This window comes from Streptomyces sp. NBC_01717 (genome assembly GCF_036248255.1).
Taxonomy (GTDB): domain Bacteria; phylum Actinomycetota; class Actinomycetes; order Streptomycetales; family Streptomycetaceae; genus Streptomyces.
In genome coordinates, this window is the sequence record NZ_CP109178.1 from 6,660,001 (window position 1) to 6,717,671 (window position 57,671).

Genomic DNA, 57,671 nt, shown 5'->3' on the forward strand with positions numbered 1-57,671 from the left:
CCGCGTTTCCCGGGTCAGCAGCAACAGCAGCAGGGCGGCCGGCAGCAACAGCAGGGCGGCCTTCCGTGCTTCTTCGGGCAGCAACAGCAGCAGGGCGGCCGGCAGCAACAGCAGCAGGGCGGCCTGCCGTGCTTCTTTGTGCAGCAACAGCAGCAGGGCGGCCTGCCGGGCTTCTTTGGGCAGCAACAGCAGCAGGGCGGTGGGCAGCAACAGCAGCAGGGCTAGTTGGAGCGCGCAAGGCGCAGGATTGCCCCTGCTAAGGGCTGTCCCGTAATCCCTGGCGGGCGCGCGACGACAGCTGCGGCACCTCGCTGCGTTGTCGGAACGCCCGAATACGCCCGGTATGAGGACGCTCCTCCGCCTTGCGATGCACCGCATATGACGCCGCGCGCTGATCCACCAGGGATTACGGGACAGCCCTTAGGCTGCACTGGTCGAGAGAAGGCCTCGGACCTCTCGAACCATGCAGGCTCGGATCTCGTGAGCTTCGCGCCTGCGAGGTTGAGGTCGATATCACCGTTCGAGTGAGACGCTCGTACATCTTCGGCGGTGGCCGATGGCACAATTATCTTTAGCTCGATTCTTTCACTTCCTCCCTTGAAGGGGATTTCAGTTTCGAGCGCCATCTCGGAACCATCAATTGGCCTCTGATGGGCGCAATTCTGCACTCTTTGAAAGTTCGCGATTCCCGAGATTCCTCGGGTGTCAGCGATAGCTGATTACACACGTCAGACCTGACGGAGTTTTTTTCACGACGCTCAAGACGAAGCGCAAGAATCCTTGACGGGGTAGAGATGCTTTTCGCTCGCCCCTGTTCGGGCGTGATGCCCGCGATGGCCTACCCGGACTGCGCATACCACCAGCAGCGCCGGAGTGCACAGCAGCGCGCTACCGCAAGGGACTTCCGCCGGCGCCCTGCGCACGTACACGCACCTGATGCCGAACAGTCAGGGGCGCGCGGAAGGCCATTGGCTCCGCCCTCGGTTCGGCGGGAGCTGATGAGGATGGCGACGACGGAGCGGTGCCTGTGGCGGCCTGATCGGCGCCCCGCAGAAAAGGCCGTCGGCCGTGCCTTCCGAGAGCGGAAGAGCACGGCCGACGGCCCAGAGACGGCACAGGTGAGCGAAACCCGCTCTGACCTGCGGCGTTCTTAGATGTCGAAGTAGAGCTCGAACTCGTGCGGGTGCGGGCGCAGCTGGATCGGGGCGATCTCGTGAGTCCGCTTGTAGTCGATCCACGTCTCGATCAGGTCGGACGTGAAGACACCGCCGGCGAGCAGGTACTCGTGGTCCGCCTCGAGCGCGTCCAGGACGGCCGGGAGCGAGGTCGGGACCTGCTGGACGTTCGCGTGCTCCTCGGGAGCCAGCTCGTAGAGGTCCTTGTCGATCGGCTCGGCCGGCTCGATCTTGTTCTTCACGCCGTCGAGGCCGGCCATCAGCAGCGCCGAGAAGGCCAGGTACGGGTTGGACGACGGGTCCGGGGCGCGGAACTCGACACGCTTGGCCTTCGGGTTCGAGCCCGTGATCGGGATACGCATCGCGGCCGAGCGGTTGCGCTGCGAGTAGACCATGTTGACCGGGGCCTCGAAGCCGGGGACCAGGCGGTGGTAGGAGTTCACCGTCGGGTTCGTGAAGGCCAGGAGCGAGGGGGCGTGCTTGAGGATGCCGCCGATGTAGTAGCGGGCGATGTCCGAGAGGCCCGCGTAGCCCTGCTCGTCGTAGAACAGCGGGTCGCCGCCGGCCCACAGGGACTGGTGCACGTGCATACCCGAGCCGTTGTCGCCGAAGATCGGCTTCGGCATGAAGGTCGCGGTCTTGTTGTTGCGCCAGGCGACGTTCTTCACGATGTACTTGAAGAGCATCAGGTCGTCGGCCGCGGCGAGCAGCGTGTTGAACTTGTAGTTGATCTCCGCCTGGCCGGCGGTGCCGACCTCGTGGTGCTGGCGCTCGACCTGGAGGCCGTTCTTGTCCAGCTCCAGGGAGATCTCGGCGCGCAGGTCGGCGAAGTGGTCGACCGGCGGGGTCGGGAAGTAGCCGCCCTTGTAACGGACCTTGTAACCACGGTTGTTCTCTTCCGAACCGGTGTTCCAGGCGCCGGCCTCGGAGTCGATGTGGTAGAAGCTCTCGTTCGCCGACGTCTGGAAGCGGACGTTGTCGAAGACGTAGAACTCCGCCTCGGGACCGAAGTACGCGGTGTCGGCGATGCCGGTGGAGGCGAGGTACGCCTCGGCCTTCTTGGCCACGTTGCGCGGGTCACGGCTGTACTGCTCGCCGGTGATCGGGTCGTGGATGAAGAAGTTGATATTGACGGTCTTGTCGCGGCGGAAGGGGTCGACACGGGCGGTCGACAGGTCCGCGCGGAGCGCCATGTCGGACTCGTGGATGGCCTGGAAGCCGCGGATCGACGAGCCGTCGAAGGCCAGTTCCTCGGTCGGGTCGAAGGCCGCTGCCGGGATGGTGAAGTGCTGCATCACACCGGGCAGGTCACAGAACCGGACATCGATGAACTTGACGTCTTCGTCGGCGATGTACTTCTTCACGTCGTCGGCGTTCTGGAACATCCAACTCCTCCTACTCCCGACCCGGAGGGGCGGGGTTGTAGCTCGTTGTGCGGCCAGTGCGGTGGCACACGCTGGACCCGACCATAGGCAGACCGGATTTCTCAAGCATGACCCATTTGTTTCGCCGAAGTTAACCGGGCCGGGTGCGGGTGGCATCGCGGAGTCGTACCCGGGTCCGGTAGCGGTCCGGCCGGGGCGACGGCGACGCCCGGGCCCGGGGCGGCCACGAGCCCCGGGCGGCAGGGCGCGGAGGCGGGCACAGTACCGTGGTCGGGTGGACAATAGGCAAGCAATCGGATCGTGGCTCTCCGGGCCGCGCGCGGCAGCCGAGGATATGGGCGTCGACTTCGGGTACCGGGGCAAGCGGCTCGGTCTGCCCGAGGAAGGCCCGGGGTCCGTGGCCCCGCTCGGCCGGCGCTTCGGCGCCATCCTCATCGACTGGGCCCTCTGCATGCTGATCGCATACGGGCTGTTCGCTCGCGGTGACCAGCAGGCGGCCGGAAACTGGGCGCTCGGTATCTTCCTCGTACTGAGTGTGCTCACCGTCGGAACCATCGGCTGTACGCCGGGCAAGCGCATCCTGGGCATCCGGGTCGTCGCCGAGGGCGGTGGCCGGCTCGGTCTCGGGCGGGTGATCGTGCGGAGCGTGCTGCTGTGCCTGGCGGTCCCGGCTCTGGTCTGGGACCGCGACGGCCGGGGGCTGCACGACCGGCTCGCCCGCGCCGTCCAGGTGCGGATCTGAGCGTGATGTGACCGAGCGGACGTGACAGAGCAGAAGACCGAGCGGACGTGACAGAGCAGAAGAGGGCGGGTCCCTGAACCGGAGTGGTTCGGGACCCGCCCTCTTGTCGTGTCCTTTGCGGTGACTGTGTCAGCGCATCTTGCCGCCGCGCGGCATCCGCATACCCTTCGGCATCGGGCCCTTCGGCAGCGGCATGTTGCTCATCAGGTCGCCCATGGCCCGGAGCCGGTCGTTGGCCGCCGTCACCTGCGGGCCGGTCAGGACCCGCGGCAGCTTCAGCATCTTGGTGCGGACCTTCTTCAGCGGCACCTGGCCCTCGCCGTTGCCGACGATGATGTCGTGCACCGGTACGTCCACGACGATGCGGGCCATCTTCTTCTTCTCGGCCGCCAGCAGGACCTTGACCCGGTTCGGGTTGCCCTCGCCGACCAGCACGATGCCCGCCTTGCCGACGGCCCGGTGGATGACGTCCTGGCTGCGGTTCATCGCGACCGCGGGCGTCGTGGTCCAGCCACGGCCCACGCGGTCCAGCACCGCAGCCGCAGCGCCCGGCTGTCCCTCCATCTGCCCGAAGGCCGCCCGCTCCGCACGCCGTCCGAAGACGATCGCCATCGCGAGGAGAGCCAGCACGAAGCCCAGGATGCCCAGATAGACCGGGTGGTTGATCAAGAAGCCGACGGCGAGGAGGACACCGAAGGTGACGATTCCCACACCCGCGACGACAAGACCGATCTTGGAGTCGGTCCGCCGGGTCATCTTGTAGGTCAGGGCGATCTGCTTGAGTCGCCCCGCGTTCTCGGCGCTGTCCGCGCCGTCAGTGTTTGCCTTCCTCGCCATGTATTGAAGTTTACGTGGCCTAGGAGCGATGGTCGGCCACGGCCTCCAGTACGTATGCGGTCTCGACCCGGTCCTTGGCCCGGCGGCGGTCTTCGAGGACCGCCGTCCAGGCGTTTCGCCGGGCTGTGCGCTGGCCGCTGCTCAGCAGCAGCGACTCGACGACACGGAGAGCGTCGGTGACGGACGGGATGGCGGTTGCGCGTACCGGCACGGCCTGCATCGTGGAAGTCCCCTCGGAACGGATGCGCGAAGTGAGTCTGTTACGGAAGCGGATTGCGCGGCTGGACACGGGGAGCAGCGACGGCGGCAGCTGTGAAAGCCACTGCGCTGCGTGAATCCAGGGTCACTGCTCGGTGTTACCAGCGCATGACCTGTCGGTCAAACACCAATGAAACCTTGATATGGGCGTCGCGCACGTCGAGGCGGCCCATACGCGTCCCCGACCTGCAGGGAGCGTATGGGCCGCGTCGTATCAGCCACTACCGCCCGGTAGCTTCTTGTGCTCGGTTTCACACAGTCCGGGTCACGCCGCGGGCGTCGGGGCGACGGCGCCACGACGCTCGATCGCCTGCTGGAAAAGCCGGCCCGCGCGGTACGAGGAACGGACCAGCGGCCCGGACATCACACCGGAGTAGCCGATCTCGTCGGCCTCCTCCTTGAGCTCCACGAACTCGTGCGGCTTCACCCAGCGCTCGACCGGGTGGTGGCGCACGGAGGGCCGCAGGTACTGCGTGATCGTGATGAGCTCGCACCCGGCGTCGTACAGATCCTGGAGTGCCTCGCTCACTTCCTCGCGGGTCTCGCCCATGCCGAGGATGAGGTTGGACTTGGTCACCAGACCCGCCTCGCGGGCCCGCGTGATGACCTCGAGCGAGCGCTCGTAGCGGAAACCGGGGCGGATCCGCTTGAAGATCCGCGGCACCGTCTCGACGTTGTGGGCGAGCACCTCGGGGCGCGAGGAGAAGACCTCGGCGAGCTGCTCGGGCTCCGCGTTGAAGTCGGGGATCAACAGCTCGACCTTGGTCGCGCCGGCTTCGCGCTCCGCCGTCAGCGCGTGGATCTGGCGCACGGTCTCCGCGTACAGCCAGGCGCCGCCGTCCTCCAGGTCGTCGCGAGCGACGCCGGTGATGGTGGCGTAGTTCAGGTCCATCGTGACGACCGACTCACCGACGCGGCGGGGTTCGTCCCGGTCCAGCGCCTGCGGCTTGCCCGTGTCGATCTGACAGAAGTCACAGCGGCGGGTGCACTGGTCGCCACCGATGAGGAATGTGGCCTCCCGGTCCTCCCAGCACTCGAAGATGTTGGGGCAGCCGGCCTCCTGGCACACCGTGTGCAGACCCTCGCTCTTCACGAGCTTCTGCAGCTGGTTGTACTCGGGGCCCATCTTCGCCCGGGTTTTGATCCACTCGGGCTTGCGCTCGATGGGGGTCTGGCTGTTCCGGACCTCCAGGCGCAACATCTTGCGCCCGTCGGGTGCGACAGCGGACACGTCCGGCTCCCTACGACTTCGATTCTTCGGCGAACACCAGGGTACGCCCGCTATTTGTACGGTCGGGGTGTGGCCCTCACCCCTGGGCAACCAGGGGGCGGGCCGGGCCATTCCCGGAGCGGCCGGGTCCGTGGGCGTCGGGCAGGGGGCTCTGACCCCGGGCCCCGCTCCTCGAACGCCGCAGGAGCCGGGTTCCGCGGATCAGGCCGAGGCGCGGTCGATCTCGCGTGGAGCGAGTTCCGCGTTCTCCAGGACGTCCTTCAGGTGCTTCTCGGCGACCGGGAGCACCTCGGCGATCGTGATGTCGCGCCCCAGCTCGTACGCGAGCGAGGTGACGCCCGCGTCGCGGATGCCGCACGGCACGATCCGGTCGAACCAGGTGTTGTCCGGGTTCACATTCAGTGCAAAGCCGTGCATGGTCACACCCTTGGCGACCCGGATGCCGATCGCCGCCAGCTTGCGGTCCTCGCGGCGCTGGCCGGCGTTGGACGGGGCGTACTCGGGGCCGTTCAGCCGCGGGTCGAACTCCTCGTCGTGCAGTCGCGGATCGAAGTCGAGAGACAGGCCGCCGAGCGCCGGACGCTCCGCGACCGGGTCGCCCAGCACCCAGACCCCGCTGCGACCCTCGACCCGGGTGGTCTCCAGGCCGAACTCGGCGGCCGTACGGATCAGCGCGTCCTCCAGCCGGCGGACATGCGCCACGACATCCACGGGCCGCGGCAGTTTCTGGATCGGATAGCCGACGAGCTGCCCGGGGCCGTGCCAGGTGATCTTGCCGCCGCGGTCCACATCGACGACCGGAGTGCCGTCCAGTGGGCGCTCACTGTCGGTGGTACGCCGTCCGGCCGTGTAGACGGGCGGGTGCTCCAGCAGCAGACAGGTGTCGGGAACCGTGTCCTCGAACCGGGCCGCGTGCACCTCGCGCTGCTTCTGCCATGCCTCCTGGTAGTCGACGGCCGACTCGCCGAATCCCAGCCGGACGAACCGAAGCTCACTCACGACAGATGCCTTCCTACTTGCGGTACCGGGAGCCGGAGGGTGTCCCCGGCGCCACGTCACCATGCAGTGATTCGCGCCCCGGGCCACTGTACGACCGCCCCGGGAGCGGCGGCCCGGCAGGTCTTTCCCGTCAGCGCCACCCCCAATCCTCACACGATCGGATGAATGTGAAGCGAAGGAGGCTTCGGCCGCCGCGGGCCCCGCTAAATTCGCGCCGTTCCATAAGGGCTGCCCGCCCGGCCCGGAAGGCAGGAGACCGTACAGCTGATGTCGGAACGACCTCCGCAGCGCACCCCCAACCGCCAGCTCGCCTCGCTCATCACAGAAGCCGGATTCTCGAACGCCGGTCTCGCCCGCCGGGTGGACCAGCTCGGCCTCGAGCACGGTCTCGATCTGCGGTACGACAAGACGTCCGTGACTCGCTGGCTGCGGGGCCAGCAGCCGCGTGGGACCACCCCTGCCCTGATCGCCGAGGTCTTCACCCGGCGGCTCGGACGCCGGCTCTCGACGCAGGACCTGGGCCTCGACGCGTGCGCACCCGTCTATGCCGGTCTGGAGTTCGCCGCCACGCCCAGCGAGGCGGTGGACATCGTCAGCGGGCTCTGGCGGAAGGACTCGGGCAGTCCTGCGGAGCTGCGGAAGATCGCCTTCACCCCGGCCGGGCTCGTGGTGCCCAGCCGGGACTGGCTGATCGGACGGGCCGACGAGTGGGTCGCCCGTGGGAACGGTGAGGCCGCTGCGTCCAGCGGCGGGGCCGGTGGGGTGCGCGGGACACCGGGGGCGTCCGTGGTCGGCGGGGCCCGTGGGGCGGCAGGGCTCAACGGGACCCGTGGTGCCCACGGGGCGCATGGCGGGCATGGATTACATGGAGCGAACGGGCAGAACGGCTCCGTGGGGCTCGGCGGCAGGTCCGGCGCCCGGGGGCCCGCACCGGTCAGGCCCTCCTCCGGACCGCCCTCCGCGCCCGCACCGTCTTCCGCACCTCCGGCGCACCTCGCGTCCCCGGCACCAGGCGCACCCGGCGTCCCCCGGCAGCGCCAGATCGACCGCGGCCCCGGCCAGAAGGTCGGCAGCGGCGATGTCGCCGCCCTGCGTTCCGTCGGGGAGCTCTTCCGCACCCTCGACCACACCTATGGCGGCGGCCACGCCCGCCAGGCCCTCGTCCGCTATCTGGAGCACGAGGCCGAGCCGATGCTCCGCGGGACGTACGGGGAGGCGATCGGGCGGCGGCTCTTCTCGGCGGCCGCCGATCTGACCCGGCTGGCGGGCTGGACCTCGTACGACATCGCGGCGCACGGCCTCGCCCAGCGTTATTTCGTCCAGGCGCTGCGGCTGGCCCAGGCGGCGGGGGACCGGGTGTACGGCAGCTATGTCCTGATCACCATGAGCCGGCAGGCGGTGTACCTCGGGCACGGCAGGGAAGCCGTCCAGCTTGCGCGCGTGGCCCAGCAGGGCGTCGGCTCCTCGGCGCCGCCCGTCATCATGGCCCTGCTGCACGCGGTCGAGGCGCGTGGGCACGGGGTGCTCGGTGAGGCCAGGACATGTGCGGCCTCGCTGGCGCGGGCGGAACACGCACTGGAGGCCGCCCGGCCCGGCGACGACGTGCCGCACTGGGGGCGCTACTTCGACGAGGCGCAGCTCGCCGACGAGTTCGGGCACTGCCACCGCGACCTGCAGCAGTACCGGGCCGCCGCACAGCATGCGGAGCGCTCGCTCCAGCTGCGCGCCCCGGTGTACGCCCGGAGCAGGTTGTTCTGCCGGGTGGTGCTGGCGTCCGCCCGGCTCGGGCTCGGCGAGCTCGACCAGGCGTGCCTGCTCGGCGCGGAGGCGGCCCAACAGGCGGCGGAGATGCGGTCGGTGCGTGCGACGGAGTACGTGACGGAGTTCGAGCGCCGCCTTGAGCCGTACCGGGACGCGGCGGCGGTACGCGGCTACCGCGAGCGGGTCGCGGCCCTCGGCTGACTCCTTCCGCGTAACGGAAGCCGGGCGGACGCAATCAGGCCGCTTCGCGCAACCCGGCCTCCACATCGCTCCCGGACCGGATGCCCAGGTCGCCAAGGATGGCGTGTGCGGCGCGGCGGCCGGAGTACAGGGCGCCCTGGACCGTGCTGGTGTCCCGGTGGTCGCCGCAGACGTACAGCCCGGCGAGCAGTCGCACCGGGCGGCGCAGATCGTGCGGGGGCGGCATCGCCGGGACGGCCTCCGGATCGTGGCGGGCGGCCAGGAGCTCCCAGTCGTCCGTGGAAGTGCCGTACAGCGCGGCGAGATGGGCACGGGCCGAGCGGTCGAGATCCGGAGGTGGGGTGCCGAGCACCGTCGACGTGATCAGGGTCCGGCCGTTCGGGGCGCGCGACGGGTCGACCTCGCTCATCACACAGGTGTGCGCGACCGGGCCCGAGCGGTCGGCGTCCAGCAGCAGCGCTGCGCCGGTCGGCGGGGGAGCGGGAGCCGTGTGGTGCAGGACCGTCACCGGGTGGAAGGACGGCACCCGCAGACCGGGCAGCAGTTCGGCGGCAGCGCCCGCGCCGGTGGCCAACAGCAGGGACCGGCAGCCCAGTTCGCCGTGCTCCTTGGTGCGGACCGAAGTGATGTCGGCGGCGGTGACATGCACACCGGTCCGTACGGTGCCGGGCGGCAGCGCCGCCGCCATCAGGTCGGGCAGCGTGGCCGAACCGCCGGACGGTACGCACAGCCGGCCGCGTGCGTAGCCGCGCAGGACGAGATCGGCGCAGCGGCTCGATGTGGTGAGCCCGGGGTCGCTGAGCAGCGCGGTGAGCAGAGGGCGCAGAAAGCCGTGGACCGTACGGGACGGCAGGCCGCGGCTGGACAGGGCGGCGAGCGCGGTCTGTTCCGGCCGGGCCAGGATGCGGGACGCCGGGGTGACGGCGAGCCTGGCCAGGGCGGCACCGAGCCGGGCCTGGTCGATCGGCCCGCCCATCGGTGGCCGGGGGGCGCTCACCAGGGCGCGCGCTGCCTTGAGTGCGCCCCTTGCGCTCCGTGTGTGCCGCACGTCGCCGGTCCGGTACTGCCGGCCCTCGCTGTGGACGAGCACGCCCGGCGCGAAGTTCCGCAGCGCGAGCCCTTCGAGGCCGGGCGTCGTACGCAGTTCCGGATACGAGGTGCTGAGAAGCGGGCCGAGGTGGTCGAGCCGGAATCCGTCCACTTCCTCCGTGGTCATCCGGCCGCCGGCCCGTGGACCGGCCTCCAGGACGCTGACGCTTACCCCCGCACTGGTCAGTTGATGGGCTGCTGACAGGCCGGCGATCCCGGCCCCGATGATGACGACGTCCGCGTGGTGTGCCGTGCTGAGCACGTGCCCCTCCCCGAGTCGGCGCGACTGCTGGGAGGGTCTTGCCCCCAACAGGCCCCCGGAATGCCCGAGTTCGCGATGACGCTAGGAGGGGACCGGTGCGGGCACAGTCGCGCGCGGCCCGGGGCACCGTTGCACGGGGTCGCACATCCGTGTGATTCTCCTGGTCGTGGTCAGCGCAGCGCCGCGCGGATCGAGGCGTCGATGCCGGGGAAGGCGAACGAGAATCCCGACTCCAGCAGCCGTCTCGGCAGCACCCGCTGACTGCCCAGCACATCCTCCGCGAAGTCCCCCAGGGTGATCCGAAGGGCGGGCGCCGGGACGGCGAACAGCGTCGGGCGGCGCAGCACCCGCCCCATCGCGGCCGTCACCTCACCATTGGTCACGGGGTCCGGCCCCGTGAGATTCACCGGTCCCGACAGCGACGGCGTATCGAGGATGTGCCGCAGGGCGGCGATGTGGTCGTGCAGCGCGATGAAGCTCCAGTACTGGTGCCCGTTGCCGAGCCGCCCGCCGAGTCCCGCCCGGAACAACGGGAACAGCCGGCCCCAGGCCCCGCCTTCCCGGCCGACGACCAGACCGGTGCGCGCGAACACCGTCCGTACGCCCGCCTCCTCCGCCGGGGCCGCGGCCGCCTCCCACTCCACGCAGACGGACGGCAGGAACCCCTCGCCGTGCGGCGCGCTCTCGTCGACCGCGCGGTCCCCGGTGTCGCCGTAGTAGCCGATCGCCGACCCGGACAGCAGGACCTTCGGTGGTACGTCGAGGGAGGCCACCGCCTGTGCGATCGCTTCCGTGCCCAGCACGCGGCTGTCCCGGATCTCCTGCTTGTACGCCTCCGTCCAGCGGTGGTCGCCGACCCCGGCACCGGCGAGATGGACGACGGCGTCGCAGCCGACCAGGCCCGCCCCGTCGACGTAACCCCGCTTCGGGTCCCACTCGACCTCGTCACCGGCCCGCGCCGGGCGCCGGACAAGGCGTACGACCTCGTGTCCGTCAACCCGCAACGAGCGCACCAGCGCCGTTCCGATGAGTCCGGTGGATCCGGTGACAGCAATACGGGAGTTCACCATGGATCCATCCTGCCGCAGGGGAGCACGCGGCGCCTCGCCCGTGCCGCCGGGCGCGCCCGGGCCGTCGGCCGGGGGCCCGGCGGATATGCGATGACGCGATCGGGCGCGCCGTGGCACAGTGGCGCGCATGCCTGAACTCCGCACGCGCCCCGTCCGCCCCGCGGATCTCAGCGACGACACCGCACTCGGGGAGCTCGACCGGGCCACCTGGTCGACCCTGCACTCGGTGCAGTCGCGGCCGCAGCCGCCGTACGAGCCGTTCTTCAGCGACCGCAGCCGGCCCGAACACCTGCTCGTCGCCGAGGCGGAGGACGCGGCGGGCGAGGTGCGCATCGCCGGGTACATCAGGGTCGTCCCGCCGACCGCGCTGGCCTGCAACACGCATGTGCGCCAGATACAGGGCCTGACGGTTGCCGACTGGGCGCGCGGCCGCGGTGTCGCCAGGGGGTTGTTGCGGGCCGCGCTCGCGGCGGCACGGGGCGACGGCGCGAGCCGGATGACGCTGCGGGTGCTCGGGCACAACGCGCCCGCGCGTGCGCTGTACGAGTCGGAGGGGTTCGTCGTCGAGGGCGTGTTGCCCGGCGAGTTCTTCCTGGCCGGGCGTTACGTGGACGACGTCCTGATGGGCCGTTCGCTCAGCCCCTGAGGAACCTCGATCGACCCGGTACCGGACGGCGCGCAGCGCGGGGCGGGCAGGGACGGGTCAGCCGGCGCCGAATCGCTCCCAGAGCAGCGGGAAGCGCGCGGCCAGGGCCGCATCGTCCTCGAAGCCGAACGGGGTGCCCTCCGGCTCGGCCGACTGCGGCGGAAGGCCGAGATCCGGTGTGACGATGCCGGTGAGCTGCTCGTACGCCTCGTCGGCGGCGTAGCCGAGGTCCTCGGCGTCCCCGTCGATCTCGTCGTCGAAGTCGTCGAGGAGTTCGGCGAGACTGTCCGGATCGTGCACCGCCGCCTCGAAGATCTCCCGGCCCTGGCCGATCAGCCAGCAGCGGAAGAAGTCGAACGCGTCGTCGCTCGCGCCGCCGAGGAGTACGGCGGCGGCGCCCCACACGTCCCAGCGGTACGCACGGTTGAAGCGGGCCTCGAAGTGCCGGGCGAAGTCCAGCACGGATTCGGGATCGAGCTGCAACAGCCGTTCGACGAGCAGATCGGCATGTTCCTCGGGGTCGCCCTCGGCGGCCTCGCGGGTGCTGTCGATGATCTCCCAGAATTCCGTCTCGTCCATCACGGGACAAGCATCGGCCTTGGCGGCAGGCGATGCACGCAGAGACGCCGAAAAGAAGCCTTCAGCGATAGAGATCGCTCAGCCGTTCGGCGGCAGTGCCGAACCGGGTCCGCAGATCGGCCGGTTCGAGCACCTCCAACTCCGGTCCCAGGGCGAGCAGCTGACTGTAGGCGACATCCAGCGACTCGACCGGCAGGACGACCGTACGCCACCCGTCGACGTCGGGCGGGCCGGCCGCGTCCAGCGCATCGAGGGCGGCCGAACGGTCCACGAGATGAGGCAATCGGCCTACGCCCGCCTCCGACACCCGCACCGTCACCTCGGTCCGCAGGATCGATCGGGCGAACTGCGCGGCCCGCTCGTCCCAGAACGCCGGCAGGTCGAAGTCCTCGTCCCGGACGAACCGTTCGGCGGTCACGGCCACCGCCGCGAAGCGGTCGATCCGGTACACCCGGAAGTCGGTCCCGGCCCGGGCGCAGACATACCAGACCCCGGCCTTGAGAACGAGCCCGTACGGTGCCAGCTCCCGCTCGACCTCGCTGCCCGGCCCGCCGCGCCGGTACCGGGCCTTGACCATCCGGTCGTCCCAGACGGCCTCCGCGACGGCGGGCAGCAGCTCAGGCGTGACGGGCTCCTGATACCAGCCGGGTGCGTCCAGATGGAACCGCTGGGCGGCGGTGTCCGAGGCGTCCCGGAGCGAGGGCAGCAGAGCGGCGGACACCTTGAGCCGGGCGGCCGACGCGGCATCCTCCAGCCCCATCTCGCGCAGCGCGGACGGCAGGCCGGAAAGGAACAGCGCCTCGGCCTCGTTCCGGGCCAGGCCGGTGAGCCGGGTGCGGTACCCGCCGACCAGCCGGTACCCGCCCGCCCGGCCCCGGTCCGCGTACACCGGAACACCTGCCTCGGAGAGCGCCTGGGCGTCGCGGGTGATGGTCCGCTCGGAGACCTCCAGCTCCCGGGCGAGCTCGGCGGCGGTCATCGCGGGCCGGGACTGGAGGAGCAGCACCATCTTGATGAGCCGGGCAGCGCGCATGGGGCAAGTGTGCCTTGCGTCGATCGGCGGGCAGGCATGCAGAGACGCCCTCGATCGCCGGGCGGGCACGGGAAACGTGCCCGCCCGGCGATCGAGGGCGAGACGGCGGCCGGGCGCACCCGGCCGCCCTCATCTCACAGCCCGTACTTCTCCCGGGCCTCCTTGACCGCCGACGCGGGCACCTCGCCGCGCCGCGCCAGCTGGGCCAGCGCCGCGACCGCGATCGACGGGGCGTCGACGCCGAAGTGGCGGCGGGCCGCGTCACGGGTGTCGGACAGACCGAAGCCGTCCGTGCCGAGCGAGGACCAGTCCTGCTCCACCCACTGGCTGATCTGGTCCGGGACCTGACGCATCCAGTCGCTGACCGCGAGGACCGGACCCGGCGCACCGGACAGGGCCTGCGTCACGTACGGCACCCGCTGCTCACCGCGGAGCAGCGCCTCGTCGCACTCCAGCGCCTCGCGACGCAGCTCGCCCCAGGACGTGGCGGACCAGACGTCGGCCGTGACACCCCAGTCCGCGGCGAGCAGCTCCTGGGCCTCCAGGGCCCAGTGGATCGCCGTGCCGGAGGCCAGCAGCTGCAGGCGCGGCGCGTCCGCCGAGGCGGGCGTGCCCTCCTTGAAGCGGTAGAGACCCTTGACGATGCCGTCCTCGACGCCTTCCGGCATCGCGGGCTGCGGTTTCGGCTCGTTGTAGACCGTCAGGTAGTAGAAGACGTTCTCGGCCTCGGGACCGTACATCCTCCGCAGACCGTCCTTGACGATCACCGCGATCTCGTACGCGAACGCCGGGTCGTAGTTGAGCGAAGCCGGGTTCGTGGCCGCGATCAGATGCGAGTGGCCGTCCGCGTGCTGCAGGCCCTCACCGGTCAGCGTCGTACGGCCCGCCGTGGCGCCGACGATGAAGCCCTTGCCGAGCTGGTCGGCGAGCTGCCACATCTGGTCGCCGGTCCGCTGCCAGCCGAACATCGAGTAGAAGATGTAGAAGGGGATCATCGTCTCGCCGTGCGTCGCGTACGACGTGGCGGCGGCGATGAAGTCGGCCATGGCGCCGGCCTCGGTGATCCCCTCGTTGAGGATCTGGCCGTCCTTGGCCTCCTTGTAATACATCAACTGGTCGCGGTCGACCGGGTCGTACGTCTGGCCCAGTGGCGAGTAGATACCGGCCGACGGGAACAGCGACTCCATGCCGAAGGTACGGGCCTCGTCGGGGACGATCGGAACCCAGCGCCTGCCGGTCTCCTTGTCCCGCATCAGATCCTTGGCCAGGCGGACGAAGGCCATGGTGGTGGCCATCTCCTGCTTGCCGGACCCCTTCTTCAGCGCGGCGAACGCCCGCTCCTCCGGCTCGGGCAGCGCCACCGCGTGCACCCGGCGGGCCGGGGCGGGGCCGCCGAGGGCGGCGCGGCGCTCCTGGAGGTAGCGGACCTCGGGAGAGTCCGCGCCCGGGTGGCCGTACGGCACCAGGCCGTCCTCGAAGGCGCTGTCCGGGATCGGGAGTCCGAGCAGCTCGCGCATGCCCTTGAACTCGTCGATCGTCAGCTTCTTCATCTGGTGGTTGGCGTTCTTGGACTCGAAGCCCTTGCCGAGCGTGTAGCCCTTCACCGTCTGGGCGAGGATCACGGTCGGCGCGCCCTTGTGCTCGACGGCCGCCCTGTACGCCGCGTACACCTTGCGGGCCTCGTGGCCGCCGCGGGAGGTGTAGAAGCACTCGGCGATCTTCGCGTCGGTGAGCAGTTTCGCCAGCTCGGCGAGCGCCGGCTCGGCGCCGAAGAAGTGCTCGCGGATGTACGCGACGTCGCGGGTGGCGTACGTCTGGAACTGGGCGTCCGGGACCTCCCGGAGCCGACGGACCAGCGCGCCCGTGGTGTCCAGCTGGAACAGCTCGTCCCAGGCGTTGCCCCAGAGCGTCTTGATGACGTTCCAGCCGGCCCCGCGGAACGCACCCTCCAGCTCCTGGACCACCCGGAAGTTGGCGCGGACCGGGCCGTCCAGGCGCTGCAGGTTGCAGTTGATGACGAAGGTCAGGTTGTCGAGCTGCTCACGCGCCGCGAGGGCGAGGGCCGCGGTCGACTCGGGCTCGTCCATCTCGCCGTCGCCCAGGAAGGCCCAGACGTGCGAGTTCGACGTGTCCTTGATGTTGCGGTTGGTCAGATAGCGGTTGAAGCGCGCCTGGTAGATCGCCGCGAGCGGGCCCAGACCCATCGACACGGTGGGGAACTCCCACAGCCAGGGCAGCCGCCGCGGGTGCGGGTAGGACGGCAGACCGTCACCGCCCGCCTCCTGGCGGAAGTTGTCGAGCTGCTGCTCGCTGAGCCGGCCGTCGAGGAAGGCGCGGGCGTAGATGCCGGGGGAGGCGTGGCCCTGGATGTAGAGCTGGTCGCCGGAGCCGTCCCCCTCCTTGCCGCGGAAGAAGTGGTTGAAGCCGGTCTCGTACAGCCAGGCCGCAGAGGCGAAGGTGGCGATGTGGCCGCCGACGCCGTGCCGGGCGCCACGGGTGACCATCGCGGCCGCGTTCCAGCGGTTCCAGGCGGTGATCCGGGATTCCATCTCCAGGTCGCCGTCGAACGCGGGCTCGGCGGCGGTCGGGATGGAGTTGACGTAATCGGTCTCCAGCAGCTTGGGCAGCGCGAGACCGGCACCCTCGGCGTGCTGGAGCGAGCGGCGCATCAGGTACGCGGCCCGGTGCGGGCCCGCGGCCTTGGTGACGGCATCGAGGGAGGCCGCCCATTCGGCGGTCTCCTCCGGGTCACGGTCCGGGAGCTGGTCGAGCTCGCTCGGAAGCTTTCCTACGGGGTCGGTCATGATCGCCGCCTTCCGGAGAGGAGGGGGGTGGAGAAAGGCCCTGACTGGCAGGACAGGGCGATGGGGCCGGTGGGCCCGCGAAATGAACTTTAAATCGCTGATCGATGATCGATCAAAGGATGAAAGGCAAAACTTCTCGATATGGAGAAATTGGCATCCGGTGCCCTGTTTCGCGGCACGGAGTGACGCTCCAAATGCGAACAAGCCGGGCGCGTGACTGCACGGTCGAGCGACCCTGCCCTCATCTGCGCACGAGCCTCAGGCGCGCGGCGCACACCCCAGGACATGCGCCTTCACCAGCACGCCGATGTCCGGGTCCTTGCGGAGGAACGCGTCGATGAGTGCCTCGTGCTCCTCCGCGTACGACTTCTGCACCGTCCCCAGCCAGCGGATCGAGAGCGCCGTGAACACCTCGATGCCCAGTCCCTCCCAGGTGTGCAGCAGCACGGCGTTCCCGGCGGCCCGCACCATCTCCCGGTGGAACGCCACCGTGTGCCGTACCTGCGCCTCGCCGTCGGCCAGCCGGTCGGCCTCGTACAACGCCGTCACATGCGGCGACAGCCGCGAGCAGTCCTCGCCGAGCGTCGGAGCCGCCAGCTCCGCGGCGATCTGCTCGAGACCGGCCCGTACCGGATAGGACTCCTCCAGGTCGGCCGCGGTCAGATTCCGTACCCGTACACCCTTGTTGGGCGCCGACTCGATCAGCCGGAGGGTCTCCAGTTCCCGCAGCGCCTCGCGTACGGGCGTCTGACTGACCTCCAGCTCGGTGGCGATCCGTCGCTCCACGATCCGCTCGCCCGGCTTCCAGCGCCCGCTGACGATCCCGTCCACGATGTGCTCGCGGATCTGTTCGCGCAGCGAGTGGACGACGGGCGGGGTCATGAGGGGCTCCTTCGGGGAAACCGACGCTGCCGACCGGTCGGTGCCGAAGCGGTGACCGGTGGTGTCTAGACAATACGGCGGCGCCCCCGCCCGGAAGTGGTCCGGACGGGGGCGCCGCTGGTGAGGCTGGTTACAACGAGCCGTACTCCGCCTTACAGGCCGAGCTCGACCTCGAACTCGCCGGCCTCCAGGATCGCCTTGACCGCGGTCAGGTAACGGGCGGCGTCCGCGCCGTCCACCAGACGGTGGTCGTAGGAGAGCGAGAGGTACGTCATGTCGCGCACCGCGATCGTCTCGCCGAGGTCCGGGTGGTCGATGACCACCGGGCGGCGGACCGTGGCACCGATGCCCAGGATGGCGGCCTGGTTCGGCGGCACGATGACGGTGTCGAACAGCGCACCGCGCGAACCGGTGTTGCTGATGGTGAAGGTGGCACCGGACATGTCGTCCGGGGTCAGACCGCCACCGCGGGCCTTGCCGGCCAGCTCGGCGGTCTTCTTCGAGATACCGGCGATGTTCAGGTCGCCCGCACCCTTGATGACCGGGGTCATCAGACCCTTCTCGGCGTCCACGGCGATGCCGATGTTCTCCGAGTCGAAGTACGTGATGGTGCCCTCGTCCTCGTTGATCCGGGCGTTGATGACCGGGTGGGCCTTCAGCGCCTGGGCCGCCGCCTTCACGAAGAACGGCATCGGGGACAGCTTGACGCCCTCACGGGCGGCGAACGCGGCCTTCGCCTGGTTGCGCAGCTTCATCAGCTTCGTGATGTCGACCTCGAGGACCGAGGTCAGCTGGGCCTGCGAGTGCAGCGCCTTCATCATGTTGTCGCCGATGACCTTGCGCATGCGGGTCATCTTGACCGTCTGACCACGCAGCGGGGAGACCTCGAGCTTCGGCGCCTTCGCGGCGGCCGGGGCAGCCGCGACGGGGGCCGGAGCGGCGGGGGCCTTGGCGGCCTCCGCGGCGGCGACGACGTCCTGCTTGCGGATACGGCCACCGACACCGGTGCCCTTGACCGCAGCGAGGTCGACACCGTTCTCGGCGGCGAGCTTGCGGACCAGCGGCGTGACGTACGCGCCTTCGTCACCGGAGATCGCGGCCGGAGTGACCGGAGCCGGGGCGGCGACCGGAGCAGCCGGGGCGGCCACGGGCGCCGGAGCGGCAACCGGAGCGGCGGGCGCCACCGGGGCCGGAGCCGGAGCGGGGGCAGCCGGAGCGGCCGGGGCCGGGGCGGCGGCGGCCGGGGCCGGGGCGGCCACGGGAGCCGGAGCGGCCGGGGCCGGGGCAGCGGCCGGAGCGGCGCCCGCGGCACCGATGACGGCGAGCTTGGCGCCGACCTCTGCGGTCTCGTCCTCGGCGACCACGATCTCCAGCAGCACACCGGAGACCGGTGCGGGGATCTCGGTGTCGACCTTGTCCGTGGAGACCTCGAGCAGCGGCTCGTCCTCCGTGACCTCCTCGCCGACCTCCTTCAGCCAGCGGGTGACGGTGCCCTCGGTGACGCTCTCACCGAGCGCCGGAAGGGTGACGTCGGTACCGGCGGCGCCACCGGCCGGTGCGGCGGCCGCGGGGGCCGGGGCAGCGGCAGGGGCCTCGGCGACCGGGGCCGGTGCGGCAGCGGCAGGCGCGGCCACGGGCTCGGCGGCCGGAGCCGCGGCCGCGGCGGGTGCGCCCGTGCCGTCGTCGATGATGGCCAGCTCGGCGCCGACCTCGACGGTCTCGTCCTCGGCGACCTTGATGGAGGCGAGGATGCCGGCGGAGGGGGCCGGGATCTCGGTGTCGACCTTGTCGGTCGACACCTCGAGCAGCGGCTCGTCGACCTCGACGCGCTCGCCCTCGGCCTTCAGCCAGCGGGTGACAGTGCCCTCGGTGACGCTCTCGCCGAGCGCCGGAAGGGTTACGGAAACCGACATGGTTTCAGTTGCTCCTAAGGATGTGGTCTCCCCGGCTCGCGAGCGGGACCGCGAGCTCGGGGAAGTGCGGAAGGGTCGGTCGTCGCGCCCTGACCGGATCAGTCGTGGGAGTGCAGGGGCTTGCCGGCCAGGGCCAGGTGGGCCTCGCCGAGCGCCTCGTTCTGCGTCGGGTGGGCGTGGACGAGCTGCGCGACCTCGGCCGGCAGCGCCTCCCAGTTGTAGATCAGCTGGGCTTCGCCGACCTGCTCACCCATACGGTCACCGACCATGTGGACGCCGACCACGGCACCGTCCTTGACCTGGACGAGCTTGATCTCGCCCGCGGTCTTCAGGATCTTGCTCTTGCCGTTGCCCGCGAGGTTGTACTTCAGAGCGACGACCTTGTCCGCGCCGTAGAGCTCCTTGGCCTTGGCCTCGGTGATGCCCACGGAGGCGACCTCGGGGTGGCAGTACGTCACCCGGGGGACACCGTCGTAGTCGATCGGGACGACCTTCAGACCGGCCAGCCGCTCCGCGACCATCATGCCCTCGGCGAAGCCGACGTGCGCGAGCTGGAGGGTCGGGGCCAGGTCGCCCACGGCCGAGACGGTCGGGACGTTGGTCTGCATGTACTCGTCGACGAGGACATAGCCGCGGTCCATCGCGACGCCGGCCTCCTCGTAACCCAGGCCCTGCGAGACCGGCCCGCGGCCGATCGCGACCAGCAGCACCTCCGCCTCGAAGGTCTTGCCGTCGGCGAGGGTGACCCGCACACCGTTCTCGGTGTACTCGGCCTTCTGGAAGAAGGTGCCGAGGTTGAACTTGATGCCGCGCTTGCGGAAAGCGCGCTCAAGAAGCTTCGAGCTGTTCTCGTCCTCGACCGGGACGAGGTGCTTCAGACCCTCGACGATGGTGACGTCGGTGCCGAAGGACTTCCACGCCGAGGCGAACTCGACGCCGATGACGCCGCCGCCCAGCACGATCGCGGACTGCGGGACGCGGTCCAGCTTCAGCGCGTGGTCCGAGGAGATGATGCGGTTGCCGTCGATCTCCAGGCCCGGCAGCGACTTCGGCACGGAGCCGGTCGCCAGGAGCACGTGGCGGCCCTGGATGCGCTGGCCGTTCACGTCCACGGAGGTGGGGGAGGAGAGCCGTCCCTCACCCTCGATGTACGTCACCTTGCGCGAGGCGATCAGACCCTGCAGGCCCTTGTACAGGCCGGTGATCACCTCGTCCTTGTACTTGTGGACGGCCTCGATGTCGATGCCCTCGAAGGTGGCCTTGACGCCGAACTGGCCGGCCTCACGTGCCTGGTCGGCGATCTCACCGGCGTGCAGCAGCGCCTTCGTGGGGATGCAGCCGTTGTGCAGGCAGGTGCCGCCGACCTTGCCCTTCTCGATCAGAGCGACGTCCAGGCCCAGCTGCGCTCCGCGCAGGGCCGCGGCATAACCGCCGCTACCACCGCCGAGGATCACTAGGTCGAAAACGGTGCTGGCGTCGTTCGCCACGTCACGTCCTCCATGCATGTGCGCCGTACGCCGGGCCCCGTCGCTGGGGTGTGACCGGCCGGTCGGCTGGTGTTCGGCCGCTTTTGTCTTTCGGCCCTGTGGTGGGGGCCCTGTCCTGCCGAGAACCCATCTTCGCACTTGTTGACGGTGGGCGGGACGCGGGGCCCTGGTCTGGGACGGCTGATGGTCCGTTCCAGAGGGTTACCGCTGCGTAGAGACATACGGATTTCGTCGAGAGCGAAACCTGCGTGACGCTGTGCGGCGGCGTTGAGGGGTGAACACGTACGGCCCCGGACGTATGCCCGGGGCCGTACGCACACAGCTGCCTCAGCCGAGGTCGCCGGCCGCGGTGCGCTCCGCCAGCTTCACCAGCGTGCGGACCGCGGAACCGGTGCCGCCCTTCGGCGTGTAACCGTACGGCGCGCCCTCGTGGAAGGCCGGGCCCGCGATGTCCAGGTGTGCCCAGGCGATGCCCTCGCCCACGAACTCCTGCAGGAACAGGCCGGCCACCAGGCCACCGCCCATGCGCTCACCCATGTTGGCGATGTCGGCGGTCGGGGAGTCCATGCCCTTGCGCAGGTCGGCGGGGAGCGGCATCGGCCAGGAGGCCTCGCCGACCTCCTCGGCGATCTCGTGGATGGAGGTACGGAAGGAGTCGTCGTTCGCCATGATGCCGAAGGTGCGGTGGCCCAGCGCCAGCACCATCGCGCCGGTCAGGGTCGCCACGTCGACGATCGCGTCCGGGTTCTCCTCGCAGGCACGGGTCAGCGCGTCGGCGAGGACGAGTCGGCCCTCGGCGTCCGTGTTGAGGACCTCGACGGTCTTGCCGCTGTACATGCGCAGCACGTCACCCGGGCGGGTCGCGTTGCCCGACGGCATGTTCTCGGCGAGCGCCAGCCAGCCGGTGACGTTGACCTGGAGCCCCAGACGGGCGGCCGCGACGACGGTCGCGAACACGGCGGCGGCGCCGCTCATGTCGCACTTCATCGTCTCGTTGTGACCGGCCGGCTTCAGCGAGATGCCGCCCGAGTCGTAGGTGATGCCCTTGCCGACCAGGGCCAGGGTCTTCTCCGCCTTCGGGTGCGTGTAGGCGAGCTTCACCAGGCGGGGGCCGTGGGTCGAGCCCTGGCCGACGCCCAGCAGGCCGCCGAAGCCGCCCTTGACGAGCGCCTTCTCGTCGAGGACCTGCACCTTGATGCCGTGCTCCTTGCCGGCGGCCGTGGCCACGGCGGCGAAGGACTCGGGGTACAGGTCGTTCGGCGGGGTGTTGATCAGGTCGCGGGCGCGGTTGATCTCCTCGGCGACCGCGACGGCGCGCTCGGCGGCCGCCTTGAAGGCCTTGTCGCGCGGCTTGGTGCCGAGCAGGGCGACCTCGGCGAGCGGCGACTTCGGGCCGTTGCCGTTCTTCTTGTCCTTCGCGGCGAGCTTGTTCTCGCCGCCCTGGTACGCGGTGAAGGCGTACGCACCGAGGAGCGCGCCCTCGGCGACGGCCTCGGCGTCCTCGACCGACGCGACCGGCAGTGCGAAGCCGGCCTTCTTCGAACCGGCCAGCGCACGCGAGGCGGAGCCGGCGGCACGGCGCAGGGCCTCCGCGTCGAACGCCGCGTCCTTCTCCGGGACCGAACCGAGCCCGACCGCGATGACGACGGGCACCTTGAGGCCGGCCGGCGCGGGGAGCTTGGTGACTTCGCCCTCGGCACCGGAGGCGCCCAGGGTCTCCAGGACGGTGGCGAGCTTTCCGTCGAACGCCTTGTCCACGGCCTCGGCGCCCGGTGCGACGACCGGACCCTTGGCGCCCTTGGCGACGCCGACGACGAGTGCGTCGGCGCGCAGCGTCGCCGCACCGGCAGTGCTGAGAGTGAGAGCAGTCACGGTGGTGAAATCTCGCTTCCGTTGAGTTCATTTGTCGGTCGAGGGGTGGGCCGACCGTGCCCGGCGCATCGTAGACGCCGCCGCAATGTGCCGGTAATGAGCCTACGCGCGCCTTTGCTGCCGGATCACGTCGGCGGGCCGTCGGCGACCCGTTCCGACGGTACGGCTCCGGTACCGGCCGCCCCGGGCCGGGGCCGCGGAGCCGCGAACGCCCTTGCCAGTAGGGTCGGTTGGAAGCGCCGGAGCGAACGGGGGAGAGGGATGCGCGCCCAGTGGGCTGCACGCATGTCGGGACCGGGACCGGCGCTGACCGCCGTACTGATTCTGTCGGCGGTCCTGTCCGGCTGCACCCCGGCGCCGGAATCCGGCCCCGCGGAGCGCTGGCGGCCGAGGCCCGGTGCCGACTGGCAGTGGCAGCTCTCCGGCCGCCTCGACCCCACCGTGGACGTCCCGGTGTACGACATCGACGGCTTCGAGCACGACGCGTCGGCGGTCGCAGATCTGCACCGCCGGGGCCGCAAGGTCATCTGCTACGTGTCCACGGGAGCCTGGGAGGACTTCCGCCCGGACGCCGCGATGTTTCCCGCCTCGGTACGGGGGAGGGGCAACGGCTGGCCGGGGGAGCGCTGGCTCGACATCCGCCGCACGGACGTGCTGGAACCGCTGATGGAGGCCCGGATCGAGATGTGCGCGAGGAAGGGCTTCGACGCGGTGGAACCCGACAACATGGACGGCTACCGCAACCGGACGGGTTTCCCGCTGACCGCCGTCGACCAGTTGCGCTACAACCGGCTCGTCGCCCGCATCGCCCACCGTCACGGACTGGCCGTCGGTCTGAAGAACGATCTGGACCAGATCGCGCAGCTGGAGCCGGACTTCGACTTCGCGGTCGACGAACAGTGCGCGCAGTACGACGAGTGCGCCGCCCTCACACCGTTCATCGAGGCGGACAAGGCGGTGTTCCACGTGGAGTACGAGGTGCCGGTGGCGCGGTTCTGCCCGCAGTCGAAGAAGCTGCGCCTGAGCTCACTGCGGAAGAAGTACGAACTCGGAGTCTGGCGCCGGAGCTGTACGTCAGGCCCGTCCGGCAATTGACGACATATCGGTAATCTGACCGCCTCGCACTCTCTCAGCCCAGGGCCAGCCCCACCAGCGCCCCTGTTGCCGCCACCTCCGTGACCGCCCCGAACACATCCCCCGTGACCCCGCCGAATCTCCGTACGCAGTGCCGCAGCAACACCTGCGCGGCGGCCAGCCCGCCCACCACGGCAAGTCCCTGGTGCAACGGCGCGTACCCGCCGAACACCGCTCCCGCCCCCGCGCACGCGGCCACCACCACCGCGGCCGCACCTGCCGCCGCCCGCAGCGGAACCGTGCCCGCCACCGCCGCACCCAGCCCCTCCGGCCGGGCCGGCGGTACGCCCTGACGGGATGCCAGCGTGAGCGCGAGCCGGGCGGTGACCCCGGCGACGACCGCCGCCATCGCGCCGTACGCCCAGCCCTGCCCGTAGAGCTGGTGGAGGACGGCGACCTGGGCCAGCAGCACGAACAGCAGCGTGATCACACCGAATGGCCCAATGTCGGACTGCTTCATGATGCGCAGCGCGTCCTGAGCGGGTTTGCCGCTGCCGAGCCCGTCCGCCGTGTCCGCGAGGCCGTCGAGATGCAGTCCCCTCGTGAGGACTGCGGGCACCGCGGCCGAGGCGACCGCGGCGAGCAGGGGCCCCGAGCCGAACAGCAGCAACAGCGCACCGGGCACCGCTGCCGCCAGCCCCACCACCAGGCCGGCGAGCGGGGCGCACAGCATCCCGGCGCGGGCCGCTTCACGGTCCCAGCGGGTGACGCGGACGGGGAGGACGGTCAGGGTGCCGAAGGCGAAACGTATGCCGTGGCTGTTCGGGGAGGTCACGGCGCGCAGGCTAATCGCTCCTCCAGGTCGATAGATTGGCCGAAACGCTGCAGAACGCCACAAAATGGATCATCGGGAGAGGGTGGCATGGGTCACTGGTTCGATCAGAACTTCGTCGAGCCGGGGAAGCTGCCCCTGCTCCTCGCGCTGGCCGCCTTCGTGCTGACCTTCGCCATCACCCGTCTCATCACCCGGCTGATCAGGGCCGGGAAGGGCCCGTTCCGCAACATCACACCCGGTGGCGTGCACGTCCACCATGTGGTGCCCGGTGTGGTGCTGACGGTGATCGGCGGTTTCGGTGCGGTCTCCAGCGGGCGGCACGGTGTCACGGCGGGCATCTGCGCGGTGATCTTCGGGATGGGCGCGGGGCTGGTTCTGGACGAGTTCGCCCTGATCCTCCATCTCGACGACGTGTACTGGACCGAAGAGGGCCGGCAGAGCGTGGAGGTCGTCGTCCTCACCGCGGCGCTCGTCCTGCTCCTCCTCGGCGGCTTCTCGCCGCTCGGGGTGAACGAACTGACCAGCGATCAGGAGCAGGGACGGCTCGGCATCATCCTGACCCTGTTGGTCAACTTCTGTTTCGTGCTGATCGCGCTCTTCAAGGGCAAGGCCCGGATGGCGGTGATCGGCACCCTCGTGCCGTTCGTCGCTCTGTTCGGCGCGATCCGGCTGGCCCGGCCTACGTCGAAGTGGGCGAAGCGCTTCTACCGCAACCGGCACCGCGCCCGCTCCAGGGCGGTGCTGCGCGCGTACCACCACGACCGGCGCTGGGTGCGGCCGCGCCGCAGATTCGAGGACCTGATCGGCGGCGCGCCGGACCGGATCCCGGCCCCGGTGCGCAAATCCTGACCGCGGCGGGCACGCAGATGGCGGCGCCGGTCGTGCCGGGCCGTGAGGCCGCACAGGATCAGCACCGCGACGATCGCCGCGAGATGCTCCTTGCCCGCCAGGTTGTTCTTGAGGACCACCTCGACGACCATCGCCGCGATCACCACCGCCCCGGTGAACCAGGCCCGGTAGGCGTGGCACAGATACACCGCGATCCCGACCACCGCCGCCGACGGGCCGGTGTCGACGACCTGTGCGTCCGATGCGGGCAGTCCGAACAGCCCGCCGGGGCCGACCGCGACGGCGACCCGTGCGTACAACGTCCCGGCCGGCGTCGCGACGTACGCGATCAACAGGGTGCGCTTCCGGCCCCGACAGATCTCGGCGATCCCGAACACCACCAGGACCTGTACCAGCGCACCCCATACCGGCAGATCCGGCGCGGGTACGAACAGCGACAGCGGGGTACGCAGCAGGGCGATCCACAGCGGGTCCTCGGCCCGCACCGAGCCGAGGACCTGCACCGGCCGGCGGCCCCAGGACTGGTTCTGCACCACCTGGAGCAGGGCCGTCAGGCAGACCACCCCCAGCGTCATCGGCACGGCCCGCAGCCGGGAGCCGGTGAGCGCGCAGCGTACGGTCGACAGCAGCGGCCCCCACTCGCGGCGGGCGGCTGTGCGCAGCGCGGTCACCGGTCTCATCTACGGGTCCCCAGATGCGAGCGGTGCATCCACTTGGGCAGGCCGGGGGCCTCCAGGAAACCTTCGGCGCGGGCTGCGGCGATGCCGATGCGCAGCAGGTCGGAGCTCTTCTCGAAGAGCATGAAGCGCGGCTCCCAGATCGGTCGGTACTTGGCGTTGGCGCGGTAGAGCGACTCGATCTGCCACCAGCGCGAGAAGAAGCTGAGCAGCGAGCGCCACAGCCTCAGCACCGGTCCGGCGCCGAGCCGTGATCCCCTCTCGAAGACGGACCGGAACATCGCGAAGTTGAGCGACACCTGGGTGATCCCGATCTTCGGTGCACGCTCCAGGAGTTCGATGACCATGAACTCCATCAGGCCGTTCTCGGAGTTCCGGTCACGGCGCATCAGGTCCAGCGAGAGACCGTTCGGACCCCAGGGGGCGAAGCTCAGTACGGCACGCAACTCGCCCTGCCCCGGGGCGTCACCGCTGTCCCGGCACGCCAGCATCACGCACTGCCCGTCCGCCGGGTCGCCGAGCCGTCCGAGGGCCATCGAGAAGCCGCGCTCGGTCTCCCCGTCGCGCCAGTCGTCGGCGCGGCGCAGCAGTTCGGCCATCTCGTCGTCGGGGATGTCCGCGTGGCGGCGGACGGTCACCTCGTACCCGGCGCGCTTGACCCGGTTGTACGCCTGGCGGACGGTCCGCATCGCCCGCCCGTCGAGGGTGAACTCGGCCGTCTCCACGATCGCTTCGTCGCCGAGTTCCAGCGCGTCGAGCCCGTGCCGGGCGTAGACCGTGCCGCCCTCCTCGCTCACCCCCATCACGGCGGGGATCCAGCCGTGCTCGCGGGCCTCGGCGAGCCACGGCTCGATCGCGCCGGGCCAGGCCTCCGGGTCGCCGATCGGGTCACCGGAGGCGAGCGAGACTCCACCGACCACCCGGTAGGCGACGGCGGCCTTCCCGGTCGGTGACCAGACGACGCTCTTCTCCCGACGCAGTGCGAAGTAGCCGAGCGAGTCGCGGTCGCCGTTCCTGTCGAGCAGGACGCGGAGCCGGTCCTCGTCCTGCGGGGTGATCGGGTCGACGGCCCGGCGGGAGCGGAAGGCCGCGTACACGACGGCGATCAGCAGCAGGGTGGACAGGATGTTGATGACGACATCGACCCAGCCGGGCACGGTGATGCCGGGGAAGCGGGAGTTGTCGGCGACCGAGATCAACCGCAGCGCGCCGTAGCGCCAGCGGTCGAGGAAGGTCGAGCGGTACTCGTCGTCGGCCGTGTTGGTGACGGTGACGAGCAGGGTCGCGATCAGCGAGCTGATCAGCAGGCCGCCGACGGCGACCAGGGCCGCCAGCTTCGGGTTGGATCTGTCGCCCTTGGCGTAGAACTCGCGCCGGCCCAGGAGCAGCGCCAGGACGAACGCGGCGGTCAGTGCCAGGGAGATCCAGTTCTGTGGGTACTGCCGGATCTCCGGAAACGAGATCACAAAGGCGAAGAGCAGGAGCAGCAGACCGCTCAGCACCATGTTGACGATCCAAGCGGCCCGCTTGCGGCGGCGCATGGTGACCGCCAGGAAGAGTGCGACCACCCCGGAGGAGAAGCCCGCGGTGAGCAGATAGGGCGTGAAGTAGTTCTGGGTGTTGTGCCGCCGGAGGTCCTGGCCGAGCGTGACCCAGACAGCGCTCAGGAAATTGATGAACGACACGGCACGCAGGTACCAGATGGCGAATGCCGCGCTGCGTCGTGAGCGGACGGTGCTCCGCCGGGCACCCCCACCGGCCAATCGGACCTCTCCCATGAAAAGCGATCATATGGGGCATCGCGCTTCACGAGAGGCTGTGCTGCGGCCGGTGTCCGTGGCCGGCGGCCGCAGCCCGGCAAGGTCTGTCAGTCGTCGGCCGTGTCGCCGTTCTCGCCGGTCGTCCCGGCCTCGTCGCCGTCCTTCTCGACGTCCTCGCCGGTGTCCGCCGGTGCGCGCTCGGGCAGCTCCGCCGCCAGCGCGGCCGCGGCCTGCACGAGCGGAAGCGCCAGCAGGGCCCCGCTCCCCTCGCCCACGATGACGCCCTGGTCGAGCAGCGGGTTGAGTGCCATCCGGTCCAGCGCCTTCGTCTGCGCCGGCTCGCCGCTCACCTGGCCCGCCAGCCACCAGTCCGGCGCCCGGAAGGCGGCCCGCTGGGCGACCAGCGCACACGCCGAGGAGACCACGCCGTCCAGGATCACCGGCAGCCTGCGCACCGCGCACTGCAACAGGAATCCGGTCATCGCCGCCAGGTCGGCGCCGCCGACGGTGGCCAGCAGCTCCAGCTGGTCACCGAGGACCGGCCGGGCCCGTCGCAACGCGTCCCGGATCGCCGCACACTTGCGCATCCAGGCGAGATCGTCGATGCCCGCACCGCCGCGCCCGGTGACCACCGAGGCGTCCGTGCCGCACAGCGCGGCGATCAGCGTGGACGCCGCAGTGGTGCCGCCGACGCTCAGATCGCCGAGCACCACCAGATCGGTGCCCGAGTCGGCCTCCTCGTCGGCGATCGCGATCCCGAGCCGCACCGCCCGCTCGGCCTCCTCGGCCGTCATCGCGTCCTCGATGTCGATCCGGCCGCTGCCGCGCCGCACCCGGTGACGTACGACCGACTCGGGCAGCAGTTCCGGATCGCAGTCCAGGCCGGCGTCGACGATCCGCACCGGTACGGAGAAGCGGCGGGCCAGCACTGCGAGTGGCGTCGCACCGTCCAGCGTGGCCCGCACCAGCTCGTGCGCGGACCCGGCCGCACGGCCCGAGACGCCCAGCTCGGCCACCCCGTGATCACCGGCGAAGAGCACCACACGCGGCTGCTCGATCGGCTTGACCGGTACGGCCTGCTGCGCGGCCGACAGCCATTCGCCCAGCTCGTCGAGGCGGCCGAGGGCACCCGGGGGCACGATCAGCCGCTCCCGGCGTTCCTCGGCGTCGCGTCGTACGCCGCCGTCGGGGCGTTCGATCAGGTCGGAGAAGTCGTCCAGATTCACGGGGGTCTGCCTCGCGGGTCGTTACGTGGTGTGGGCCGGTGAGCCCGCCGCCGGGCTCATTGCGGAACAGTACCTGCCACATTTCTGACACCCCATCAGTACGGCGGGCGGTGGATCAGGCACCGAACCGCAGCAGCGTCATCGCGGGGGTCAGCGTCCGCAGACCAGGGGTCAGGTGCTGGAGCCGGATCAGCTCGCCCATCGCACCCCGTCCGCGTGGCAGCCCCAGGGCGTGCACCGAGGTGATGTTCGGATGCGCACTGCGCAGCTTCTTCCGCTCGCGAGGGTTCATCGCCCAGCGCATCGGCGGGATGGTCATGGAGCCGACCTTCGACGTACCGGCCACCGTCCCTCGCGCCGGCCAGCGCGCCATCGAGTCCAGGACGAGTACGCCGCCCGGCAGCCGTTCGGCGCAGCCCGCCAGGATCTTCCGCACCTCGGCAGGTTCCAGATACATCAGCAGCCCCTGCGTCGTGACGGCCACCCCCCGGCCGGCCGGGTCCTCGATCTCGTCCAGCCAGGAGAGGTCGGTCGCCGAACGGGAGAGCGTCCGCAGCCGGTCCGACGCGGGCAGCAGCGTACGGCGCAGCGCGGCGACCTCCGGCAGCTCCACGCTCAGCCAGTTGAGCCGGCCGTTGTCGACCCGCCAGAAGCCGGTCTCCAGACCGTCGCCGAGCCCGACCACGGTGGCCTGCGGATGGGCGCGCAGATAGCCCTCCACCGCCAGGTCGAAGCAGCGCGAACGCAGCGCCTGCGCCTGCGAGTGGAACGCGTCAGGCCGCCCGAACCGCTCCTCGAAGGGGTAGTCGAGGTCCGCCACCAGCTGCAGCGCCATCGGGTCGTCGATGACGGGATAGGGCTGCCCCGCCTCGTACGCCCGGTTGTAGAGCGTCCACAACAGGGTCTCCGGAACCCCGTCCAGCATCGGCCGTACACGTGCCATGTCCGCTCCCTTCCCGCTCCGCCGTTCCGTCAGCCGCGCAGTGTCACTGCCTGCCCGGCCACCACCAGCAATACGTGCTCGCACTCGTCGGCGAACGCGGCGTTCAGCCGCCCCAACTCGTCCCGGAACCGCCGCCCGGAGGCCGTCGCGGGCACCACGCCGGAGCCGACCTCATTGGTCACAGCGACGACGGTACGCCGCGTCCCGCGCACCGCGCCGACCAGTTCGGCGATCCGCTCCCGCAGCGCGGTCTCGCCGCCGTTCGCCCACGCCGCGTCGGACCAGGCGTCCACCCGGTCCATCGCGTCCGTCAGCCACAGCGACAGGCAGTCGATCAGCAGCGGCGGCCCGTCCGACTCCAGCAGCTCCGCCAGTTCGCAGGTCTCCTCGGTGCGCCAGGCGGCCGGCCTGCGCTCCCGGTGCAGACCGATCCGGGCAGCCCACTCCGCGTCGCCGTCCCGGCCGCCGCCGGTCGCCACGTACACCACCTCGGGGAACGTCTCCAGACGCCGCTCGGCCTCCACCGACTTCCCGGACCGCGCACCGCCCGTCACCAGCGTGCGCCGCGGGACATCCGGTACGGCTTGGTAGTCGCCGACCACCAGCGTCGTCCCGTCCGGCACGGTCCGCGCCCCGGACGCCGCGAGCCGCCGATTCAGCTCGGGGCCGGGCGGTGCGTCGTGGTCGATATGGACGGCGATGACCTCGGTGGCCGGCCCGATCGCCTCGACGGCCCGCAGCCGGGCCACCGCGTCCGGCCGGCCGGTCACATCACCGACGACCATCTCGTACGGCTGCGCCACCCGGTCCGAGAGACCGGCGGGGGCGCCCCCCGGGGGCATGTACAGCAGCCGCTCGCCCTCCGGGCCCGTCACCTCGTATCCGGTCCCCGGCGCGTCCATCGACACCGCCCGGATCCGGTGCCCACTGATCAGCGTCAGCTCCTGCCCGTCCGGCACCCGGGCGGCCGGGGGCAGCCCGGCGGGCAGCTCCATGGCGGGCCCGTCGTGCGGATGAGTGAGCAGGACCTGCCGTACGCCGGTCAGCGAATGCCCCGCACGGGCGGCCGCGAACACGGCCCCCGGAGTGAGATCGAGCAGCAGCGCATCGTCGACCAGCAACGCGGTCGCGGCCCGCGCCCGCGGACCACGGGCGGTGGCGCAGGCGGCGCACGGACATTCGGGGCGAGGCAGCCCGTCGGGGGCTCCGGTGCCGAGCAGAGTCAGTTCCACGCTCCTGATCCTCCCGCGTCCCCGCACCGACTGCTCGACCAACCCTGCGCGTCCAGCCACTAGGCTGCGGGCAGCAACGTGACCCAGGAGGCGGACATGGCGTGGACGTGGCGGTTCGAGAAGTCCGACGGTACGGAGACGGAGCCGGCCCTGCAGCCGGAGGAATTCACGACCCAGGGCGACGCGGAGTCCTGGATCGGCGAGTTCTGGAAGGAACTCCTCGAAGGCGGCGCGGACCAGGTGACGCTGTTCGAGGACGCGACGAAGATCTACGGCCCCATGAGTCTCCAGGCCGACCAGGGCTGACCTGTTCCACCGGCATGCACGGGCCCCGGGTGCCGTTCGTCGGTACCCGGGGCCTGCGCGAGTGCGGTTCCGCAGGCGGTCAGATCTCGCCCAGCGTGACGTCCGCGGTCCTCTGCGCGGTGTCGCGCAGATACGTCACCGTGACCTTCTGACCCGGCCTGTCGCCGGCCAGTACCTCCGACAGCGAGGTGATCGTCGTGACCGGTGTGTCGCCGATCTTCGTGATGATGTCGCCGACCCGCAGCCCCGCCTTGTCGGCGGCGCCGCCCTTCGTGACGCTGACCAGCGCCACCCCGGCCGGTTGGTAGTTGTCGTCGACGACCGTGCGGCCGGTGATGTTCAGTGCCGCCCGGCCCGAGTCGGTGACCCTGCCGTTCTTGATGATCTGGTCGGCCACCGTTTTGACCATCGAGGCGGGGATCGCGAACCCGATGCCCGGCGCGGCGCTGTCGCCCATGGCCGGGTCCACCGCTCCCAGGGTCGGGATGCCGATCACCTCGCTGTCCAGATTGACCAGTGCGCCGCCGCTGTTGCCCGGGTTGATCGCCGCCGAGGTCTGCACCATGTTCGCGATGGTCGCCCCGGTGCCCCCGCCCGCGCGGCTCTCGGTCACGGTCCGGCCGACCGCCGAAACGATGCCCTGGGTGACGCTGCTGGACAGCCCGAGCGGCGAGCCCATCGCCAGCACGATCTGACCGACCTCGACCTTCTCCGAGTCGCCGAACGTCGCCGGTTGCAGCCCGCTCGGCACGTCGTCGAGCTTGATGACGGCCAGGTCCTGTTCCGGATACGCGGCGACCAGCGAGGCGCTGAGCACCTTCTCGCCGGTGGCGACGGTGACCTTGAAGGTCTTCTCCTCGCCCACCACATGGGCATTGGTGACGATATGGCCCTTGTCGTCGTAGACGATGCCTGAGCCGAGACTGTTGGAGGCGTCGATCTGCACGACCGACGGCAGGACGTTCTTGATGACGGTCTGGAAATCGGTCTGCAGCTCGTCGGCGGACGGGGTGGTCGAAGCCTGCTGGCCCGCGCCCGACGGCGTGGCACCCGCCTGCGACGCGTTCGATGTCGATCCGGAGCAGCCGCCCACCAGGGCTATGGCGCAGAGGCCTGCCGTCAGCGGCAGCAGCAACCGGCGGGCACGGTTACGTGAATGGGAAGCATCCATGTCCGGATTATTGCTTTTGACCCCATTGGCGGCCTGGTGGGCGCAGCCGATCGAGTGGGGCGCCCGCTATTACGGGGTGGCGCTCAGCCCCGCACGCCGCACAGATGGAGCAGTGCCGCCACCCTGCGGTACGGGTCCGTCCGCCCGGCCCGGTCCTCCGCGGCCAGTACCCGGTCCAGTTCCGCCGCGGCCGGCAGTTCCACGTCATTGCTCATGTGGTCCGTGAAGATCCGCACCCCGTACCAGGCGTGCAGCGGCGCCGCGATCCCGGCGAGTGTGGCGGTGAGGTCGTCCAGCCGGTCGGCCCGGACCGTCAGTCCCAGCCGGTTGGTGTACGCGTCCGTGTCGAACGCGGCCAGCGTGGTGTCCCAGTCCCCGGCGGTGCCGGGCCGCATCGCCAGCGCGTCCCCGTTCCGTACGAGCAGGGACAGCAATCCGCCGGGCGCCAGCATCCGGGCCAGGCCCGCCAGCATCGCGTCCGGCTCCTGGACGTACATCAGCACGCCGTGGCAGAGCACCAGATCGAAGCTGCCCGGCAGGAAGTGCACGCCGGTCTCCAGGCCGTCGCCCTCGATCAGCCGGACCCGCTCCCGGATGCCCGCGGGCTCGTCGGCGAGTGCCTCGCGGGCCACCCGCAGCATCTCGGCGTCGGACTCCAGACCGGTCACCGTGTGACCGGCCCGGGCCAGCCGCAGTGCCTGGGTGCCCTGTCCCATGCCCACATCGAGGACCCGCAGTCGCTGCCCGACCGGGAAGCGCGCGGCGATCTGCTCGTCGAGCTGCCGGGCGACCAGCTCCTGGCGGACGGTGTTGCGCAGCCCACCGAGCCCTTTGAGCCAGGTGGAAGAGGCCCCGGAGAACGAGGTGGTGCCGCCGCGGCGAGGCGGACCGACGGACCGACCGGCGACTGAGCCGGAGACCTCCGTACTCAGGGCCGCTCTCCGCGCTTGACCTGCGGCTTCGGCAGACGGAGCCGGCGCATCTGAAGCGTACGCATCAGTCCGTAGGCGACCGCGCCGCGCTTCGGCGTATCGGGGAAGCGCGCGTTCAGCTGCTTCTTCAGCCGGAACGCGAGACCGATCGAGTCGATGACGATCAGCACGATCACGCCGAGCCAGAGCAGCAGCGAGATGTTCTGGATGTTCTGCACCTGGATCACACTGAGAATCAGAATGATCACTGCGAGCGGCAGGAAGAACTCCGCGATGCAGAAGCGCGAGTCCACGAAGTCGCGGACGAAGCGTCGCACCGGGCCCTTGTCACGGGCCGGCAGGTAGCGCTCGTCGCCACTCGCGAGCGCCTCCCGCTGCTTGGCCATGTCCACGCGGCGCGCTTCGCGCTGGCGCTTCATGGCCTCCTTGCGGTCGAGCGGCGCGCCACTGGAGGCACGACGGCGCTGCGACTGGGCATCGCTGCGCTTGGGGGTGGGGCGACCCTTGGGTGACTGCGGGTCGCGGGGCTGCGTGGAGAGGTCCGCCGTCACCTTGGAGGTGGGCGCCTTCTCTTCCTTCGAACGGCTACGGAACACAAAACCCAAGGGTACGGGGTCGGCGGCGGCGACCCCAGCCCGGTCGGGAACGATCCGGCAACGGCCTGCGTCCTCACATGCGTCCCGAGAGGGGCAGAACGGACGTTGCCGCCGGTTTCCCTGACAGCCACCTACTCCCTGGGCCGGAGCTGTGACCGGGAGCAGTCGTCCTTGGGGAGGACCACATCCTTGCTCGAACAGTGCGGTAATAGAGACAGGGCCCGTACTGTGGGTTCTGTTGGAGTGCTGGAGCCCAGTCCGTCAGAAGGGGGCGCGCGAAGCCCATGAGCGGTGTCATGAAGCGTATGGGGATGATCTTCCGCGCGAAGGCAAACAAGGCCCTTGACCGGGCCGAGGATCCGCGCGAGACCCTCGATTACTCGTACCAGAAGCAGCTGGAGCTGCTTCAGAAGGTGCGCCGCGGTGTCGCCGATGTGGCGACCTCGCGCAAGCGCCTGGAGCTGCAGCTGAACCAGCTGCAGGGCCAGACGTCCAAGCTGGAGGACCAGGGCCGCAAGGCGCTCGCGCTCGGTCGTGAGGATCTGGCCCGCGAGGCGCTGTCCCGGCGGGCGGCCCTCCAGCAGCAGGTCACCGACCTGGAGACGCAGCACTCGACGCTGCAGGGCGAGGAGGAGAAGCTCACTCTCGCGGCCCAGCGCCTGCAGGCCAAGGTCGACGCCTTCCGCACCAAGAAGGAGACCATCAAGGCCACCTACACCGCCGCCCAGGCGCAGACCCGGATCGGCGAGGCGTTCTCCGGGATCTCCGAGGAGATGGGCGACGTCGGCCTGGCGATCCAGCGGGCCGAGGACAAGACCCAGCAGCTGCAGGCGCGCGCCGGTGCGATCGACGAGCTGCTCGCCTCAGGCGCACTCGACGACCCGACCGGGACGGCGAAGGACGACATCGCCGCCGAGCTCGACCGGATCTCCGGTGGTACGGATGTGGAGCTGGAGCTGCAGCGCATGAAGGCCGAGCTGGCCGGTGGCTCCGCTCCGCAGCAGGCGATCGAGGGCGGCTCGCAGGACGCCGCCCAGCAGCAGTCGTCGCAGTCCCCGCACAAGTTCGACAAGCAGTGAGGCAGGCGTCATGATCGTTCGGATCATGGGGGAGGGCCAGCTGACCCTGGCCGACAGTCATCTCGCCGAGCTGAACAAGCTCGACAACGAACTGCTCGCCGAGGTGGAGAGCGGTGACGGCCCAGGCTTCCGCACCACTCTGCACGCGCTCCTCGCCAGGGTGCGCGAGCTCGGCACACCCTTGCCGGACGACTCCCTGGAGCCGTCCGAACTGATCCTGCCGTCGCCCGACGCCACCCTCGAAGAGGTACGCGACATGCTCAGCGACGACGGTCTGATCCCTGGCTGACGTCAGCCGCTCCAGCACCCGCACGCAAGCGCTCTGCCCCGTGTCCGGTCCGCCGGCCGCGGGGCAGAGCGCTGTCCGGACCGGTACGTCGTGCGGCCGGACCGTTTCGTCCGGATCGATACGTTCTGCGCCCGGGTCTGGAGGCGGACGGACCGGATCCGTGCACGACACGCCGTACCGTTGCTTGACGTGACCACCCTCGGAACCGGGTTCCTGCGCGTGCGGAGCTGGCTGCGCGACCATCCCCTCGCTTTCGACGGCGCGCTTGCCGTGGCCGTGCTCGCCGCGATGATCGCCGGGTCGTTCACCGACCCGAACGCCCCGAACGGGCCCAGCTTCGGCACCCGCACGCCCGAGGCGGCCAGCGTGGTCCTGATGGTGCTGGGCGCTGCCGTGCTCGTGCTGCGGCGGCGCAACCCCATGGCGGTGCTCGCCGCCACCGGTGCGCTGGCGATCGTCGAGTTCGTGCTGGTGGACCCGCCCGCCCCGGTGGTGATGAGCGCGGTCATCGCGCTGTACACGGTCGCCGCCACCACCGACCGGCCCACCACCTGGCGGGTCGGCCTGCTGACCATGAGCGTGCTGGCGGCGTCCGCGATGCTCTTCGGTGCTTCCCCCTGGTACAGCCAGGAGAACCTCGGGGTCTTCGCCTGGACCGGCATGGCCGGTGCGGCCGGGGACGCCGTCCGGTCCCGGCGGGCGTTCGTCGACGCGATCAGGGAACGGGCCGAACGGGCCGAGCGCACCCGTGAGGAGGAGGCGCGCCGCCGGGTCGCCGAGGAACGGCTGCGGATCGCCCGCGATCTGCACGACGTGGTCGCCCACCACATCGCTCTGGTCAATGTGCAGGCCGGGGTCGCCGCCCACGTCATGGACAAGCGCCCCGACCAGGCGAAGGAGGCGCTGGCCCACGTCCGGGAGGCCAGCCGCTCCGCATTGGGCGAACTCCGCGCCACCGTCGGGCTGCTGCGCCAGTCCGGCGACCCGGAGGCGCCGACCGAGCCGGCCCCGGGCCTCGCCGTCCTCGGGGAACTGGTGGACAAGGTCCGGAGAGCCGGACTCCCGGTCGAGGTGGCGTGCGCCGACCGGCTGACCCCGCTGCCCGCAGCCGTCGATCTCGCCGCGTACCGGGTGATCCAGGAGGCGCTGACCAACGTGCAGAAGCACGCGGGCCCCGGGGCGAAGGCCGAGGTGAGTGTCGTACGGGTCGGGGGGACGGCCGAGGTGACGGTCCTCGACAACGGCACGGGCCGGGCCGAAGACGCGGCTACTGCCGCCGACGGCGGCGGCCACGGACTGCTCGGCATGCGCGAACGCGTCACCGCCCTCGGTGGCACTCTCACCGCCGGGCCCCGCTACGGCGGCGGATTCAGGGTTCATGCGATCCTGCCGGTCGAGGCCCGCACGGGAGAGCCGGAGTCGCCGGGCGCGGCGGGCCGGACGGGGGAACGCCCATGACACCGCCCATCAGGGTCCTGCTCGTCGACGACCAGGCGCTGCTGCGCAGCGCGTTCCGGGTGCTGGTCGACTCCGAGCCCGACATGCAGGTGGTCGGCGAGGCGGCGGACGGCGCCGAAGCCGTGGCGCTGGCCCGCTCGACGCGCGCCGACGTGGTGCTGATGGATATCCGGATGCCCGGTACGGACGGGCTCGCCGCGACCCGGATGATCAGCGCCGACCCGGAGTTGGCAGGCGTGCGGATCGTCATGCTCACCACCTTCGAGGTCGACGAGTACGTGGTGCAGTCGCTGCGGGCCGGCGCGTCCGGCTTCCTCGGCAAAGGGGCGGAACCGGATGAACTACTCAATGCCATCCGTATCGCCGCAGGCGGCGAGGCGCTGCTCTCCCCGGCCGCGACCAAGGGGCTGATCGCCACCTTCCTTGCGCAGGGCGGCAGTTCGGACGGTTCGGGACCGAGTGCCGCCGAGTACTCGGAGCGGCTCGGCGCGCTCACCGGCCGCGAACGTGAGGTGCTGGTCCTCGTCGCGGGCGGGCTCTCCAACGACGAGATCGCCGAACGTCTGGTCGTGAGCCCGCTCACCGTCAAGACCCATGTGAACCGGGCGATGGCGAAGCTGGGTGCCCGTGACCGGGCTCAATTGGTGGTAATTGCGTATGAATCGGGCCTGGTGCGCCCTCGGGTGGAGTAGCGGGTGGAGCAGCGGCGTACTCCACCTGCGGTATGCGCCGCATAAGAATGCGACCCTGGGGCCGACGCTTTCGCCCCGTCGGATGAGCGATCGTATAGCTGGGCCGGGTCTGTCCCCGAGTCACCCGCCCACCTGCCGCGTAAGCCACAGAAGAGAGACCCACCCATGTCCTGGCTGTCCAGATTCAGCCTCGCGCAAAGGGCCCTGATCGGGCTGATCTCGATCGTCGCGCTCGTCTTCGGAGCGATCGCGATCCCGCAGCTCAAGCAGCAGTTGCTGCCCACCATCGAGCTCCCGATGGTGTCGGTGCTCGCCCCCTACCAGGGTGCGTCTCCCGATGTGGTCGAGAAGCAGGTCGTCGAACCGCTCGAGAACACCATCAAGTCCGTCGACGGAGTCACGGGCGTCACCTCGACCGCCAGCGAGGGCAACGCCGTCATCATGGCGTCCTTCGACTTCGGCGACGAGGGCACGAAGCAGCTGGTCGCCGACATCCAGCAGGCGGTCAACCGCGCCCGCGTCCAGCTGCCCGACGATGTCGACCCGCAGGTCATCGCCGGTTCGACGGACGACATCCCGACCGTCGTCCTCGCCGTCACGTCCGACAAGGACCAGCAGGCGCTCGCCGACCAGCTGGACCGCACCGTCGTCCCCGCCCTGGAGGACATCGACGGTGTCGGCCAGGTCACCGTCGACGGTGTCCAGGATCTCCAGGTCTCCGTCACCCCCGACGACAAGAAGCTCGCGGCCGCCGGACTGAACGCCGGATCTCTCGCCCAGGCCCTGCAGGCGGCCGGCGCCACGGTCCCGGCCGGTTCCTTCTCCGAGCAGGGCAAGAGCCGCACCGTCCAGGTCGGCGGAGCCTTCACCTCGCTGAAGCAGATCGAGGACCTGCGGGTCGCCGGTCAGAACCCGGCCGCCGGCAAGCCCGGCAAGCCCGTCCGCGTCGGTGACATCGCCACGGTGAAGCAGGAGCCGGCCAGCGCGGTCTCCATCACCCGGACGAACGGCAAGCCGAGCCTCGCCGTGATGGCGACGATGGACAAGGACGGCAGCGCCGTCGCCATCTCGGACGCCGTCAAGGACAAGCTCCCGGACCTTCGCAAGGACCTCGGCGCAGGCGCCGAACTGACCGTCGTCTCCGACCAGGGCCCCGCCGTCTCCAAGGCGATCTCCGGTCTGACCACCGAGGGCGCGCTCGGCCTGCTCTTCGCGGTCATCGTGATCCTGGTCTTCCTCGCGTCGCTCCGCTCGACGCTGGTCACCGCGGTCTCCATCCCGCTCTCCGTGGTCCTCGCCCTGATCGTGCTCTGGACCCGCGACCTGTCGCTCAACATGCTCACGCTCGGCGCGCTGACCATCGCGATCGGCCGCGTCGTCGACGACTCGATCGTCGTCCTGGAGAACATCAAGCGTCACCTCGGATACGGCGAGGAGCGCCAGTCCGCGATCATCACCGCGGTGAAGGAAGTGGCCGGCGCGGTCACCTCCTCGACCCTCACCACGGTCGCCGTCTTCCTGCCGATCGGTCTGGTCGGCGGCGTGGTCGGCGAACTGTTCGGGTCGTTCTCCCTGACCGTCACCGCGGCCCTGCTCGCCTCCCTGCTGGTCTCGCTGACCGTGGTCCCCGTCCTGTCGTTCTGGTTCCTGCGCGCCCCCAAGGGCAGCACGGAGAACCCGGACGAGGCCCGTCGCAAGGCCGAGGAGAAGGAGGCCCGCAGCCGGCTCCAGCGGCTGTACGTCCCGGTGCTGCGCTTCGCGACCCGGCGCCGTGTCACCAGCATCGTCATCGCCGTCGCCGTGCTCTTCGGCACCTTCGGCATGGCCCCGCTGCTGAAGACCAACTTCTTCGACCAGGGCGAGCAGGAAGTCCTCTCCATCAAGCAGGAGCTGGTCCCCGGCACCAGCCTGGCGGCCGCCGACGAGGCGGCCAAGAAGGTCGAGACGCTCCTCGACGGCGACAAGGGCGTCAAGGACTACCAGGTCACCGTCGGCTCCTCCGGCTTCATGGCGGCCTTCGGCGGCGGTACGGGATCCAACCAGGCCTCGTACCAGGTCACTCTGAAGGACTCGGCCGACTTCGACGCCACCCAGAAGCGCATCGACGAGGGCCTCGGCAAGCTCGACGGCATCGGTGACACCACCATCGCCGCGGGCGACGGCTTCGGCAGCCAGGACCTGAGCGTCGTGGTGAAGTCCGCCGACGCGGACACCCTGAAGAAGGCATCCGAAGAGGTGCGGGCGCAGGTGGCCGAGCTCAAGGACGTCACCGACGTCCAGAGCGACCTGGCGCAGTCCGTCCCGCGCATCTCGGTCAAGGCCAATGCCAAGGCCGCGGCCGCCGGCTTCAACCAGACCACGCTCGGTGCGGCTGTCGCCGGAGCGGTGCGCGGCACCCCGTCCGGCAAGGCGATCATGGACGACACCGAGCGCGACGTCGTCATCAAGTCCGCCCGCCCGGCCACCACGATGGACGAGCTGAAGAACCTCTCGCTCGGCCGGGTCAAGCTCGGTCAGATCGCCGAGGTGAAGCTGGTCCCCGGACCGGTCTCGATGACGAGGATCGACGGCCAGCGCGCCGCCACGATCACCGCCCGCCCCACCGGTGACAACACCGGCGCGGTGAGCACCTCGCTCCAGTCGAAGATCAACGCCCTGGACCTGCCGGACGGCGCCACCGCCACCATCGGCGGTGTCTCCGAGGACCAGAACGACGCCTTCATGAAGCTCGGTCTGGCCATGCTGGCCGCGATCGCGATCGTCTTCATGCTGCTCGTCGCGACGTTCCGCTCGCTCGTCCAGCCGCTGATCCTGCTGGTCTCCATCCCGTTCGCGGCGACCGGCGCCATCGGCCTCCTGGTCGTCACCGGCACCCCGATGGGCGTACCGGCAATGATCGGCATGCTGATGCTGATCGGCATCGTGGTGACCAACGCGATCGTGCTGATCGACCTGATCAACCAGTACCGGTCGCAGGGTATGGGCATCGTCGAAGCGGTCATCGAGGGCGGCCGCCACCGTCTCCGCCCGATCCTGATGACCGCACTCGCGACGATCTTCGCCCTGCTCCCGATGGCGCTCGGCGTCACCGGCGAGGGCGGCTTCATCTCGCAGCCCCTCGCGGTCGTGGTGATCGGCGGTCTGGTCACGTCGACGCTGCTGACGCTGCTCCTGGTGCCGACGCTGTACGCGATGGTGGAGCTCCGCAAGGAGCGCCGCGCGAAGAAGAAGGCGATCAAGCGCGCGAAGAAGGCCGGCCCGTCCGCCCCGGCCCAGCCGGAGGAGACCACCTCCGAGGAGCCGGAGCCCGCGAAGGCATAACGCAGGGCACGCGAAGGCCCCGGCACCGTTTCGACGGTGCCGGGGCCTTCGCGTGTCTCCGGCCGGGTGGGGAGGGGCGACGCCCCCAGGCGCAACGCTTACGGGAGTGCCAGCATCCGCTCCAGCGCCAGCTTCGCGTACTTCTCCGTCTCCGGGTCGACCTCGATCCGGTTGACCAGGTTGCCCTCGGCCAGCGACTCCAGTGTCCACACCAGGTGCGGCAGATCGATCCGGTTCATCGTCGAGCAGAAGCAGACCGTCTTGTCGAGGAAGACGATCTCCTTGTCCTCCGCCGCGAACCGGTTCGCCAGGCGCCGTACCAGGTTCAGCTCGGTGCCGATCGCCCACTTCGAGCCGGCCGGCGCCGCCTCCAGGGCCTTGATGATGTACTCCGTCGAGCCGACGTAGTCCGCCGCCGCCACGACCTCGTGCTTGCACTCGGGGTGCACCAGGACATTGACGCCCGGGATGCGCTCGCGCACATCGTTGACGGACTCCACCGAGAAGCGCCCGTGCACCGAGCAGTGCCCGCGCCACAGGATCATCTTCGCGTTCCGCAGCTCCTCGGCGGTGAGGCCGCCGTTCGGCTTGTGCGGGTTGTAGAGGACGCAGTCCTCCAGGGTCATCCCCATGTCCCGGACCGCGGTGTTCCGGCCCAGGTGCTGGTCGGGAAGGAAGAGCACCTTCTCGCCCTGCTCGAAGGCCCACTCCAAGGCCCGCTTCGCATTGGACGAGGTGCAGATCGTGCCGCCGTGCCGGCCGGTGAAGGCCTTGATGTCGGCGGAGGAGTTCATGTAGGAGACGGGGACGACCTGCTCGGCGACCCCGGCCTCGGTCAGCACGTCCCAGCACTCGGCGACCTGCTCGGCAGTGGCCATGTCGGCCATCGAGCAGCCCGCGGCCAGGTCCGGCAGCACGACCTTCTGGTCGTCGGTGGTCAGGATGTCCGCGGACTCGGCCATGAAGTGCACGCCGCAGAAGACGATGTACTCGGCCTCGGGCCGGGCGGCCGCGTCGCGGGCGAGCTTGAACGAGTCGCCGGTGACGTCCGCGAACTGGATGACCTCGTCGCGCTGGTAGTGGTGGCCGAGGACGAAGACCTTGTCCCCGAGCTTCTCCTTGGCCGCGCGGGCGCGCTCCACCAGGTCCGGGTCGGACGGGGAGGGCAGATCGCCAGGGCACTCGACGCCGCGCTCGCTCCTGGGGTCGGCATCGCGGCCGAGGAGCAGCAGGGCGAGAGGTGTCGGCTGGACGTCCAGTGGTTGGGCGGTGGTCACGTCACGCACCCTTTCTGTTCTGCGGTCAGTGCGGTGAAGCCGCTCCAGGGGAGCCGGGGCCTGCACCGGGAAGTCTTTTCGTCTATTTGACGCTATCTATCATATCTGCTTCATGTCACTTTGACGACACCGATCGCGTCGATGTGACGCATCCCGTCCCGGGTCCGTGATGCCCCCCGCTCGCGGACGCTTCCCGGACCGGTGTGCGAGCATGAAAGGAACAGGCAAGCGCTCGGCCCGGAATGAATCCGCGGTCCCGACGGTTGCAACGTCGGCAAGCAGTCCGTACAACCCGGGAGAGAAGCAGATGTCCGTATCGGACGAGACCACCACCGTGAGCGACGGCATCCTCCTGTCCGACGCCGCCGCAGCCAAGGTCAAGGGCCTGCTGGAGCAGGAAGGCCGTGACGACCTGGCGCTGCGCGTCGCCGTCCAGCCCGGCGGTTGCTCGGGCCTGCGCTACCAGCTCTTCTTCGACGAGCGTTCGCTCGACGGCGATGTCGTGAAGGACTTCGACGGCGTCAAGGTCGTCACCGACCGGATGAGCGCTCCGTACCTGGGCGGCGCCTCCGTCGACTTCGTCGACACCATCGAGAAGCAGGGCTTCACCATCGACAACCCGAACGCCACGGGCTCCTGCGCCTGCGGCGACTCCTTCAGCTAGGAGCGAAGGCGACAGCGGGCAGCGGTACCCGCAGAAGGCGATGGCCCCCGGAATCCCGGGGGCCATCGCCTTTTCTGTCGTACCTGCCGTCGTGCGCCCGCCAGGGATTACGGCACAGCCCTCAGCCGCGCGGCACCACGCCGCCCGTCGTGTCGAGCACCTTCCGGTCACCCAGCGGCGCGTGCAGCGTCACCGTTCGCGTCAGCTTCTTGGCGATCATGATGCAGACCTTCTTCGGGTCGGGGTTCGACTCGGTGATCGTCACCCGTACCGCGTCCGCGCTCTCGGACGCGCTCGCCGCGTACGTACTGCACACCCCGCCCCAGAACGCCACCTCGAGCGTCCGCCCGTCGGCGCTGTACGAGATGAGCGGCTGCTGGGACCGTGCGTCGTCCCCCGGGCCGGGGCTCGGAGTTTTCCGGGGCGTCGGGGTCTTCGAGGGCTTCGCCAGCGAGTCCGGGTCCACCGCGACCTGCGTGACCGTGTTGCCCGTTCCGCCCGCGGCCGGGTGCACCGAGAAGAGCCATGACGGTACGAGCGTCTGCTCGCCCTCCACGTAACGCATCGCGAGGCCGAACACCGCCTTGTCGACCGTCACGGTCGTCGTCCCACGCTCCGCCCCGGTCCGCGTCCCGCAACTGTTCCCCGGCGACTTCAGGCTGCCTTCCTCCAGTGGTACGGGGGTGGCACACCCCCCGATGCCGCTGCGCGGAGCGTCCGCCCGCCCCGCCCTGTTCAACTGGTTCAGCGCGTCCCCCGCGCTGATCACCGGATACTCGGCGCCCTTCTCGAGGCCCTTCAACTGCCCGCTGCCACCGGTCACTTCACCGTCGGGGCCCACCTGGATACCGGTCGCCCAGCCGTAGGTGGGCAGCCCGTCGACCACCGGGTTCGCGTTCACCACCCGTACCGGGCCCATCAGTTGGCGGGCGTCGAGAGCCGCGTCGTCCTGACCGACCGCCTTCAGTACGGGCGCGGCGGCGGCCTTGGCCGCCTTCTCGCTCACCGGCGACCCCGCGCCGCCCGGCGCCATGTCCTTGCTCGAACACACCGTGGTGCTCTGGCAGTTGTCCGTCCCGCCGGAGCCGTACCTGGCGAACGTCCAGGTGCCCGGCGCCTGCTTGTTCACCCGCAGCAGTGGACCTGAGCCGTCCCCGTCGGAACCCACCTTCCAGACCGTGCCCTCGGCCTGCGGTGTACCCGCCACGCCCAGTGCCTTCGCCAGCCGTGCCACCTCCGCCGCCGATACCGTGCCCTTCGCGCGGTGGACAGCGGCCGTGTCCGGCCCGTCGGGCAGCTTGCCGGCCGCGCGGTAGACCACACCGCCGCCACCCGGATCGGGCTCGCCGACAGCAATGCCCTCGGGGGGCGTCGTCGGGCTGTCCGGGCCGCCCGGCGTCTCGTCGAGCGCGAGCAAGGGAGCCGCGTCGTCACTGCCGCCCGACCGGCTGCCCCCCTCGTCCGCCGCGGTGGCGGCCCAGTACGCACCGCCGCCCCCGGCCAGCAGCACCGCTGCCGCCACCGAGGCGACGGCCAGCCGGGACCGCCGTCGGGGGCGGATCACGTCGTTGTCGGGTCGCTCGGTGCTCACCGGATCGCTCCTTCGACTGCGTTGCCGTCACCGTGACCGTCGCACGGTCATCGCCTGTCCCGCGAGTCGGGGACAACGGTGGGACGGAGCACAGGAGCTCTCGGTTCCCCCATGGGGCATTCGGGGGGTGTCCGGTGCGAGCGGCCGCCGCTCTCAGTCGCCGTACTCGGCCATCGAGTCGATCAGCCGTGCGGACGCGGGCGGAACGGTCACGCCGTGAATCAGGGACGGCGCCACAGGGGTGGGAGCGGCCGTGGCGGGTACCACCCAGTGCGGAGCCATCCGTGCGCAGTCACCGCGCAGCTCGGCCAGGCTGATCTCGGACTCGCGCGGGGCGATGTTCTTCGACATGTCCGCACCGTAGGCACCGCGAGCCTCAGGATAAAAGACCTACTATCGGGTAGTTTTTCCCCCTTCAAGGCGAGTGCGGCGAACGGGTAGCGTGGACTGTCACGCCGTCCCGGGAGCGCAGTCACCCGTTCCCCTCGACCTCCGCAGGAGCAGTCTCCCCGTGCGCATCGCAGTCACCGGCTCCATCGCCACCGATCACCTCATGACCTTCCCGGGCCGTTTCGCCGACCAGCTGGTCGCCGACCAGCTGCACACGGTCTCGCTCTCCTTCCTGGTCGACAACCTCGATGTACGCCGGGGCGGTGTGGCTGCCAACATCTGCTTCGGCATGGGCCTCCTCGGCACCGGCCCGATCCTGGTCGGCGCCGCGGGCTCCGACTTCGACGAGTACCGCGCCTGGCTCGACCGGCACGGTGTGGACACCGGATCGGTCCGGATCTCCGAAGTCCTGCACACCGCCCGTTTCGTCTGTACGACGGACGCCGACCACAACCAGATCGGCTCCTTCTACACGGGCGCGATGAGCGAGGCCCGGCTGATCGAGCTGAAGGCCGTCGCCGACCGGGTGGGCGGGCTCGACCTCGTCTCGATCGGCGCCGACGACCCCGAGGCGATGCTCCGCCACACCGAGGAGTGCCGCTCGCGCGGCATCGCGTTCGCCGCCGACTTCTCGCAGCAGATCGCCCGGATGGACGGCGATGAGATCCGGATCCTCCTCGACGGCGCCACGTACCTCTTCTCCAACGAGTACGAGAAGGGGCTCATCGAGTCCAAGACCGGTTGGACGGACGAGGAGATCCTCGCCAAGGTCGGCCACCGCGTCACCACGCTCGGCGCCCGCGGTGTCCGGATCGAGCGGGCCGGCCAGGAGACCATCGAGGTCGGCTGCCCGGAGGAGGAGACGAAGGCCGACCCGACCGGCGTCGGCGACGCGTTCCGTGCCGGATTCCTCTCCGGTCTTGCCTGGGGCGTCGGCCTGGAGCGGGCCGCCCAGGTCGGCTGCATGCTCGCCACGCTGGTCATCGAGACGGTCGGCACGCAGGAGTACACCCTGCGCCGCACCCACTTCATGGACCGCTTCACCAAGGCGTACGGCCACGACGCCGCCGCCGAGGTCCGCGCCCACCTCGCGTAGTCAGGACAGCCGGCGGACCACATAGGCCGAGCCGCGGTCCGCCGGCTGCTCACCCACGTACTCCTGCTCACGCATCACGCACCACGCCGGGATGTCCAGCCGCGCGGCCTCGTCGTCGGAGAGCACGGTCACCGTCCCGCCCACCGGTACCTCTCCGATCACCTTTGCGAGTTCGATCACCGGGATCGGGCACCTCTTGCCCAGGGAGTCGACGACCAGGGACGTGGTGGCCGCGGGGGAGGGGGCCACCGAAACGGGCGCGCCCAGCTTCTCCCGTACCTCTGACACCACCCCCGGCAGCACCCGGAGGAAGCGGTCGACGTCCTCCGCCGTGGTGCCGGCCGGCAGGGACACCCGGACGTTCCCTTCCGACAGCACCCCCATCGCCCTCAGCACATGGCTCGGCGTCAGCGTGCTGCTGGTGCAGGACGAACCGGACGATACGGAGAACTCCGCCCGGTCCAGTTCATGGAGCAGGGTCTCCCCGTCGACATAGAGACAGGAGAAGGTCACCAGATGCGGCAGCCGCCGCACCGGATCACCGACCACCTCCACGTCGGGCACCAGCTCCGGCACCCGCGCCCGGATCAGGTCCACCAGTGCCCGCAGCCGTACGGACTCCGCCGCCGCCTCCGCACGGACCGCGCGCAGCGACGCCGCCGCCGCCAGGACCGCGGGAATGTTCTCGAAGCCGACGGCCCGCCCCGACTCCCGCTCGTCCGCCGGGCCTTGAGGAGCGAACCGGACCCCCTTGCGCACGGCGAGCAGCCCCACCCCCGAAGGCCCGCCCCACTTGTGGGCGCTCGCCGCCAGCAGTGACCAGCCCGCCGGCACCGGACCCCAGCCCAGCGACTGCGCGGCGTCCACCAGCAGGGGTACGCCCGACGCCCGGCAGAGCTCCGCGACCTCGGCCACCGGCTGCTCCGTACCGACCTCGTGGTTGGCGGACTGCAGACAGGCCAGTGCGGTGTCCTCGCGCAGGGCCTCCCCGTACGCCGCCGCACTCACCGCCCCCGCCCGGTCCACCGGCACCTCGGCGAACGTCCCGCCCTGTGCCTCATGCGTGGCAGCCGCATGGAGCACCGACGAATGCTCGACCGCCGAGACCACCAGGTGGCGGCCGACACGCCGACGCCCGGCGAGCGCTCCGGAGATCGCGGAGTGCACCGCCCGCGTCCCCGAAGAGGTGAAGGTGAGCTCGTCGGGGCGGCACCCCACGGCCTCCGCGGCGGCCTCCCGGGCCGCGTCCAGCAGCAGCCGCGCCCGCCGCCCCTCCCGGTACAGCCGGGCAGGGTCGGCCCAGCCCTCGTCCAGGGCGGCAAGCAGCGCCTGGCGGGCGACCGGGTGCAGGGGGGCGGAGGATGCGGCGTCGAAGTAGGGCACACGTCCACGCTAGCTCGCGCCCGCCAGCATGTCGGGACGGGCCGGTCGCGCAGCCAGGAGAGGGCCCGTCAGATGGCGGCCGGAGGCCCGGATTCCACCCCTTCGGGGTTACGGGCGGCGCGTTGGGCACCCTCCCCGCGCGACCCCAAATAGCGTCCAGTAGGGTTTGGTCCGCATAAACATCCAAACCCCTGCCCGCGTCAGGGCGGCGACCGACCAACGAGACGGCCGCGCCGAACGCGCGGGCGAGACTCTCGGGAAGGCGCTACGTGAGTCCCAACGGCTCCGACCGCTCGTCGCGGCGCCCGATGCGGCGGAAGCTGCCGCAGGTGCTGACTGCGGGCCTGATCCTGGCGACCGCCACCGGTTGCACATACAAGGACTTTCCCCGCCTTGGTATGCCCACGCCGGTAACGGAAGAGGCACCACGGATCCTTTCCCTCTGGCAGGGCTCGTGGGCGGCAGCGCTCGCCACGGGTGTGCTGGTCTGGGGCCTGATCCTGTGGAGCGTCATCTTCCACCGGCGCAGCCGCACCAAGGTGGAGGTTCCTCCGCAGACCCGGTACAACATGCCCATCGAGGCGCTGTACACCGTGGTCCCTCTCATCATCGTCTCGGTGCTGTTCTACTTCACCGCGCGCGATGAATCGAAGATCCTCTCGCTCTCGGCGAAGCCCGCCCACACCATCAACGTGGTCGGCTACCAGTGGAGCTGGGGCTTCAACTACATCGAGAACGTGGACGGCTCGACCGCCACGGGCAACGAGATCCCCAAGGAGCTCGACGCCATCCCCGACCGGTTCCGTAAGCAGTTCCCGCCGGGTGCGGACGGCGTCTACGACGTCGGCGTCCCGGGCACCCGGAACCCGCAGAACGGCAACCCGGGCCCGACCCTGTGGCTGCCGAAGGGCGAGAAGGTCCGCTTCATTCTGACGTCGCGTGACGTCATCCACTCCTTCTGGGTGGTGCCGTTCCTCATGAAGCAGGACGTCATTCCGGGCCACACCAACTCCTTCGAGGTGACTCCCAACCAGGAGGGCACCTTCATGGGCAAGTGCGCCGAGCTCTGCGGCGTCGACCACTCCCGGATGCTCTTCAACGTCAAGGTCGTCTCCCCGGAGCGCTACCAGGCGCACCTCAAGGAGCTGGCCAAGAAGGGCCAAACGGGCTACGTGCCGGCCGGTATCGAGCAGACGAACCCGGCCAGGAATGCGGAGACGAACAAACTGTGAGCATTCTCAACGAATCTCAGGGTGCCGCGGCAGCAGACGACTCGTACGAGGACGAGCTGCCGGTCCGGCGCAAGCAGCCGGGAAATGTCGTCGTCAAGTGGATGACCACCACTGACCACAAGACGATCGGCACGATGTACCTGGTCACGTCGTTCGCGTTCTTCTGCATCGGCGGTCTGCTGGCGCTCTTCATGCGCGCCGAGCTGGCCCGTCCCGGCACGCAGATCATGTCGAACGAGCAGTTCAACCAGGCGTTCACGATGCACGGCACGATCATGCTGCTGATGTTCGCGACGCCGCTGTTCGCCGGGTTCGCGAACTGGATCATGCCGCTGCAGATCGGCGCGCCCGACGTGGCGTTCCCGCGGCTGAACATGTTCGCGTACTGGCTGTACCTCTTCGGCTCGATCATCGCGGTGGCCGGCTTCCTCACCCCGCAGGGTGCGGCCGACTTCGGCTGGTTCGCCTACTCCCCGCTCTCGGACGCGGTCCGTTCGCCGGGTATCGGCGCCGACATGTGGATCATGGGTCTGGCCTTCTCCGGCTTCGGCACGATCCTCGGTTCGGTCAACTTCATCACCACGATCATCTGCATGCGCGCACCCGGTATGACGATGTTCCGCATGCCGATCTTCGTGTGGAACGTCCTGCTGACCGGTGTGCTGGTCCTGCTGGCCTTCCCGGTGCTCGCCGCCGCGCTCTTCGCGCTGGAGGCGGACCGCAAGTTCGGGGCGCATGTATTCGACGCGGCCAACGGCGGCGCACTGCTCTGGCAACACCTCTTCTGGTTCTTCGGCCATCCAGAGGTGTACATCATCGCGTTGCCATTCTTCGGAATCATTTCCGAAGTGATCCCGGTGTTCAGCCGGAAGCCGATGTTCGGCTACATCGGCCTGATCAGCGCGACGATCGCCATCGCGGGCCTGTCCGTGACCGTGTGGGCGCACCACATGTACGTCACCGGCGGTGTGCTGCTGCCGTTCTTCTCGTTCATGACGTTCCTCATCGCGGTACCGACCGGTGTGAAGTTCTTCAACTGGATCGGCACGATGTGGAAGGGATCGCTGTCCTTCGAGACACCGATGCTGTGGGCCGTCGGCTTCCTGATCACCTTCACCTTCGGTGGTCTGACCGGCGTCATCCTGGCCTCGCCCCCGATGGACTTCCACGTCTCGGACTCGTACTTCGTCGTCGCGCACTTCCACTACGTCATCTTCGGCACCGTGGTCTTCGCGATGTTCTCCGGATTCCACTTCTGGTGGCCGAAGTTCACCGGCAAGATGCTGGACGAGCGGCTCGGCAAGATGACGTTCTGGACGCTGTTCGTGGGCTTCCACGGGACGTTCCTGGTGCAGCACTGGCTCGGTGCCGAGGGCATGCCGCGTCGTTACGCGGACTACCTCGCCGCCGACGGCTTCACCGCGCTGAACACGATCTCGACGATCTCCTCGTTCCTGCTCGGCCTGTCGATGCTGCCGTTCTTCTACAACGTGTGGAAGACCGCCAAGTACGGCAAGAAGGTCGAGGTCGACGACCCGTGGGGGTACGGCCGTTCGCTGGAGTGGGCGACCTCCTGCCCGCCGCCGCGGCACAACTTCCTCACCCTGCCGCGGATCCGTTCCGAATCCCCGGCGTTCGACCTGCACCACCCGGAGATCTCGGCGCTCGAGCAGCTGGAGCATCACTCCGAGGCTGACAAGGCCCTCGCGGGTGGCAAGGAGGCCGGCAAGTGAAGATCCAGGGCAAGATGTTCCTCTGGCTGAGCGTCTTCATCCTCGCCATGGCAGTGACCTACGGCGTGTGGTCGAAGGAGCCGGCCGGTACCACCGCGCTCGTCCTGGCCTTCGGCCTGAGCGTCATGATCGGCTTCTACCTGGCCTTCACGGCGCAGCGGGTCGACGCGATGGCTCAGGACAACAAGGAAGCCGATGTCGCGGACGAGGCCGGCGAGGTGGGGTTCTTCTCCCCGCACAGCTGGCAGCCGCTCTCGCTGGCCGTCGGTGGCGCCCTCGCCTTCATGGGGGTCATCTTCGGATGGTGGCTGCTCTACTTCTCGGCCCCGGTCATCCTGATCGGCCTGTTCGGCTGGGTCTTCGAGTACTACCGCGGTGAGAACCGCACCCAGTGACACCGCTCCACCTGACGGGGGCCCGCACTTCTCATGTGAGAGGTGCGGGTCCCCCGTTTGCAGTCACCCCGCGCGCTGAAACTGATGAATCTTCTTAGCGTGGTGACCATGAACACGCCGCGCATTCGTCCCGTAGTGAGCTGCACGCTGCTGGTCATGACCCTGGTTGCAGGGGCGACCGCCTGTGGTGGGCCACACGGTCATCCACTCGCCGAACAGCCGTACGACGCGGCGGACGAGATCACCTCCAACGCCCCTGAGGGCAACAAGAAGGCCGATCCCGACAAGCCCCTCGAAGTGACCGCCAGCGGTGACGACGGCCGGATCACGGACGTGGCCGCGGTGGACACCGCCGGGCGCCACCTCGCGGGCGAACTCTCGGCCGACGGGCTGCGCTGGCACTCCACCGTCCCGCTCGCGGCCGGCACCCGCTACACCGTCAGGGTCAGCGTCGAGGACGACGACGGTGCTCCGGGCAGCCGTACGCTCTCCTTCGAGACGGCCCCGGCGAAGAAGCTCCTGAATGTCACCTTCGGCCCGCACGCGGGCACCTATGGCGTCGGACAGCCCATTACGGCGGAACTCAGCGCTCCGGTCAAGGACAAAGCCGCCAGGGCCACCGTGGAGCGCGCACTGAAGGTCCGCTCCACGCCCTCCGTGACGGGCTCCTGGTACTGGGTCGACGACAAGATCCTGCATTACCGCCCGCAGACGTACTGGCCGGCCCGGGCAACGATCGAGGTCAGCAGCAACATGGCCGGCATCAGGGTCACCAAGGGGCTGTACGGAGCCCCCACGAAGGCGTTGAAGATCACTACCGGCGACCGTATCGAGGCCATCACCGACGCCGCCGCGCACTCCATGACGGTCAAGCGCAACGGAGAAGTGATCAACACCATTCCGGTGACCACCGGAAGGCCCGGCTTCGACACCCGCAACGGTGTCAAAGTCGTGCTGAGCAAGGAGTACTCCGTACGCATGCGCGGGGAGACCATCGGCATCTCGGAGAATTCCAGCGACGGTTACGACCTGATGGTCTACTACGCGACCCGCGTCACCTGGAGCGGTGAGTACGTGCACGCCGCCCCCTGGTCCACCGGCTCACAGGGGTACGCGAACGTCAGCCACGGCTGTACGGGCATGAGCAACGCCCAGGCCCAGTGGTTCTTCAACACCGTGCGCGAGGGCGACCTCGTCTCGGTCGTCGGCAGCCAGGGCGCCACGATGACGCCGTTCGACAACGGCTACGGCGACTGGAACCTGTCCTGGGCCAAATGGCAGCAGGGCAGCGCCCTGCAGAACAACGCCACCCCGGACGGGTCGACGGTGGAGGCGGCGCGCCTGCGCCCCGAGGTCTGACCGGCCAGGGGAGTGCGCCGAACCTCGAAGGGACATGAAGCAGCCCGGCCCGCGGCGGAACCGCGGGCCGGGCTGCAGCAGGACTCAGGACTGTACGCAGAGCCTGCTGCGCAGCAGAGCGGCCAGGGCGTCCGCGAACTCGACCGGCTCGACCGGAAGGGTCACCGCGGCGTCCGCGCGGCTCCACGTGGCCAGCCAGGCGTCCTGCGGGCGCCCGATCAGCAGCAGTACCGGCGGGCAGCGGAAGATCTCGTCCTTGATCTGCCGGCAGACGCCCATGCCGCCCGCCGGAGCCGTCTCGCCGTCCAGCACGCACACGTCGATGCCGCCGTTGTCCAGCGCGGTCAGGACGGCGGGCAGCGTGGCGCACTCCACGAACTCCACCGGTGGCACGTCCGCCGCAGGCCTGCGACCGGCGGCGAGCCTCACCTGCTCACGGGTGTTGGCATCGTCGCTGTAGACCAGGACCGTGGCGGTCGGCTGCATTGTTCCTCCGTGACATCTGTGTCTTCGGGGCTCTCGGGCCATGAACCGATGCGCGGATCGTACTCCGACCGACAGCGTGTCAGCACCGGTAATGACACCGATTCGATGGGCCGTTCGGGCAGGACACACCCTGCTGACACACCGAACGGCACCCCCCGGAGTGAGGGCGGGATAAGCGACCGACATAATGTCGGTCGTGGCGACAGCAACGACAGTAGAAACCGGGCACGCGCACCCGTCGGTCAATCGACCGAACCTCACCAGCGTCGGAACCATCATCTGGTTGAGTTCCGAGCTGATGTTCTTCGCGGCCCTCTTCGCGATGTACTTCACCCTCCGATCGGTGATGGGACCCGACCACTGGAAGGAAATGGCTTCCGCCCTGAACTTCCCGTTCTCGGCGACGAACACCACGATCCTGGTGCTCTCCTCCCTCACCTGCCAGCTCGGCGTCTTCGCCGCGGAGCGGGGCGATGTGAAGAAGCTCCGTGCCTGGTTCGTGATCACGTTCGTGATGGGTGCGATCTTCATCGGAGGCCAGGTCTTCGAGTACACCGAGCTGGTGAAGAAGGACGGCCTCTCGCTGTCCTCCGACCCGTACGGCTCGGTGTTCTACCTGACCACCGGCTTCCACGGTCTGCATGTGACAGGCGGTCTCATCGCCTTCCTGCTCGTACTGGGCAGGACATACGCGGCCAAGAGGTTCACCCATGAACAGGCGACCGCTGCCATCGTCGTGTCCTATTACTGGCACTTCGTCGATGTCGTGTGGATCGGCCTCTTCGCCACGATCTACATGATCAAGTAACCGGGCTCGAACCCGAACCACATCCAGCATCGACGCAGAAGATCCTGACACCGGGGTAATCCGTGAAAAAGCTCTCCGCACGACGACGCCATCCGTTGGCGGCGGTCGTCGTACTACTCCTCGCGCTTGCGGCTACTGGGGGGCTGTACGCCGCGTTTGCGCCCGCGAGCAAGGCGCAGGCCGACGACACCGCCCAGTCCCTCGCCATCGATGAGGGCAAGAAGCTGTACTCCGTCGGTTGCGCCAGCTGCCACGGAGCCGGCGGTCAGGGCTCGTCCGACGGGCCGAGCCTGGTCGGCGTGGGCTCTGCCGCCGTCGACTTCCAGGTCGGCACGGGCCGTATGCCGGCCCAGCAGCCGGGTGCCCAGGTACCGAAGAAGAAGGTCATCTACACCCAGGCCGAGATCGACCAGCTCGCGGCGTACGTCGCGTCGCTCGGCGCCGGCCCGATCGTGCCGACCGAGGACCAGGTCAGCCCTGACGGTGCGGACATCGCCAAGGGTGGCGACCTGTTCCGTACCAACTGCGCGCAGTGCCACAACTTCACCGGCGAGGGCGGTGCCCTGACGAAGGGCAAGTACGCGCCCAGCCTTGAGGGCGTGGACCCGAAGCACATCTACGAGGCCATGCAGACCGGCCCGCAGAGCATGCCGTCCTTCCCCGACTCGACGATGCCCGAGCAGCAGAAGCGGGACATCATCGCGTACGTCAAGACCGTGAACAGCGCCGAGTCCGAGACCCCTGGTGGCCTCAAGCTGGGCGGGCTCGGTCCGGTCAGCGAGGGTCTGTTCGCCTGGATCTTCGGTCTGGGCGCACTCGTCGCAGTTGCCGTTTGGGTCGCGGCCCACACCGCTAAGGCCAAGAAGTCATGAGTAGCCAAGAGAAGATTCCAGAAGAGAACCTGCCCGCTGAGCAGGAAGCCGCGCACGGCGCGGTAGAGGGCGCGGACGACCCGTTCGCCGACCCGGGGCTGCCGGCCCACCGGCCGCGCATCCAGGACATCGACGAACAGGCCGCGAAGCGCTCCGAGCGTACGGTCGCGTTCCTGTTCGTGCTGTCCATGCTGGCGACCATCGGCTTCATCGCCTCGTACGTCATCTTCCCGGTGGACAAGATCGTGTTCATCTGGCCGTTCGGCCATGTGAGCGCGCTCAACTTCTCCCTCGGGCTGACCCTGGGCGTGGCCCTCTTCGCGATCGGCGCGGGCGCCGTCCACTGGGCGCGCACCCTGATGTCCGACGAGGAGGTCGCCGACGACCGGCACGCCATCGAGGCGGAGCCCGAGGTCAAGGCGAAGGTCCTCGCCGACTTCGCGGCCGGTGCCGAGGAGTCCGCGTTCGGCCGGCGCAAGCTGATCCGCAACACCCTGTTCGGTGCGCTGGCCCTGGTGCCGCTCTCCGGCGTGATGCTGTTGCGCGACCTCGGCCCGCTGCCGGAGAAGAAGCTCCGTCAGACGCTGTGGTCCAAGGGCAAGCAGCTCATCAACATGAACACGATGGAGCCGCTGCGTCCCGAGGACGTCGCCGTCGGTTCGCTGACCTTCGCCATGCCCGAGGGCCTGACGGAGGACGCTCACGACTTCCAGACGCAGATCGCCAAGGCTGCGCTGATGATCATCCGTATCCAGCCGGAGAACATCAAGGACAAGCGCGAGCGCGAGTGGGCCCACGAGGGCATCGTGGCCTTCTCGAAGATCTGCACCCACGTCGGCTGCCCGATCAGCCTGTACGAGCAGCAGACGCACCACGTGCTCTGCCCGTGCCACCAGTCCACCTTCGACCTCTCCGACGGCGCCCGCGTCATCTTCGGTCCGGCCGGTCACTCCCTTCCGCAGCTGCGGATCGGTGTGAACAGCGAGGGCAACCTCGAGGCGCTCGGTGACTTCGAAGAGCCCGTCGGTCCTGCATTCTGGGAGCGCGGATGAGTACTGCGACCGACACGAAGCGCAAGGCGCCCGCCGGCGAGCGGGTGGCCGACTGGGCGGACGGCCGGCTCGGGATCTACTCCCTGGCCAAGGCCAACATGCGCAAGATCTTCCCGGACCACTGGTCCTTCATGCTCGGTGAAGTCGCCCTCTACAGCTTCATCATCATCATCCTCACGGGTGTGTATCTGACGCTGTTCTTCCACCCGAGCATGAACGAGGTCGTGTATCACGGCTCGTACGAGCCGATGCAGGGCATCCGGATGTCCGAGGCCTACGCCTCGACGCTGGACATCAGCTTCGACATCCGCGGTGGTCTGCTGGTCCGCCAGATCCACCACTGGGCCGCGCTGATCTTCCTCGCCGCCATGTTCGTGCACATGATGCGCGTCTTCTTCACGGGTGCCTTCCGCAAGCCGCGTGAGATCAACTGGCTGTTCGGCTTCCTGCTGTTCGTGCTGGGTATGTTCACCGGCTTCACCGGCTACTCGCTCCCGGACGACCTGCTCTCCGGTACGGGTGTCCGCTTCACCCAGGGCGCGATCCTGGCCACGCCGATCGTCGGCACGTACATCTCGATGTTCCTGTTCGGCGGAGAGTTCCCCGGCGGCGACTTCGTCGCCCGGTTCTACTCGATCCACATCCTGCTGCTGCCGGGCATCATGCTCGGTCTCGTGGTCGGCCACCTGATCCTGGTCTTCTTCCACAAGCACACGCAGTTCGCGGGTCCCGGCCGCACGAACAAGAACGTCGTCGGTATGCCGCTGCTGCCGATCTACATGGCGAAGGCCGGAGGCTTCTTCTTCCTGGTCTTCGGTGTCATCGCGGTCATCGCGGCGATCGCCTCGATCAACCCGATCTGGGCCATCGGTCCGTACCGTCCGGACCAGGTGTCCACCGGCGCCCAGCCCGACTGGTACATGGGCTTCGCCGAGGGTCTGATCCGCGTGATGCCGGGATGGGAGATCAACCTGTGGGGTCACACGCTCGTCCTGGGTGTGTTCATCCCGCTGATGGCCTTCGGCCTGGTGCTGGCCGTGATCGCGGTCTACCCGTTCATCGAGTCCTGGGTCACCGGGGACAAGCGCGAGCACCACATCCTGGACCGCCCGCGCAACGCCCCGACCCGGACGGCGTTCGGCGTCGCCTGGATCACGGAGTACATCGTCGTCTTCATCGGCGGCGGTAACGACCTCTGGGCCACGCACTTCGATCTCTCGCTGAACTCCATCTCGTGGTTCGTCCGGATCTTCATCTTCGTGGGCCCGGTCCTGGCGTTCCTCGTCACGAAGCGGATCTGCCTCGGCCTTCAGCGCCGCGACAGGGAGAAGGTGCTGCACGGACGCGAGTCCGGCATCATCAAGCGCCTGCCGCACGGTGAGTTCGTCGAGATCCACGAGCCGCTCAACCCCGCGCAGCTGCACACGCTCACCGCGCACGAGCAGTACAAGCCGGTCGAGATCGGTCCGACGGTCGACGAGAACGGTGTCGAGCGCAAGGTGCCCGCGATGCAGAGGCTGCGGGCCAAGCTCAGCAAGGGTTACTTCGGCGAGCACAACCAGATCGAAAAGCCCACTGCCGAGGAGTACAAGGAGATCACCAGCGGCCACGGCCACCACTGATCGCCTCAACTGATCGCCACAGCGGGAGCCCCGTCCATTCGATGGACGGGGCTCTTTGCTGTCCCGGGCGCTCGATAGGGTGGGGTCCATACCTTTTCGGCTGTGGACCCCCAGGAGCGGACCATGAACGTTGTGACCCCGGTCGGCGGCGACAGCGTGGCGGCTCGTTCCTGGCCCGGCGTACTGAACGCCCTGCTGCGCGGCCAGGACCTGACCGCCGACGACACCGCGTGGGCGATGGACAACATCATGAGCGGCGAGGCGACCGACGTGCAGATCGCCGGTTTCGCCGTCGCCCTGCGCGCCAAGGGCGAGACCGTCGACGAGGTCACCGGACTCGTCCGCGCCATGTACGAGCACGCCACCACGATCCAGGTGCCTGGCCGCACGGTCGACATCGTCGGAACCGGCGGCGACCTCGCCAAGACGGTCAACATCTCCACGATGTCCGCGATCGTCGTCGCGGGCACCGGAGCCAAGGTCGTCAAGCACGGCAACCGCGCCTCCTCCTCGGCCAGCGGCGCCTCCGACGTCCTGGAGAAGCTCGGCGTCAATCTGGAGCTGGCCCCGCAGCGCGTCGTCGAGGTGGCGGAGGAGGCAGGCATCACCTTCTGCTTCGCGGTGAAGTTCCACCCCGCCCTGCGGTACGCGGCACGGGCCCGCAAGGAGCTCGGCGCGCAGACCACGTTCAACATCCTCGGTCCGCTCACCAACCCCGCCCAGGTGCGCTCCCAGGCCATCGGTGTCGCCGATCTGAAGATGGCCCCCATCGTCGCGGGCGTGCTCGCGGCGCGCGGCAACTCGGCGCTGGTCTTCCGCGGCGACGACGGTCTGGACGAGCTGACGACCACGGCGACCTCCCGGATCTGGGTGGTCCGGGACGGCGAGGTGCGCGAGGAGGCCTTCGACCCGCGCGACGTCGGCCTCCAGCTGGTCCCCGTCGAGGCGCTGCGCGGCGCCGACGCCTCGTACAACGCCGATGTGGCCCGCCGGCTGCTGGCCGGTGAGACCGGTCCGGTGCGCGAAGCGGTGCTGCTCAACTCGG

General features: G+C 69.6%; 50 protein-coding genes and 1 pseudogene (2 of these 51 only partly in view). 22 read left to right on the top strand and 29 right to left on the bottom strand.

Annotated features, from left to right (window positions below):
- Together OHB49_RS30145 and glnA are read right to left on the bottom strand one after the other, a co-directional pair.
- Positions 1–210 carry the 5' portion of a hypothetical protein gene (locus OHB49_RS30145; RefSeq protein WP_329164108.1) on the bottom strand. It extends 63 nt beyond the left edge of the window, so the window shows 210 of its 273 coding nt (coding positions 1–210); its start codon is at positions 208–210; the stop codon falls past the left edge of the window.
- A 940-nt stretch (positions 211–1,150) separates the two neighbouring features.
- Entirely contained in the window at positions 1,151–2,560 is a 1,410-nt protein-coding gene (gene glnA / locus OHB49_RS30150; RefSeq protein WP_030933685.1) for a type I glutamate--ammonia ligase, read from the bottom strand.
- Positions 2,561–2,834: 274 nt separating this feature from the next.
- Here glnA and OHB49_RS30155 point away from each other — a divergent pair, with 274 nt between their 5' ends.
- Positions 2,835–3,302, top strand: coding sequence for an RDD family protein (locus tag OHB49_RS30155; protein WP_329164109.1), 468 nt, complete (start codon positions 2,835–2,837; stop codon positions 3,300–3,302).
- Positions 3,303–3,431: 129 nt separating this feature from the next.
- Here the strand turns inward: OHB49_RS30155 and OHB49_RS30160 are convergent, their stop codons facing one another.
- The 4 genes from OHB49_RS30160 to lipB form a co-directional block, all read right to left on the bottom strand.
- Positions 3,432–4,139 carry a DUF4191 domain-containing protein gene (locus tag OHB49_RS30160; protein WP_030933683.1) on the bottom strand — a complete coding sequence of 236 codons (708 nt, stop codon included), beginning with the start codon at positions 4,137–4,139 and terminating at the stop codon, positions 3,432–3,434.
- Between the two features lie 19 nt (positions 4,140–4,158).
- Entirely contained in the window at positions 4,159–4,359 is a 201-nt protein-coding gene (locus OHB49_RS30165; protein ID WP_329164110.1) for an SCO2195 family GlnR-regulated protein, read from the bottom strand.
- 303 nt (positions 4,360–4,662) lie between these two features.
- Complete coding sequence (lipA, locus tag OHB49_RS30170) at positions 4,663–5,628, bottom strand: lipoyl synthase (RefSeq protein WP_030970724.1); 966 nt, start codon at positions 5,626–5,628, stop codon at positions 4,663–4,665.
- Between the two features lie 201 nt (positions 5,629–5,829).
- Positions 5,830–6,627, bottom strand: a complete 798-nt coding sequence (lipB, locus tag OHB49_RS30175; RefSeq protein WP_030970725.1) for a lipoyl(octanoyl) transferase LipB — start codon at positions 6,625–6,627, stop codon at positions 5,830–5,832.
- Between the two features lie 267 nt (positions 6,628–6,894).
- Here lipB and OHB49_RS30180 point away from each other — a divergent pair, with 267 nt between their 5' ends.
- On the top strand, positions 6,895–8,589 hold the full coding sequence (locus OHB49_RS30180; RefSeq protein WP_329164111.1) for a regulator: 1,695 nt from the start codon (positions 6,895–6,897) through the stop codon (positions 8,587–8,589).
- 34 nt (positions 8,590–8,623) lie between these two features.
- On the opposite strand, the gene OHB49_RS30185 is transcribed toward OHB49_RS30180, so the two are convergent.
- Positions 8,624–9,940 (bottom strand): NAD(P)/FAD-dependent oxidoreductase, encoded by a 1,317-nt coding sequence (locus OHB49_RS30185; protein WP_329164112.1) that lies wholly within the window; start codon positions 9,938–9,940, stop codon positions 8,624–8,626.
- Between the two features lie 170 nt (positions 9,941–10,110).
- Positions 10,111–11,010, bottom strand: a complete 900-nt coding sequence (locus tag OHB49_RS30190) for a TIGR01777 family oxidoreductase (protein ID WP_329164113.1) — start codon at positions 11,008–11,010, stop codon at positions 10,111–10,113.
- A 127-nt stretch (positions 11,011–11,137) separates the two neighbouring features.
- Between OHB49_RS30190 and OHB49_RS30195 the strand changes: the two genes are divergently transcribed.
- Positions 11,138–11,656, top strand: coding sequence for a GNAT family N-acetyltransferase (locus OHB49_RS30195; RefSeq protein ID WP_030970733.1), 519 nt, complete (start codon positions 11,138–11,140; stop codon positions 11,654–11,656).
- A 57-nt stretch (positions 11,657–11,713) separates the two neighbouring features.
- On the opposite strand, the gene OHB49_RS30200 is transcribed toward OHB49_RS30195, so the two are convergent.
- The 7 genes from OHB49_RS30200 to OHB49_RS30230 form a co-directional block, all read right to left on the bottom strand.
- A complete protein-coding gene (locus tag OHB49_RS30200) occupies positions 11,714–12,235 on the bottom strand; it encodes a DUF4240 domain-containing protein (RefSeq protein WP_030970735.1) in 522 nt (173 codons plus the stop codon).
- A 61-nt stretch (positions 12,236–12,296) separates the two neighbouring features.
- Positions 12,297–13,268: a helix-turn-helix transcriptional regulator gene (locus OHB49_RS30205; RefSeq protein WP_329164114.1), complete on the bottom strand. Its 972-nt coding sequence runs from the start codon at positions 13,266–13,268 to the stop codon at positions 12,297–12,299.
- A 134-nt stretch (positions 13,269–13,402) separates the two neighbouring features.
- Positions 13,403–16,072, bottom strand: a complete 2,670-nt coding sequence (gene aceE / locus OHB49_RS30210; RefSeq protein WP_329164115.1) for a pyruvate dehydrogenase (acetyl-transferring), homodimeric type — start codon at positions 16,070–16,072, stop codon at positions 13,403–13,405.
- Between the two features lie 258 nt (positions 16,073–16,330).
- A complete protein-coding gene (locus OHB49_RS30215; protein WP_329164116.1) occupies positions 16,331–16,954 on the bottom strand; it encodes a GntR family transcriptional regulator in 624 nt (207 codons plus the stop codon).
- Between the two features lie 152 nt (positions 16,955–17,106).
- Positions 17,107–18,867 (bottom strand): 2-oxoglutarate dehydrogenase, E2 component, dihydrolipoamide succinyltransferase, encoded by a 1,761-nt coding sequence (gene sucB, locus OHB49_RS30220; protein ID WP_329164117.1) that lies wholly within the window; start codon positions 18,865–18,867, stop codon positions 17,107–17,109.
- Between the two features lie 98 nt (positions 18,868–18,965).
- Positions 18,966–20,354 (bottom strand): dihydrolipoyl dehydrogenase, encoded by a 1,389-nt coding sequence (gene lpdA, locus OHB49_RS30225; RefSeq protein WP_329164118.1) that lies wholly within the window; start codon positions 20,352–20,354, stop codon positions 18,966–18,968.
- Positions 20,355–20,681: 327 nt separating this feature from the next.
- Positions 20,682–22,226 (bottom strand): leucyl aminopeptidase, encoded by a 1,545-nt coding sequence (locus OHB49_RS30230; RefSeq protein WP_329164119.1) that lies wholly within the window; start codon positions 22,224–22,226, stop codon positions 20,682–20,684.
- A gap of 285 nt (positions 22,227–22,511) precedes the next feature.
- On the opposite strand from OHB49_RS30230, the gene OHB49_RS30235 reads away from it, so the two are divergent.
- Positions 22,512–23,321 (top strand): endo alpha-1,4 polygalactosaminidase, encoded by an 810-nt coding sequence (locus OHB49_RS30235; RefSeq protein WP_443079581.1) that lies wholly within the window; start codon positions 22,512–22,514, stop codon positions 23,319–23,321.
- A gap of 34 nt (positions 23,322–23,355) precedes the next feature.
- On the opposite strand, the gene cobS is transcribed toward OHB49_RS30235, so the two are convergent.
- Entirely contained in the window at positions 23,356–24,135 is a 780-nt protein-coding gene (gene cobS, locus OHB49_RS30240; RefSeq protein WP_329164121.1) for an adenosylcobinamide-GDP ribazoletransferase, read from the bottom strand.
- Between the two features lie 87 nt (positions 24,136–24,222).
- Between cobS and OHB49_RS30245 the strand changes: the two genes are divergently transcribed.
- Entirely contained in the window at positions 24,223–24,984 is a 762-nt protein-coding gene (locus OHB49_RS30245; RefSeq protein ID WP_329164122.1) for a hypothetical protein, read from the top strand.
- Here OHB49_RS30245 and OHB49_RS30250 read toward each other — a convergent pair.
- The 5 genes and pseudogenes from OHB49_RS30250 to OHB49_RS30270 all read right to left on the bottom strand — a co-directional run.
- Positions 24,930–25,664: pseudogene (locus OHB49_RS30250) on the bottom strand (hypothetical protein); the annotation flags it as partial. The gene OHB49_RS30245 and the pseudogene OHB49_RS30250 sit on opposite strands and share 55 nt — an antisense overlap.
- Positions 25,661–27,439, bottom strand: coding sequence for a phosphatidylglycerol lysyltransferase domain-containing protein (locus OHB49_RS30255; protein ID WP_329164123.1), 1,779 nt, complete (start codon positions 27,437–27,439; stop codon positions 25,661–25,663). The gene OHB49_RS30255 and the pseudogene OHB49_RS30250, both read right to left, overlap by 4 nt.
- An 89-nt stretch (positions 27,440–27,528) precedes the next feature.
- Positions 27,529–28,647, bottom strand: a complete 1,119-nt coding sequence (gene cobT / locus OHB49_RS30260) for a nicotinate-nucleotide--dimethylbenzimidazole phosphoribosyltransferase (protein ID WP_030970758.1) — start codon at positions 28,645–28,647, stop codon at positions 27,529–27,531.
- Positions 28,648–28,762: 115 nt separating this feature from the next.
- A complete protein-coding gene (locus OHB49_RS30265; protein WP_329164124.1) occupies positions 28,763–29,590 on the bottom strand; it encodes a class I SAM-dependent methyltransferase in 828 nt (275 codons plus the stop codon).
- Between the two features lie 29 nt (positions 29,591–29,619).
- On the bottom strand, positions 29,620–30,822 hold the full coding sequence (locus tag OHB49_RS30270; protein ID WP_030970762.1) for a bifunctional adenosylcobinamide kinase/adenosylcobinamide-phosphate guanylyltransferase: 1,203 nt from the start codon (positions 30,820–30,822) through the stop codon (positions 29,620–29,622).
- A gap of 96 nt (positions 30,823–30,918) precedes the next feature.
- Between OHB49_RS30270 and OHB49_RS30275 the strand changes: the two genes are divergently transcribed.
- Complete coding sequence (locus OHB49_RS30275; RefSeq protein ID WP_030970770.1) at positions 30,919–31,128, top strand: hypothetical protein; 210 nt, start codon at positions 30,919–30,921, stop codon at positions 31,126–31,128.
- A gap of 79 nt (positions 31,129–31,207) precedes the next feature.
- Here OHB49_RS30275 and OHB49_RS30280 read toward each other — a convergent pair whose 3' ends face one another.
- The 3 genes from OHB49_RS30280 to OHB49_RS30290 all read right to left on the bottom strand — a co-directional run bounded on the left by OHB49_RS30280 (position 31,208) and on the right by OHB49_RS30290 (position 33,827).
- Positions 31,208–32,299 carry a S1C family serine protease gene (locus OHB49_RS30280; protein ID WP_030970772.1) on the bottom strand — a complete coding sequence of 364 codons (1,092 nt, stop codon included), beginning with the start codon at positions 32,297–32,299 and terminating at the stop codon, positions 31,208–31,210.
- An 83-nt stretch (positions 32,300–32,382) separates the two neighbouring features.
- Entirely contained in the window at positions 32,383–33,093 is a 711-nt protein-coding gene (locus OHB49_RS30285; RefSeq protein WP_443079678.1) for a class I SAM-dependent methyltransferase, read from the bottom strand.
- A gap of 134 nt (positions 33,094–33,227) precedes the next feature.
- Entirely contained in the window at positions 33,228–33,827 is a 600-nt protein-coding gene (locus OHB49_RS30290; RefSeq protein ID WP_329164125.1) for a DUF3043 domain-containing protein, read from the bottom strand.
- A 296-nt stretch (positions 33,828–34,123) separates the two neighbouring features.
- On the opposite strand from OHB49_RS30290, the gene OHB49_RS30295 reads away from it, so the two are divergent.
- From OHB49_RS30295 to OHB49_RS30315, 5 genes are all read left to right on the top strand, one after another.
- Positions 34,124–34,906, top strand: a complete 783-nt coding sequence (locus tag OHB49_RS30295) for a PspA/IM30 family protein (protein ID WP_030933623.1) — start codon at positions 34,124–34,126, stop codon at positions 34,904–34,906.
- A 10-nt stretch (positions 34,907–34,916) separates the two neighbouring features.
- Positions 34,917–35,195, top strand: coding sequence for a PspA-associated protein PspAA (gene pspAA / locus OHB49_RS30300; protein ID WP_329164126.1), 279 nt, complete (start codon positions 34,917–34,919; stop codon positions 35,193–35,195).
- Positions 35,196–35,384: 189 nt separating this feature from the next.
- Positions 35,385–36,653, top strand: coding sequence for a sensor histidine kinase (locus tag OHB49_RS30305; protein ID WP_030970778.1), 1,269 nt, complete (start codon positions 35,385–35,387; stop codon positions 36,651–36,653).
- Positions 36,650–37,345, top strand: a complete 696-nt coding sequence (locus OHB49_RS30310; RefSeq protein WP_030970779.1) for a response regulator — start codon at positions 36,650–36,652, stop codon at positions 37,343–37,345. The genes OHB49_RS30305 and OHB49_RS30310 overlap by 4 nt, the downstream gene beginning before the upstream one ends.
- 165 nt (positions 37,346–37,510) lie before the next feature.
- A complete protein-coding gene (locus OHB49_RS30315) occupies positions 37,511–40,666 on the top strand; it encodes an efflux RND transporter permease subunit (RefSeq protein WP_329164127.1) in 3,156 nt (1,051 codons plus the stop codon).
- Positions 40,667–40,764: 98 nt separating this feature from the next.
- On the opposite strand, the gene nadA is transcribed toward OHB49_RS30315, so the two are convergent.
- Complete coding sequence (nadA, locus tag OHB49_RS30320) at positions 40,765–41,952, bottom strand: quinolinate synthase NadA (RefSeq protein ID WP_313936925.1); 1,188 nt, start codon at positions 41,950–41,952, stop codon at positions 40,765–40,767.
- Between the two features lie 298 nt (positions 41,953–42,250).
- Here nadA and OHB49_RS30325 point away from each other — a divergent pair, with 298 nt between their 5' ends.
- Positions 42,251–42,607 (top strand): HesB/IscA family protein, encoded by a 357-nt coding sequence (locus tag OHB49_RS30325; protein WP_030970782.1) that lies wholly within the window; start codon positions 42,251–42,253, stop codon positions 42,605–42,607.
- A 121-nt stretch (positions 42,608–42,728) separates the two neighbouring features.
- Here OHB49_RS30325 and OHB49_RS30330 read toward each other — a convergent pair whose 3' ends face one another.
- The gene (locus tag OHB49_RS30330; protein WP_329164128.1) at positions 42,729–44,198 is read right to left on the bottom strand and encodes a hypothetical protein; all 1,470 of its coding nucleotides are present in this window, start codon (positions 44,196–44,198) and stop codon (positions 42,729–42,731) included.
- Positions 44,199–44,351: 153 nt separating this feature from the next.
- The gene (locus OHB49_RS30335; protein ID WP_329164129.1) at positions 44,352–44,549 is read right to left on the bottom strand and encodes a hypothetical protein; all 198 of its coding nucleotides are present in this window, start codon (positions 44,547–44,549) and stop codon (positions 44,352–44,354) included.
- Positions 44,550–44,709: 160 nt separating this feature from the next.
- Here OHB49_RS30335 and OHB49_RS30340 point away from each other — a divergent pair, with 160 nt between their 5' ends.
- Positions 44,710–45,684, top strand: coding sequence for a carbohydrate kinase family protein (locus OHB49_RS30340; protein WP_030970785.1), 975 nt, complete (start codon positions 44,710–44,712; stop codon positions 45,682–45,684).
- On the opposite strand, the gene OHB49_RS30345 is transcribed toward OHB49_RS30340, so the two are convergent.
- Positions 45,685–47,067, bottom strand: coding sequence for a cysteine desulfurase/sulfurtransferase TusA family protein (locus OHB49_RS30345; protein ID WP_030970787.1), 1,383 nt, complete (start codon positions 47,065–47,067; stop codon positions 45,685–45,687).
- 269 nt (positions 47,068–47,336) lie between these two features.
- Here OHB49_RS30345 and ctaC point away from each other — a divergent pair, with 269 nt between their 5' ends.
- The 4 genes from ctaC (at position 47,337) to OHB49_RS30365 (ending at position 51,786) form a co-directional block, all read left to right on the top strand.
- Entirely contained in the window at positions 47,337–48,299 is a 963-nt protein-coding gene (gene ctaC, locus OHB49_RS30350; RefSeq protein ID WP_030970789.1) for an aa3-type cytochrome oxidase subunit II, read from the top strand.
- Positions 48,296–50,032, top strand: a complete 1,737-nt coding sequence (ctaD, locus tag OHB49_RS30355; protein ID WP_313936920.1) for an aa3-type cytochrome oxidase subunit I — start codon at positions 48,296–48,298, stop codon at positions 50,030–50,032. The genes ctaC and ctaD overlap by 4 nt, the downstream gene beginning before the upstream one ends.
- Entirely contained in the window at positions 50,029–50,427 is a 399-nt protein-coding gene (locus tag OHB49_RS30360; RefSeq protein WP_030973012.1) for a cytochrome c oxidase subunit 4, read from the top strand. The genes ctaD and OHB49_RS30360 overlap by 4 nt, the downstream gene beginning before the upstream one ends.
- A 108-nt stretch (positions 50,428–50,535) precedes the next feature.
- Positions 50,536–51,786, top strand: a complete 1,251-nt coding sequence (locus OHB49_RS30365; RefSeq protein WP_329164130.1) for a L,D-transpeptidase — start codon at positions 50,536–50,538, stop codon at positions 51,784–51,786.
- 84 nt (positions 51,787–51,870) lie between these two features.
- Here the strand turns inward: OHB49_RS30365 and OHB49_RS30370 are convergent, their stop codons facing one another.
- Complete coding sequence (locus OHB49_RS30370; protein WP_329164131.1) at positions 51,871–52,272, bottom strand: hypothetical protein; 402 nt, start codon at positions 52,270–52,272, stop codon at positions 51,871–51,873.
- 187 nt (positions 52,273–52,459) lie between these two features.
- On the opposite strand from OHB49_RS30370, the gene ctaE reads away from it, so the two are divergent.
- From ctaE to trpD, 5 genes are all read left to right on the top strand, one after another.
- The gene (gene ctaE / locus OHB49_RS30375) at positions 52,460–53,080 is read left to right on the top strand and encodes an aa3-type cytochrome oxidase subunit III (RefSeq protein ID WP_030933584.1); all 621 of its coding nucleotides are present in this window, start codon (positions 52,460–52,462) and stop codon (positions 53,078–53,080) included.
- A 62-nt stretch (positions 53,081–53,142) separates the two neighbouring features.
- A complete protein-coding gene (qcrC, locus tag OHB49_RS30380; protein ID WP_313936919.1) occupies positions 53,143–53,952 on the top strand; it encodes a cytochrome bc1 complex diheme cytochrome c subunit in 810 nt (269 codons plus the stop codon).
- Positions 53,949–55,004: a cytochrome bc1 complex Rieske iron-sulfur subunit gene (qcrA, locus tag OHB49_RS30385; RefSeq protein ID WP_329164132.1), complete on the top strand. Its 1,056-nt coding sequence runs from the start codon at positions 53,949–53,951 to the stop codon at positions 55,002–55,004. Before qcrC ends, qcrA begins: the two co-directional genes overlap by 4 nt.
- Entirely contained in the window at positions 55,001–56,626 is a 1,626-nt protein-coding gene (gene qcrB / locus OHB49_RS30390; RefSeq protein WP_313936918.1) for a cytochrome bc1 complex cytochrome b subunit, read from the top strand. The genes qcrA and qcrB overlap by 4 nt, the downstream gene beginning before the upstream one ends.
- Positions 56,627–56,749: 123 nt before the next feature.
- Positions 56,750–57,671, top strand: the 5' portion of a protein-coding gene (gene trpD / locus OHB49_RS30395; protein WP_313936917.1) for an anthranilate phosphoribosyltransferase. The gene runs 143 nt beyond the window's last position; the window shows 922 of its 1,065 coding nt (coding positions 1–922); the start codon lies at positions 56,750–56,752; its stop codon lies beyond the right edge, outside the window.

Bases quoted from the DNA above. Each gene is read 5' to 3' on its own strand.
- ctaE (WP_030933584.1), top strand. From the start codon at position 52,460: ATGTCGGTCGTGGCGACAGCAACGACAGTAGAAACCGGGCACGCGCAC.
- OHB49_RS30295 (WP_030933623.1), top strand. From the start codon at position 34,124: ATGAAGCGTATGGGGATGATCTTCCGCGCGAAGGCAAACAAGGCCCTT.
- OHB49_RS30200 (WP_030970735.1), bottom strand. From the start codon at position 12,235: ATGGACGAGACGGAATTCTGGGAGATCATCGACAGCACCCGCGAGGCC.
- OHB49_RS30315 (WP_329164127.1), top strand. From the start codon at position 37,511: ATGTCCTGGCTGTCCAGATTCAGCCTCGCGCAAAGGGCCCTGATCGGG.
- OHB49_RS30180 (WP_329164111.1), top strand. From the start codon at position 6,895: ATGTCGGAACGACCTCCGCAGCGCACCCCCAACCGCCAGCTCGCCTCG.
- OHB49_RS30370 (WP_329164131.1), bottom strand. From the start codon at position 52,272: ATGCAGCCGACCGCCACGGTCCTGGTCTACAGCGACGATGCCAACACC.
- OHB49_RS30325 (WP_030970782.1), top strand. From the start codon at position 42,251: ATGTCCGTATCGGACGAGACCACCACCGTGAGCGACGGCATCCTCCTG.
- OHB49_RS30215 (WP_329164116.1), bottom strand. From the start codon at position 16,954: ATGACCCCGCCCGTCGTCCACTCGCTGCGCGAACAGATCCGCGAGCAC.
- OHB49_RS30235 (WP_443079581.1), top strand. From the start codon at position 22,512: ATGTCGGGACCGGGACCGGCGCTGACCGCCGTACTGATTCTGTCGGCG.
- OHB49_RS30265 (WP_329164124.1), bottom strand. From the start codon at position 29,590: ATGGCACGTGTACGGCCGATGCTGGACGGGGTTCCGGAGACCCTGTTG.
- OHB49_RS30165 (WP_329164110.1), bottom strand. From the start codon at position 4,359: ATGCAGGCCGTGCCGGTACGCGCAACCGCCATCCCGTCCGTCACCGAC.
- qcrB (WP_313936918.1), top strand. From the start codon at position 55,001: ATGAGTACTGCGACCGACACGAAGCGCAAGGCGCCCGCCGGCGAGCGG.
- pspAA (WP_329164126.1), top strand. From the start codon at position 34,917: ATGATCGTTCGGATCATGGGGGAGGGCCAGCTGACCCTGGCCGACAGT.
- aceE (WP_329164115.1), bottom strand. From the start codon at position 16,072: ATGACCGACCCCGTAGGAAAGCTTCCGAGCGAGCTCGACCAGCTCCCG.
- glnA (WP_030933685.1), bottom strand. From the start codon at position 2,560: ATGTTCCAGAACGCCGACGACGTGAAGAAGTACATCGCCGACGAAGAC.
- qcrA (WP_329164132.1), top strand. From the start codon at position 53,949: ATGAGTAGCCAAGAGAAGATTCCAGAAGAGAACCTGCCCGCTGAGCAG.
- OHB49_RS30195 (WP_030970733.1), top strand. From the start codon at position 11,138: ATGCCTGAACTCCGCACGCGCCCCGTCCGCCCCGCGGATCTCAGCGAC.
- OHB49_RS30280 (WP_030970772.1), bottom strand. From the start codon at position 32,299: ATGGATGCTTCCCATTCACGTAACCGTGCCCGCCGGTTGCTGCTGCCG.
- OHB49_RS30205 (WP_329164114.1), bottom strand. From the start codon at position 13,268: ATGCGCGCTGCCCGGCTCATCAAGATGGTGCTGCTCCTCCAGTCCCGG.
- sucB (WP_329164117.1), bottom strand. From the start codon at position 18,867: ATGTCGGTTTCCGTAACCCTTCCGGCGCTCGGCGAGAGCGTCACCGAG.
- OHB49_RS30310 (WP_030970779.1), top strand. From the start codon at position 36,650: ATGACACCGCCCATCAGGGTCCTGCTCGTCGACGACCAGGCGCTGCTG.
- OHB49_RS30160 (WP_030933683.1), bottom strand. From the start codon at position 4,139: ATGGCGAGGAAGGCAAACACTGACGGCGCGGACAGCGCCGAGAACGCG.
- OHB49_RS30245 (WP_329164122.1), top strand. From the start codon at position 24,223: ATGGGTCACTGGTTCGATCAGAACTTCGTCGAGCCGGGGAAGCTGCCC.
- OHB49_RS30255 (WP_329164123.1), bottom strand. From the start codon at position 27,439: ATGGGAGAGGTCCGATTGGCCGGTGGGGGTGCCCGGCGGAGCACCGTC.
- OHB49_RS30190 (WP_329164113.1), bottom strand. From the start codon at position 11,010: ATGGTGAACTCCCGTATTGCTGTCACCGGATCCACCGGACTCATCGGA.
- OHB49_RS30335 (WP_329164129.1), bottom strand. From the start codon at position 44,549: ATGTCGAAGAACATCGCCCCGCGCGAGTCCGAGATCAGCCTGGCCGAG.
- OHB49_RS30365 (WP_329164130.1), top strand. From the start codon at position 50,536: ATGAACACGCCGCGCATTCGTCCCGTAGTGAGCTGCACGCTGCTGGTC.
- OHB49_RS30275 (WP_030970770.1), top strand. From the start codon at position 30,919: ATGGCGTGGACGTGGCGGTTCGAGAAGTCCGACGGTACGGAGACGGAG.